Consider the following 56553-nt stretch of genomic DNA (forward strand, 5'->3'; position numbering starts at 1 on the left):
GTCGCCACGAGACCTACTGCCAGTCCGCCCAGGAGGCGCTGGCCAGCGGCGTGCCGGTCGTGGCGCCGCGTGCGGGCGGTCCGATCGACGTCGTCGACGACACCGTCGCGGGCTACCTCTACGAGCCCGGTGACGCCGCCGAGCTCGCGGCGCACGTCCAGCGGCTCGTCACCCAGCCAGTGCTGCGGCTGCGGATGTCGCACGCGGCCCGCGCAAGCGTGCGCGGCCGGACCTGGCAGGCCGTCAACGACCTGCTGGTGGGCCACTACCGCGACGTCAGCACGCCGACCGTCACCCGCCGGCGCGCCGGCTGACCACCACGGCGATCGCCTCGTCGACGCTGTCGACAAGGTGGACGTGCGGCTCCATCGGGCGGCCCTTGGCGAGGGCCTGGAGGAGCGGCCAGGCGGGCAGCTCCTCGGTCCAGTGGCGGCGCCCGACCAGCACCATCGGCGCGACCGCAGTCTCGTCGGCGTAGTAGTTCTCGCAGGCGTCCTGGAAGACCTCCTGCACGGTGCCGCCGGCGCCCGGCAGGAAGACGATGCCGGCGTCACAGACCTCGAGCAGCACCGCCTCGCGCGGCGCGTTGCGGAAGAACTTGGCGATCGCCGTGGCGAAGACGTTGGGCGGCTCGTGGCCGTAGTGCCAGGTCGGGATGCCGAGCGACGGCCGGCCCTCGACGCGGTCGACGACGTCGAAGCCGGCCTTCGCCCAGGCCCCGACGTCGGGCCGGAACGACGGCACCTGCGCGAGCGTCGCCAGGGCGTCGTCGAGGCCGCCCGGCACGAAGGCGCCCAGGTTGGCCGCCTCCATCGCCCCTGGTCCGCCACCGGTGGCGACGGTGAGCCGGGCGCCCAGGCCGTGGCCGAGCCTGGCGGCATCGACGTACGCCTCGCTGCCGCGCTCGTGGGCGTGCCCGCCCATCACGCCGACGACCGCGCGGTCGGCGACCCACTCCTCGAGCGCCTCGTCGACGTGGTGGTCGTGCAGCGCCTGGGCGAGGGTGTCCTCGTGGGAGCGGCCGCTGCGCGACCAGGCGTACGCCCGGGCATCGAGGCTGTCGGCGTAGCGCGGGGTGTCGTAGAGCTCGCGCGGCGTGTAGAGGCTCGAGCGGTAGGGGTCGACCGGGATCCCGGGGATCTCGTGCAGCACGACGCCGCCCGCGCGTCGTACGGCCTCGTCGTCACCCTCGGCGAACTCGCACCCGAGGAAGAGCGACTGCGCGAGCGTCCGGTCGAGCAGCTCGGGTCCCCGCGCGGTGAGGTCCAGCCCGACCACGCGCCACCCCGCGAGCGAGCGCGCCCCTGCGGCCAGCCGCCGGTCGAGGTCAGCGAGCGTGGTGATGTCGAGGACCCGTCCGCGGGAGTGCAACACGTGGACAACCTAGAGGGCGACGCAACCGGTCGCGGATCGTCCGCAACCGCTCCTAGGGTGGCGAGCATGAGCCACACCATCGACGGCCACGAGGTCGTAGCGCTGACTCCCGAGACGTGGCACCTCTTCGAGGGCCTCGCCGGTCGGAAGGGGCTGTTCAGCGGCTGCTGGTGCGTCCACTTCCACTGCCACCCCGACCCGCCCGAGCGCGAGGAGATGGGCAACCAGGCGTTCAAGAAGAAGATGGTCGACGATGGCATCGCGCACGCGGCGCTCGTCCTCGACGGGGGCCGCGCGGTCGCGTGGGCGGAGTACGGCACCGTGGCCGAGCTGCCCAACATCCACCACCGCAAGCAGTGGGAGGCCGAGACCGAGCAGCCGCCCGACTACCGCATCACCTGCCTGTTCGTGGCCAAGGACCAGCGCCGCACCGGCCTCGCCGAGGTCGCAGTCAAGGGCGCGGTCGCCCTCATCGCGGAGGCCGGCGGGGGTCGTGTCGAGTCCTACCCGCACGACCTCCCGCCGGAGAAGAAGACCTCTGCCTCGTGGCTCTACAACGCCACCCGGACGATGTACGAACGCATCGGCTTCGACTACGTCCGCCCCAAGGGGCAGGGCAACTGCGTGATGGAGCTGGTCGTCGCACCCAGCTAGATCTCGATACGGACCCAGCGCGGCTTCGTTCCTCAGCCGCAGGCCCACTCGATCTGGCCGGGCGCACGCGACGACCTCGTGCCTCGGTCGCCGCTGCCCGTCTCAGAAGGCATGCGCCATCAGGTCGCCGAACAGCTCCTGCTCGTCGACCTCGAGCCCCCGCGAGCGGAACCACGCGCACATGTTGGCGCAGTCCCGCAGCAGGAAGTCCATCCCCTGCGGGTTGCCGACCAGGTCCACCATCTGCGGCAGGTCGATGATGACCAGCCGCTCACCGGCGGCGAGGGTGTTGTACGGCGACAGGTCGCCGTGCACCAGCCCGCTCTGGACGAGCGTGGTCAACGCGTCGCGCAGCTGCTCGTAGAAGCCCTGCACGACCGACCGCTCGGGCCGGACCTGGGCCACCCGGGGCGCGGTCTCGCCGTCCCAGGTGATCCACTCCATCATGATCTCGGTCTCGTCGATCTGGACCGGGTAGGGGACCGGCAGGCCGAGCTCCCAGCACCGGCGCAGGGCGTTCCACTCCGAGACCGCCCACTCGCCGGCAGCGACCTGGCGGCCCCAGGTCGACTTCCGCTTGAGGGCTCGCTCGTCGCGCGAGCGCTTCATCGAGCGGCCCTCGGTGTAGGACGCGGCGCGGTGGAAGGTGCGGTGGTCGGTGTCGCGGTAGCGCTTGGCCGCCATGATGACGGCCGTCTCGGGCCGGTGCGGGTCCTCGCGCTCGACGAGGAAGACGTCTGCTTCCTTGCCGGTCTTGAGGACGCCGAGCTCGGTGTCGATGGCTCCGCTCGAGGTGACGACCCAGTCGGGACGCGGCTCGGGACCCCTCATCAGGGCCTCGAGGTCCTCCCAGCGGGACCATCGTTGACCTGCGCCGAGCTCGTCGGCGTAGGTGTCGTAGGTGAAGACGAACGACTCGTCGATGCCCTCGAGGGGCGAACGGTCGTCAGGCCGGAGGAAGTCCTCCGGAAATGTGTGTGTCAACGGTGCTCCGTGTGTGCGAAAGGTGGTCGGCGGACAGGCCGAGGACAGCGATGGACATGTCACGGCTCCTTTCGGACACGGGCGACGCGGATCGACGCCCGGGAGTACGTCGACAGTGTGGCGCACGAACCTCGTCCGTGCACCCGGATTAATGACTGGGCTAGGTTCTGACGGTGACCACGCGAGCTGTCTCCCGACCCCTGCTGTCCGCTGCCCTCGTCGGAGCCCTGACCGTGGGCCTGGCGGGTGCCACCGTGCCGACCACGGCCACCGCGGAGGTCCCGGCGGCCGCCGCCGACGGTGCGTCCGGCATCGGAGACCCCTACTGGCCGCTCGACGGCAACGGCGGGATCGACGTGGCGCGCTACGAGATCTCCAACCACTACGCCTTCGACACCAAGCGCCTCGCCGGGCGGACCAGGATCGAGCTCACCGCCACCAGCGACCTCTCCAGCTTCTCGCTCGACTTCCTCCTCAGGACGAAGACGGTGACCGTCGACGGCGAGAAGGCCGATTTCGCCAGGTCCGACGGTGGCCACGAGCTCCGGATCACCCCCAGCGCCCCGCTCGCCGCGGGCACCAAGCACACCGTCGTGGTGACGTACGCCGACAAGCCGGGCACGTACGCCTACGCCGGGGAGCGCAACTGGCTCGCCGACGCCCACGAGGTCGTCACCATGAACGAGCCGCACATGGCCCCGTGGTGGTTCCCGGCCAACGACCACCCGCTCGACAAGGCGATCGTCGACGTGAAGGTCCGCGTGCCCAACGGGCGCGAGGTGGTCTCCAACGGCAAGCTCCGCGGGCGCAAGGTCGGCACGACCTCCACCACGTGGCACTGGCGGGCCGACGAGCCGATGGCCTCCTACCTCGCCTTCTTCGCCGCCGGCGACTTCACCATCGCCCGGGGCAAGCACCGCGGCCTGCCGTGGCTCGTCGCGGTGTCCCAGGGGCTCGACCCGTCCGTGCAGCGGGCCAACATGCACCTGCTGAAGAAGACGCCCGAGGTGATCAGCTGGCTCCAGAAGGACCTCGGCCGCTACCCGTTCTCGGTCGTCGGTGGCCTCACCACCTCGCTCGACCCAGGCTTCGCGCTGGAGAACCAGACCCGCCCGACCTACCCGGCTGTCGGCGCGAACTACACCAGCCTCATCGTCCACGAGCTCGCCCACCAGTGGTTCGGTGACGACATCGCCGTGCAGCAGTGGCGCGACATCTGGCTCAACGAGGGCTTCGCCACCTTCATGGAGTGGCGCTGGAGCGAGACCCACGGCAAGCGCTCCGGCGCGGAGATCCTGAAGTCCTACTACGACTCGATGAGCTCGTCGGCGCAGTTCTGGCAGGTCACCGTCGCCGACCCCGGCGCCGACCTCGTCTTCGACGGCGCGGTCTACGGCCGTGGCTCGATGGCCTTGCAGGCCCTGCGCAACCGCGTCGGCGACGACACCTTCTGGCGGATCATCCGCACCTGGATCCACGAGCAGAAGGGCGGCAACGGCTCGACCGAGGAGTTCGAGGACGTCGCGGCGCGGGTCAGCGGGCAGGACCTCAGCGGGTTCTTCACCGCCTGGCTGCGCACCCCGTCGAAGCCGGCCGCGACGGCGGCCAACGGCCTGGCCTGATGGCAGACCTGATGGGGGAGGTCACCTGGTTCCGGGCGCCCTCGGGGGACGACCCGGGCCTCCTGAACGCCTGCTACAACGCCCTCGACCTGCACGTCATCCGCGGCCGCGCCGACGAGGTCGCGGCCTCGGTCGACGGCACCGACCACACCTTCGCCTGGCTGCTCACCGAGGTGGCCGCCTGTGCCGGCGTGCTCCGCGCGTTCGGCATCGGGGTGGGTGACCGGGTCGTGCTCGGCTCCCTGCCGGCCGAGGCGGGCCTGGTCGGCGCGCTCGCGGTGGCCCGCATCGGCGCCGTGGCGTCGTACGACAACTCGGCCGGGGCGGAGGGCCGCGTCATCCTGCGGAGCGCCGACTCCGGCGTGGTGTTCGCCGTCGACGGCGAGGACCTGCCGTGGGACGTCGCGATGCGCGCCGGCCGCACCGACCCCGCGCCGACGGCCGACGTGCCCGGCGACGCGGTCCTCGCGAGGCACGGCGACGACGAGCTCCGGGTGCTCGCCGCCCTCGGCGCGTCGGACGACCAGAAGCTCGTCGTGCCCCGCGGCGCGAGCGTGGTGGAGGTCGGTGGACTGCGGTTGTGGTCGTTCGACACGCCGTAGGACCGTCGTCGGGCACCTGACACACTGGCGCCCGTGAGTGCGCGCGACATCGTCATCCTCGGTTCCACCGGCTCCGTCGGGACCCAGGCCCTCGACCTCGTCCGTGCCAACCCCGACCGCTTCCGGGTGGTCGGCCTGACCGCCGGCGGCTCGAACCCCGAGCTGTTCGAGGCCCAGGTCGCCGAGTTCGCGCCGACGTGGTCCGGGCTGGGGGAGGAGGCCTCGGTCGAGGCCGCCGGCCGGCCGTGCGACGTCGTGCTCAACGCCGTCACCGGCGCCGTCGGGCTGCGGCCCACGCTCGCGGCCCTCGAGGCGGGCAACACGCTCGCGCTCGCCAACAAGGAGTCGCTGATCATCGGTGGATCCCTCGTCAAGGAGAGCGCCAAGCCGGGCCAGATCGTGCCCGTCGACTCCGAGCACAGCGCGATCGCGCAGAGCCTGCGCGCCGGCTCCGCCGCGGAGGTACGCCGCCTCGTGCTGACCGCGTCGGGCGGCCCGTTCCGCGGCCGGAGCGCCGCCGAGCTGGCCGACGTCAGCCCCGAGCAGGCGCTGGCCCACCCCAACTTCGCGATGGGCCGGGTGATCACCACCAACTCGGCCACGCTGGTCAACAAGGGCCTCGAGGTGATCGAGGCGCACCTGCTCTTCGACATCCCCTTCGACCGGATCGACGTCGTCGTGCACCCCCAGCAGATCATCCACTCGATGGTCGAGTTCGTCGACGGTGCCGTCGTCGCCCAGCTCGGCCTGCCGACGATGCTGGTGCCGATCGCGATGGGACTGGGCTGGCCCGACCGGGTGCCCGACGCCGAGGCGCCGATCGACTGGACGAAGGCCTCGGACTGGCGCTTCGAGCCCCTCGACGACGGGGTCTTCCCGGCCGTCGCGCTGGCTCGGACCGCGGGGGAGCGGGGCGGGACGGCCCCGGCGGTCTACAACGCGGCCAACGAGGTGGCGGTCGACGCCTTCCACGAGGGACGGCTGGGATTCCCCGACATCGTCACCACGATTTCACGGGTCCTCGACCTCCACGACGTACCATCGAAGGAGCACTTCACCGTGGACGACGTCCTCGCGGCCGACGCCTGGGCGCGCGCGGAGGCGTCGTCCCTCATCTGACGCCCTCACCTGAGAAGGACCTCCCTGCATGACCGCCCTGCTCTACACCCTGGGCGTCGTCACGTTCGTCGTGGCGATCCTGGCGTCGATCGGCCTCCACGAGTTCGGTCACCTGATCCCGGCCAAGAAGTTCGGGTGCAAGGTGCCGCAGTGGTTCATCGGCTTCGGTCCGACGGTCTGGAGCAAGCAGATCGGGGAGACGGAATACGGCGTCAAGGCGATCCCGCTCGGCGGCTACGTCAAGATCGTCGGGATGCTGCCCCCGGGCGCTGAGGACCTCGTCGAGGAGACGACGTACGACGAGGACGGCGAGCCGGTCCACAAGGTGCGACGCTCCAACACCGGCATGTTCACGCAGCTGATCTCCGACGCGCGCACCGCGGAGTGGGAGTACGTCAAGCAGCACGACACCGACCGGCTCTTCTACCGCCTCGCGTGGTGGAAGAAGGTCATCGTCATGGCCGGCGGGCCGATGGTGAACATCGCCATCGCGTTCTCGCTGTTCGTGATCCTCTTCGCGACCTACGGCAACCCGCGCGACGAGGTCGTCGAGCCGACCGTCGCCGCGGTGCCCGAGTGCGTGATCCCCGTCGCCGAGCAGCGCACCACCTGCAAGGCCACCGACCCGGAGACGCCGGCGCTGAAGGCCGGCATCGAGCCGGGCGACGAGATCGTCAGCTTCAACGGCACGAAGTTCGAGGACTGGGAGTCCTTCCAGGCGCTGATCCGTGCCAACGCCGACGGCGACGCGGTGATCCAGGTCCGCCGCGACGGCAAGCTGCTGACGCTCGAGACCAACACCACCGTCACCCTGCGCCAGACCTCGCTCGAGGACGACACCCTCACCGAGGTCGGCTTCCTCGGCGTGCAGCCCGAGACGCACCTCGCGACCGGCGGCCCGATCTACACCGCGATCCAGATGGAGTCGATGACCGTCGAAACGGTCAAGGCGCTCGGCCAGCTGCCGGTCAAGGTCTACGAGGTCGGGCGGGCGATCGTCGGGCTCGAGGAGCGCGCGGCCGACAGCCCGGTCTCGATCGTGGGCGGCGGACGCTTCGCGGGCGAAGCCGCGGCCAGCGACCAGTTCCCGCTGGCCGACAAGCTGGTGACGCTGCTCTTCCTGATCGCGAGCTTCAACTTCTTCATCGGCATGTTCAACTTCGTGCCGCTCCTCCCGCTCGACGGCGGCCACATCGCCGGTGCGCTCTACGAAGGCCTCAAGCGCGGCATCGCCCGCCTCCGCGGTCGTCCCGACCCCGGCCACGTCGACGTCGCCAAGCTGCTCCCGATCGCGTACGTCGTCGGGCTCGCGATGCTGGTGATGGGTGTCGTGCTGATCGTCGCCGACCTCGTCGTACCCCTCCACCTGAGCTGAGGCCGCCGCGAGCGGTGGTCCACCCACATTCCGCGAGCTCGGAATGTAGGTCGACCACCGCTGCCGGGCGAGTCCTGCGGCGCCACGCGGGCGAGCGGTGGTCCAGCCACATTCGGCGGGCCCGGAATGTAGGTGGACCACCGCCAGCCGGCCGGGCCGCCGACTCGGGTCGAGGCGGGGCCTGCTCCTAGACTGGCGCCATGACGTCCGTCGGCCTCGGCATGCCTGCCCTCCCGCCCCCCGTACTGGCTCCCCGCCGCAAGACCCGCCAGATCAAGGTCGGGTCCGTGGGGGTCGGCAGCGACTCGCCGATCTCGGTGCAGTCGATGACCACGACGCTGACCTCCGACGTCAACGCCACGCTCCAGCAGATCGCCGAGCTCACCGCCACCGGCTGCGACATCGTCCGGGTGGCGTGCCCGAGCCAGGACGACGCCGACGCGCTCCCCGAGATCGCGCAGCACTCGCAGATCCCGGTGATCGCCGACATCCACTTCCAGCCGAAGTACGTCTTCGCGGCCATCGACGCCGGCTGCGCGGCCGTCCGGGTCAACCCGGGCAACATCCGCAAGTTCGACGACCAGGTCAAGGAGATCGCGAAGGCCGCCAAGGACCGCGGCACCTCGATCCGCATCGGGGTCAACGCCGGCTCGCTCGACAAGCGGATCCTCGACAAGTACGGCAAGGCGACGCCGGAGGCGCTCGTCGAGTCGGCCGTGTGGGAGGCCAGCCTCTTCGAGGAGCACGACTTCCACGACTTCAAGATCTCGGTCAAGCACAACGACCCCGTCGTGATGGTGCGCGCCTACGAGCTGCTCGCCGAGGCCGGCGACTGGCCGCTGCACCTCGGCGTGACCGAGGCCGGGCCGGCGTTCCAGGGCACCATCAAGTCGTCGGTCGCCTTCGGCCACCTGCTCAGCCAGGGCATCGGCGACACCATCCGCGTCTCGCTGTCCGCGCCCCCGGTCGAGGAGGTCAAGGTCGGCCTCCAGATCCTGGAGTCTCTCAACCTCAAGCCGCGCCGCCTCGAGATCGTCTCCTGCCCGTCCTGCGGCCGCGCCCAGGTCGACGTCTACAAGCTCGCCGAGGAGGTCACCGCCGGCCTCGACGGGCTCGAGGTGCCGCTGCGCGTCGCCGTCATGGGCTGCGTCGTGAACGGCCCCGGCGAGGCCCGCGAGGCCGACCTCGGCGTCGCCTCCGGCAACGGCAAGGGCCAGATCTTCGTCAAGGGCGAGGTCGTCAAGACGGTGCCCGAGTCGCAGATCGTGGAGACCCTCATCGAGGAGGCCATGCGCATCGCCGAGGGCATGGAGACCGTCGAGGGCTCGGAGGCGACCGTCTCGGTCTCCTGACCTCTCGCGTGATCCCCGGCTGACCGGGGATCGCTGAACTTGTCAGGCCGTGCACGGGCCGACAGGTTCAGCGAATGCCTGACAAGTCGGCCTCACGGCTCGCCGCGGGCATCGACCGAGATGAGTAGGCTCCGAGCGTGCTGAGGACTCGCGAGCAGGTGCGTGTGCTGGGCCCGGCCGACCGGGACCAGTTCATCGCGCTCGCCGAGCAGGACCCGGTGGTCAACGTCTTCGCCGACTACCGTGCCCGCCTGACCAATCTCGACGAGCGCTGGCTCGGCGGCCAGGTGTGGGGCCGCTTCGTCGGCGAGGACCTCGTCGCCGGGTGCCACCTCGGCGCCAACCTCGTGCCCGTCCAGTGCACGCCCGACGACGTCGACGCCTTCGCCGACGTCGCGCTGCGCCGCCGGAGCACGGTCGGCACCATCGTCGGCCCGTACGACGTCGTCGCCGCGCTGTGGGAGACCCTCGAGTCCCGCTGGCAGCGCCCGCGCGAGTTCCGCGCCCGCCAGCCACACCTGGAGATGCGCCACGTCCCCGAGCTCCCGGTCGACGCCGGCGTTCGCCTCACGACGCCCCGCGACCTCGAGCTGCTCTACCCCGCCTGCGTGGCGATGTACACCGAGGAGGTCGGCGTCTCTCCCGAGAGCGACGCCGGCGGCGGCGACCTCTACCGGGCGCGCGTGCAGCAGCTCATCGGCCGCGGCTGGTCGATGGCGAGCTTCGACGACCACGGCGTGGTGTTCAAGGCCGAGGTCGCCTGCGTGACGCCGTACGCCGCCCAGGTGCAGGGCGTCTGGGTCCGTCCCGACCGCCGGGGCCAGGGTCTGGCGGCCGCCGGCATGGCCGCCGTGGTCGCCCACGTCATCGGCTCCGGGATGGCGCCGGTGGTCTCGCTCTACGTCAACGAGTGGAACGCGCCCGCCCGGGCGACGTACGCCCGCGTGGGGTTCGAGCAGACCGCCACCTTCGCGACGCTGATGTTCTGACCCGGCCCGCGGAGAAAGTGCGAAAAAGATTTCGCACCGGACGTATCAGCACGGCGCGTGGCCCTACCTGTGAGGACATGGGGACAATGGTCACCATGTCAGAACACCGCAGGGCTGAGGGGGAGCTCGAACAGTCACCGTGGGAAACAGCCAGTGGGGCGTTCACGGCGTGGCGTGCAGGGGACGCCGCAGCCGTGGACGATCTGGTCACCGCGATGACACCGGTCCTCTGGCACGTGGTGAGGGCCTACGGACACGACCGCCAGTCGGCGGAGGACGTCATCGCGACGACATGGCTCGGTTTCGTCCGTCTGCACCAGACCATCAATGACCCCAGGGCCGTCGCGTCCTGGCTGATCACCTCAGCCAGGCGCGGCGCCGCAGAACATGCCAGGAAGGCACGCCGTGCCTCCCCGGTGGAGGACGAGAAGCTCGCCGCAGTGCTCCCTGACGAGGAGTCCGCGGAGGCCCTCGCCGTGCTCGACGACGACGCCGCCAGGTTGTGGCGTGCCGTCTCCAGCGTGGACGAGCGCTGCCGCAAGCTGCTGCGGGTCATCGCCTTCATGGAACGACCCGACTACCAGTCACTCAGCCAGGAGCTCGACATGCCCGTCGGGAGCATCGGACCCACCCGGGCCCGGTGCCTGGCCAAGGTGAGGACCGCACTGATGAACGAAGGAGGGGGACGATGAACACCTCGGACGACAGCCTGCTCGACGACCTGCGCGAGATGTGGCTCCTTGCCGACCCGCCGCCTCCGGGACTGGCGGCGAGCATGATCGCGACCGTCGCCGCCGCCGACCTCGACCAGGAGTGGGAGCTCCTCGTCCTGGTCCGTGACTCCGCCGACGAGCCGGCCGCCCAGGTGCGCGGCCTCGCCTCGGCCCGCATCCTCTACTTCACCGCCGCTGAGGGCTGGTCCCTCGACGCCGAGATCGACGGCGACCAGGTGCGCGGCCAGCTGCTGGACTTCGACGGAGACCTGGGGTCCGTCGAGGTCGCGCTGGAGACCCGCGACGGCGAGCGCTGGACCTCCGGCCTCGACGAGGTCGGCTTCTTCGCCATCACCGCCGAGGTGAGCGGCGAGCTCCGCTTCACCGTCAGCAACGCCTCCGGCTCCGCCAGCAGCCGGTGGATCGAGGTCTGAGCCCTCACACGAACGGCTGCTGCAGCTCCATGTGCGGCCCGACCGTCGGGTCGGAGTCGTAGACCGCCCGGCCCAGCACCTTGTCGCGGGCGTCGGCCGCCGACACACCGTGCTCGGAGATCTCGCGGGCGATCAGCCCGGCGACCACCGGTGCGGAGAACGACGTACCGCTCCAGCGAGCCATGCCGGTGTTGAACACCCGGATGTCGCCCTTGTCGGGCGTCTCGTGGCACTCGAACCTGCCGTCGGGGAAGGCGTTGACGAGGTTGCGGCCGAGCGCGTACACGTCGGCGGACACCCCGTAGTTCGAGTAGTCGGAGATCCGGCCGTCGCGGTCGAGCGACCCGACCCCGACCGACCAGTCGAAGGCGGCCGGCCAGAACGGAGCGGCGGTCGAGTCGTTGCCGGCGGCAGCGACGAGCACGCAGTCCTTGCCCTCGAGGTGCTCCTCGTAGAACGTCTGGAACGCAGCCGACGGCAGGTCCATGCGCGTACGACAGCCCGCCGAGAGGTTGATGACCTGGGGCTCGTGCTTCATCGCCTCCTCGAGCTGCACGACCATGTCGGACTCGAGGATCCCGCCGCCGCCGACGCCGCCGATGCAGAAGCCCTCGACGAAGATGTCGGTGGCCGGTGCCATGCGGCGGACCACGCCGGCGATGAACGTGCCGTGACCGGCGTACGGGCGCAGGTGGGCCGGGTCGTTCAGCTCGTCGTCACCCGTGATGCCCGCCATCCACGGCGTGCGGGGGTCGGTCGCGGCCGGCGGGTGCCACCCCGTGTCGACGACCACGACGTTGACCCGACACTTCGTCTCCTCCTGCGGACCACCCGGCGGCCACGGCTCCTTCAGGCCGGTCTCCTGCGGCTCGACCGCCGGGCAGGTGGTGCCGCCACCGCCACCGGGACTCACGTGCACCCAGTGGTCCGGCGTCGCCTTGCCACGCTCGAGCCCGGCCTCCTCGAGCTGGTCCAGGACGTCGGGCACCGACTCGTCGTTCAGGCGCTCGGGGAGCACGTAGCGCAGCAGCGCGCCGCCCAGGAGGTTCACGTCGTCGCGGCGCGCCTCGCCCTTGAAGAGACGCTCCCCGACGCGGCGGACGATGCCCTCGAACTCCTCGGCGTCGGCACGGCGGACGAGGACGCGGTTCGGGTGGAAGAGATACGTGAAGTCGGCCGGTGCCTCGGTGTTCCAGGCGACTTCACCGTCGTTGGCGCGCCTGAGGTGGCGCAGCTGGTCAGTGGCCCGTCGTCGTCGGTCGTCGCCGATCATCCAGTCTCCCATGGGGCGACGCTAGTGCCGTCCAGCCGAGCCTGACGAGGGTTTCCGCGACATCTTGTCGAGGTGATCGGCAAGGATGGTCCGACCATGGTGACGAGGGACGAGGCCGAGGAGGTGCTGCGCACCGTCTTCGCCGACCCCGGGCTCTCCCGCACCCGCGCTCGCGACGAGCTGGTGCCCGACCCTGATCCCGCAGTGTCGTCGATCGGTCACCAGGTCCTCGGGATCCTGCACCGCGACGTGGGCGAGACCGACACGGCACTCACCCACCTGCGCACCGCGTTGCGGCTCGCTCGGCGCGTGGACATCGAGCGCGAGGCAGACGTCAGGGCCACGCTCGGGGGCTCGTTGATCTATGCCGGGCGCACCCGCGACGGGCTGGAACAGCTCGATCGTGCTGCAGAGCAGAGCACGGGGCTCGCCCTGGCCCGCGTGCTCGTGCGGCGCGCCATGATGCTGAGCTTCCGGATGGAGAGGTTCGAGGACGGCGCGGCGGACCTGCGCAGGGCACTCGCCATCCTCGACGCGTCGGACGACGACATCTGGCGCGCTCGCGCGCTTCAGCTGGAGGGTCTGACGCGCGTGGGGCTCGGCGACATCGCAGCGGCCCGTCGGGCATTCGACGAGTCGATGGCAATCCATACCGCCCTGGCGATGCCCATGGACGTCGCCGTTGGAGTCCACAACCAGGGCTGGCTCGCCTTCCTCGAGGGCGACCTTCCCCGGGCCCTGGAGCGCTACGCGGAGGCCAGCGACCGCTACGCCGCCCTCGACCGGACGAACGTCGACCTGGTGTACGACCGGTGCAGCGCCTACCTCGCCGCCGGCATGCCGGCCGACGCGCTCGACGTGGTGGAGCAGGCCCTGGTCGCGCGCCCTCTCCTCGAGGTGGAGCAGGCGGACCTGCTGCTCGCGACCGCGGAGGCGGCGCTGGCGGCCGGTGACCCGGACAGGGCGAGGTCGGCCGCCGATCGGGCCTGCCGGTTGTTCCGGACGCAGGGCCGCCACCAGCACTGGATCCGGGCCGAGATGATGGCCGTCTGGGCCCGGGCCGAGTCCGCCGACCCACCGCAACGGCTGTTCGCGCGCGCGACCGCACTGGTCGACCTGGCGCGGGAGGGACGAGCCGTCGAACTTCCGGAGGCGCTCTTGCTGGCCGCGCGGACCGGGCGCCGGGCGCACTCGTCGGAGGCCGAGGCGTTGGTCGCGGCGTTGCTGGATGAGGCGGCAACGTTCCGTCGGTCCACCCGAGGGACGACGCGCGTCCTGGGATGGTTGGCCACGGCCGAGCGTCGACGGCTGGCCGGCGACGCTGGGGGAGTGCTGCGCGCCTGCGAGCGAGGTCTGGCCGCACTTGACGAGCACCGCGCCACCCTCGGCAGCCAGGAGCTTCGCGCCCTGTCCTCCGCCCACGGGGCCGAGCTGGCCGAGCTGGGCACTCGCACGGCACTCGCGTCAGGCGGGGCTCGTCGCCTGCTGCGATGGTCCGAGCGGTGGCGCGCCAGCTCCCTGACGATCCCCTCCGCCTTCGACCAGCACGACCCCGAGACCACGGCCGACCTCGCGGCCCTGCGCGCCCAGCACCGGCGGATCGCGGAGGCCAAGGCTGAGGGCGCCCCGACCGACCGCCTGCAGGCCCGCGCCGCCCGGCTCGAGGAGTCGGTGCGGCAGCGGATGTTCCACCTGCGCGGTTCGGGAGCGGCGCCGCAGTCGCTCGACGTGGCCGAGCTGCTCAGTGCGCTCGCCGACGACGACACGGTGCTCGTCGAGCTCACGGAGGTCGACGGCCACCTGCACGCGCTCGTGGCGGGACAGGGACGCGTACGACACCTCGCTGTCGGAGAGGCGTCGGCCGCATCGGCCGCGGTGGACTTCGCACTGTTCGCCCTTCGCGGCGCCGCGCGGGGCCGTCGCTCGCAGCTCGAGATGGCCGGGGCACGGCTTCAGCGAGCGCTGCTCGGCTCGGCGCTCGACCACGTGGGCGAGTCGCGCGTGGTGGTGTCAGGCACCAGCGCTCTACAGGGTGTCCCATGGGGACTCGTGCCCGGACTGGCCGAGCGACCCGTCACCAGCACGCCGTCCGCACGGCTCTGGCTGCGCGCCCGCCAGAGCTCCGCCGAAGCCGACCGACGGGTGCTGCTCGTCGGCCCGGGCCTGGCCAGCGGCGGCGCCGAGGTGCCGGCCGTGGCCGCGCACGACCCGAGCGCCGAGGTGCTGGACGGGGCGGCCGCGACAGTCGAGGCCTCGCTTGCCGCGCTCGACGGCGCCGCCCTGGCCCACGTCGCGGCGCACGGTCACTTCCGCGAGGACAGCCCGCTGTTCTCCTCGCTCGTGATGGCCGACGGACCCCTCCTCGTGCACGACCTCCAGCGGCTCGCGCGACCCCCGCACCGCGTCGTGCTGTCGGCGTGCGAGTCGGGGGAGATGGCACCGGTCGGCGCGCAGGAGCTGCTCGGCCTGTCCGCCGCGCTGCTGTCCATGGGCACCGCGGGCATCGTCTCCAGCCTCGGCGAGGTCGACGACGCCGCCACGGTCGAGGTGATGGTCGCCCTCCACGACAGCCTCCGCCGGGGCCGCGGCCTCGGCGAGGCGATGCTCGCCGCTCGAGAGGTCGCCGCGGGTGACCAGGTGCTCGCGGCCACCGCAGCCTCGTTCACCGTTCTGGGCGTCTAGAACCGAGATATCTGAGGACGTGATGGACGTCGATCGACCACGGAACCGTTCACCACGTCCTCAGATATCTGGACTACGGGGTCGAGGCCTTCACCGGGTCGGTGGCGTTCTCGCAGGCGGTGAGGGTGCAGCGCACGGTGGCGGCCTTCCGCTGCCCGTTGACGCCGAGCAGCAGGGTGCCGGGCGACTCCCAGCCCCAGTCCTGGAACCAGTTGGTCGTGTAGGTCGCCAGCTTCTTCCCCGCGAGGGTGCGCAGGCGGATCTCGCCGGGGCCGACCCCGTCGGTGAGGATGTGGAAGGTCAGCAGCTGCGTGCCGTCGGGGGAGACAGCGGCGACGCGGTCGTGGCACGACGTCCAGTGCTTCATCCGCGGAGCGCTCAGGCGGACCAGCTTGGTGCAGCCGCCGAAGTAGGGGTCCTTGGTGTAGAAGCTCAGCAGGTCGTGCTCGATGTCCGCCATCCCGGCGAGCTTCCGGACGATCGTCTTCGTGCGACCGCTGCGGATCCGCCACTGGAAGACGCGGTCGTCGTTGCTCAGCACGACCCGGTCGGCGTCGACGTCGAGCAGGTTGACGTACCTCCCCGGGCCTTTGGTCCCGAGCACCGTGCCGTCGGCCGACGAGCCGGCGTACGTCGTCACCTTGCGGCCACGGCCGGAGAAGCGCTGCCACGCGAGCGTGCCGCCGTCGGCCGACAGGATCACGGTCGAGGGGTCGATGTTGCGGAGCACATCGACGACCGTGCCGTCCGCCTCGACGCGTACGACGCGCCGGTTGCGCTTGACGTCGACGTTGTTCGTGCCGACCAGCCACCCGTCGCCGGAGCGGCCGATGACCCGAGCGATCCGGCCCGGCAGCTCGACCCGGCGGGCACCGTCGACGAAGACGTCGCCCCATGTCCCTTCCTCGACGTGGGGGACCGCGACGTCGGCGCCGCGGGCAAGCCGCTGCGGCTGGAGCTCGACGGTCGGCGCGGCCGCCTGTGCGGGCACCGCGAGCGATAGAGCGGTGGTGACGGCGGCCAGCACGAGGCCGGCAGTGCGGGTGCGACGCATGGTGGTTCCCCCTGGGTGGTTCGGTGTCGTGGGGGAGACGTGAGAGGGACCGGGAAGGTTGCCGGCGACCGAGCTGCAATCTGGTTCGCGGTGGGCGGAGGCCCCACCTATCCTTGCGCCCATGACTGGCCGCATCCTCCGCATGTCGACCCTGTTCGTGCGCACCCTGCGCGACGACCCGAACGATGCCGAGGTGCCGAGCCACAAGCTGCTGGTCCGCGCCGGCTACATCCGCCGCAACGCCCCGGGCATCTACACCTGGCTGCCCCTGGGCCTGCGCGTGCTGCGCAGGATCGAGAACATCATCCGCGAGGAGATGGACGACATGGGCGCGCAGGAGCTGTCGTTCCCCGCGCTCCTGCCCAAGGAGCCCTACGAGGCGACCAACCGCTGGACCGAGTACGGCCCGAACATCTTCCGGCTCCAGGACCGCAAGGGCGCCGACTACCTGCTCGGCCCCACGCACGAGGAGATGTTCACCCTCGTGGTGAAGGACCTCTACTCCTCCTACAAGGACCTGCCGCTCTCGATCTACCAGATCCAGACCAAGTACCGCGACGAGGCGCGTCCCCGCGCGGGCCTGCTGCGCGGCCGCGAGTTCATCATGAAGGACTCCTACTCCTTCGACGTCGACGACGCCGGGCTCGAGGACTCCTACCAGAAGCACCGCGACGCCTACATCCGGATCTTCGACCGCCTCGGCTTCGAGTACGTCATCGTCAAGGCGACGTCCGGCGCGATGGGTGGCTCGGCGAGCGAGGAGTTCCTCGCCAAGGCCGAGGTCGGTGAGGACACCTACGTCCGCTGCACGCACTGCGACTACGCCGCCAACGTCGAGGCCGTCGCGGTCCCCGCGCCCGCCGCCGTGTCGTACGACGACGTGCCCGCCGCGCATGCCGAGGACACCCCCGACACGCCCACCATCGACAGCCTGGTCGACCACCTCAACGCGGCCTTCCCGCGCGAGGACCGGCCCTGGGTCGCGGGCGACACGCTCAAGAACGTGCTGGTCGTGCTCAAGCACCCCGACGGCACCCGCGAGCCCCTCGCCATCGGCGTCCCCGGCGACCGCGAGGTCGACCAGAAGCGCCTCGAGGGCCAGCTCGAGCCCATCGAGGTCGAGCCCATGGACGAGGCCGAGCTCGCCAAGCACGCCGCGCTGGTCAAGGGCTACATCGGCCCCGAGGTGCTGGGGGAGGAGTCGAAGTCGGGCATCCGCTTCGTCGTCGACCCGCGCATCTCCGAGGGCACCCGCTGGGTCACCGGCGCCAACGTCCCCGGCTCCCACGTCATCGACATGGTCGTGGGTCGCGACTTCACGCCCGACGGCACCATCGAGGCCGCCGACGTCCGCGACGGCGACGCCTGCCCCAACTGCCACGAGGGCACGCTCGAGTCCGCCCGCGGTGTGGAGATGGGCCACATCTTCCAGCTCGGCCGGAAGTACGCCGAGGCGCTCGGGCTCAAGGTCCTCGACGAGAACGGCAAGCTCGTCACGGTCACCATGGGCTCCTACGGCATCGGTCCGTCGCGCGCCGTCGCGGCGATCGCCGAGGGCACGCTCGACGAGCTCGGCCTCTCGTGGCCGCGCAACGTCGCGCCCGCCGACGTCCACGTCGTCGCCGCCGGCAAGGAGGAGGCGATCCTCGCCGCCGCCGAGCAGCTGGCCCGCGACCTCAAGGACGCCGGCCTCGAGGTGCTGCTCGACGACCGCACCGGCAAGGTCAGCCCCGGCGTGAAGTTCAAGGACGCCGAGCTCATCGGCGTGCCCACGATCGTCACGGTCGGGCGTGGGCTGGCCGACGGGAACGTCGAGGTCCGCGACCGCGCCTCCGGCGAGCGCGAGGAGGTCGCGGTCGAGCGCGCCGCCGCGCACCTCGTCGAGCTCGTCCGCGGCTGACGCTCTCGGGTGGTTGAGGTGCGTCCGAGCTCGGAGTGGCGCGCCCACCTCGCCGCGATCCGCCCCGACGCCGACCCGGCCGAGGCGGAGTGGTGGGACACCGACTGGGGTCCGGACACGCCGGCGGCCGTCGGCTTCCTGGTCCCGCGCGGCTTCGAGGCGTACGCCCGCGTCCTCCATCCCGCGCACGATGGTGAGCGCGATGCGGTGACGTGGGCGACGGTCGCGGAGGAGACCGGGACGACCCTGCATCCTGAGGCCCAGTGGCACCGGATCGCCGGCGGCCGGGAGTACGACCCCCGAGGCGAGGGCATCGAGCCGCGACGCTGGCCGGGCAACGAGCCGAGGGTCGGCGTCCTCGAACGTCCCCAGTTCGAGGCGCTCGTCGACGTGCTGGCGCGACACACCACGAGCCCCGGACGCTCGATCGTCGGCTTCTGGGTCGGCTACGGCGTCTGGCCGGTCGCGTGGCACACGTTGCCGACGGCGCCGGGGCCGGGTCGGGAGTCGTACCTCTTCGAGCGACCCGTGTCCGAGGTGGTCACGCTCTGCGCCGAGGCGCCGGCGGTGGCGTACGCCCTGGGCACGCCCACCGGGACCTCGATGGTGATCGGCGGCCCTCCGCCGACCGCCGACGAGGAGTTCGAGATCTGGGCGCCGCACCAGTGGCAGAGCCCGAGTGCGTGGTGGCCAGCCGACCGTGCCTGGGCGACGTCGAACGACACCGACCTCGACTCAACCCTGGTCGGAGGCACGCGTGCGCTCGTCGACGACCTGCTCGCCGACGAGCGGCTCGAGGTGCTGCCCTGGCCCGTCGACGGCTCGCTCTGGTCCGACGCCGACACGATCAACGTGTGATCCGCCGATAGGTTCGCGCCCATGGCTATCGAGGCAGTGATCTTCGACTGGGGCGGCACGCTCACCCGCTGGCACGACGTGGACTTCCACGCCGAGTCGCTGGCGCTCGCGGAGGCCGTACGACGTATGCCGTCGCCCGACGACGACCACCACGCGCACGCCGAGCGGCTCCACCGCGCCGGCGACGTGGTCTGGGGTCGCAGCCGCGACCACCAGCAGAGCGCCACGATCGCCGACCTCTTCGTCGAGGCCGGGCTCGACCACGATCCCGACCTGCTGCAGGCCTACTACGACTTCTGGGAGCCGCACACCCTCACCGATCCCGAGGCGGGGCCGATGTTCGAGGAGCTGCGGGCGGCCGGGCTCAAGGTCGGGGTGCTGTCCAACACGGTCTGGCCGCGGGAGTGGCACGTCGGCTTCTTCGAGCGCGACGGCGTGTACGACCTCATCGACGGCGACGTCTACTCCAGCGAGATCCCGTGGACCAAGCCGTCGCCGCACGCCTTCGCCGCCGCGATGGAGGCCGTGGGTGTCAGCGATCCGGCCGCCTGCGTCTACGTGGGGGACCGGCTCTTCGACGACGTCTGGGGTGCCCACAACGCGGGCCTCAGGGCGATCCACATCCCGCTGAGCAACATCCCGCCCGCGCAGGTCGGGCACACCGAGGGCGACCCCGACGCCACGGTCGACTCGCTGGCCCGGATCCCTGCCGCGGTACGGGCCCTGGACGGCCGCTGATCGCCCGTGCAGCGCCGTTGCCCTCGTGTGTGCCCCGCGTGGATCACCTGCAACTTTCTGCGTTGCAAGAACATGCAACCGCGATATCGTTCACCTCGCCCCGGATCGAATGCATGATTGTGCATGTGGCTCCCCCACCCCCACAGGAGGGGCCACAACGGGTGATGCTGACCAACCCCACAAGGCGGTCCGCGTCCTCGGCCATTGGGAAGGATCTCGGGACTTTCCCAATGGTTGAGGCCGCGGGCCGTTCTTTATTGCGCTCGCTCCGCTTCGCGCGTGCGCGGCGCCCTGAGAGACGTCGTCTTCCCTCCTCGCTCCCAAGCTGTCTCGCTGCGCTCGCCTGCGCTTGCTCGCTCGTCAGTCCAGACGACGTCGGGCGCCGAGCGCGTGGGCTGGGCAAGTTGGGGCGATCCGGGAGTGCCTCTTGACACCCACTCCGCTCAGGTCGATCGGTCCAGCTCGGGGGCCCCGGGCCAGGTCTGCGGCTCGCCGCCGAGCTCGAGCTGCCAGGTGGCCGACCAGGTTGTCTCGGTGAGCGCCCAGGCGCGCACGGTGCCCGACGACTGGGCGACCAGTGCGAGCAGGGTCTCCACGCCGTCGACCTCGAGGGCGAGCGCGGCCGCCTTGATCCGCTCGACGCCCTGGCCGGGGTCGTCGAGGTCGTAGGCAGCCGCTGCGGCCACGGGCTCGCCGCCGGCGTCGGTGACCATCGCACGGAGCTGGTCGCGGCGCGAGCGGTGCCGCCGGTAGGCGGTCGTGAGGGCGTCGTACAGGAGCGGGGCGGCGGCCTGCGACGTGCGCGCGCCCAGCACGCCGTACGCGTAGAGGGCCGCGTGCTCGTCGGCGAGCGTCGTCTGGAGGGCGTCGAGGACGGTCACGACGTCACCCCCGCGGTGAGCGCCGCTGCGTGCTGCGAGGTCGAGGCGGCCATGCTGGCCAGCACCCGCGCGAGGTCGCCGCTCGCCGCGCCGAGGCAGCCGTCGCGCAGGGTGCGCAGGAGCTGTTGCTCGGAGCGGCGTACGGCCCGGAGGGCACCCGCGGCGACCGGCGGGACCGTTGCCGGCGAGGCGGTGGGCTGCTCGGCGTCGGGGATCGCGCCGGCGAGGAGCTCGCGGTGCGCCGCGTGGGCTGCGATGAGCGGCTCGAGGCGTGCGTAGAGGGCGGGGACCGCGGTGCCCGCGGCGACCAGGACGGCCTCGGCGTCGACCAGCGCGGCGACCACGGTCGCGACCAGCTCGGAGTCCTCCGGAGGCGGTGGTGTCGCCCCGGACGGATCGGCGTCGGGGGAGGGCGGGTCGATGTCGCAGGCCGCCAGGACGAGGGGTGCTGCGAGCGCCGAGCCCAGCGTCGTACGACGTGAGAGCGGACGACCTGGCACGCGACGACCCTACCCAGCGGCGGGACCGGTCCGGACCGGTCGCCCGGGGATGTCGGGGCGCTCCAGCAGGCCGCTAAGGTGTTCCTTCGACAACTGCACAAGGAGGTCGCTGCCGATGAGCACCCACCAGGACGCCACCCGGGACCGCATCGAAGCGGAGCTGATCGACCCCTTGAGCGTGATGGGCCTCGACGTCGAGGCCGTCGAGGTCACCCCGGCCGGCAAGCGCCGCGTGCTGCGCGTCGCGGTCGACAAGGACGGCGGCGTCACGCTCGACGACGTCGCCGACGCGACCCGTGAGGTCTCCCGGGTGCTCGACGAGTCCGACGTGATGGGTGAGATGCCGTACACGCTCGAGGTCACCTCCCGTGGCGTCGACCGGCCGCTGACGCTGCCGCGCCACTGGCGCCGCAACGAGGACCGCCTGGTCAAGGCGACACTGGCCGACGGGTCCCACGTGACCGGTCGCATCCTCGCCTCGTCGGAGGAGTCGGTGACCCTCGACGAGGACGGCACGAAGCGCGAGGTCGCCTATGCCGACGTGGCGAAGGCCCTCGTGCAGATCGAGTTCAACCGCAAGAGTGAGAAGAAGGACGACTGATGGACATCGATCTGAGCATCCTGCGGATGCTGGAGCGCGAGAAGGAGATCTCCTTCGAGGTGCTGGCCGAGGCCATCGAGCAGGCCCTGCTGACGGCCTACCAGCGTGCGACCGAGTCGCACCACCCCGCCCGCGTCGAGCTGGACCGCAAGACCGGGCACGTCACCGTCTGGGCGCGCGAGGTCGACGAGGACGGCACCGCCGGTCCGGAGTACGACGACACGCCCGACGGCTTCGGCCGCATCGCCGCCACCACCGCCAAGCAGGTGATGCTGCAGCGACTCCGCGATGCCGAGGACGAGATCAAGTTTGGCGAGTTCTCCGGCAAGGAGGGCGACATCATCTCGGGCATCATCCAGCAGGGCCGCAACCCCGACGACGTGATGGTCGACCTCGGCAAGGTCGAGGCGCTGCTGCCCGTCAGCGAGCGGGTGCCGGGGGAGAAGTACGTCCACGGCGAGCGCATCAAGTGCCTGGTGACCTCGGTCCGCAAGGGCATGCGCGGTCCCCAGATCACTCTGTCGCGCTCGCACCCGACGCTGGTGAAGAAGCTCTTCGCCCTCGAGGTGCCCGAGATCGCCGATGGGACCGTCGAGATCGCCGGCATCGCCCGCGAGGCCGGCCACCGCACCAAGATCGCGGTCCACTCGACCATCCCGGGCGTCAACGCCAAGGGCGCCTGCATCGGCCCGATGGGCCAGCGCGTGCGCAACGTGATGAGCGAGCTCCACGGCGAGAAGATCGACATCGTCGACTGGGCCGAGGACCCCGCCGAGCTGGTCGCCCACGCCCTGTCGCCGGCGCGCGTGACGTCGGTCGAGGTCGTCGACCTCGCTGCGCGGTCCTGCCGCGTCGTAGTGCCCGACTTCCAGCTCTCGCTGGCCATCGGCAAGGAGGGCCAGAACGCCCGCCTCGCCGCCCGCCTCACCGGCTGGCGGATCGACATCAGGTCGGATGAAGCGACCAGCGACGAGTGAGAGACGAGCTCGACGCGTGGGGTCGACCAGGTTGAGCAAGCGACGCGACTGAGGAACGAAGTCGCGCGAGCGCGTCGTAACCAAAGCGCCGGCTCCGTCCGACGACTGATCACTCGCCCTCGAGCACCCAGGGGTCGGCCGCGTCGCGGTCGGCCCCGGTCTCGAAGAGCACCGGCTCGCCCAGGAACCGCTGGATCGCGTGCCAGTACGCGTTGAGCCCGGCGATGGTCTGGTGGTCGGCGTCGGGGAAGTCGATGACCCGGGCTCCCGGCGGCAGCGCCGCGACCAGGCGGTCGGTGGCAGCCGGACGCACGATCGTGTCCCGCCCGGCGCGCAGCACGAGGACCGGAGCCGGGATCGATCCGACGTGCCGGTCGGAGCGGAACCGGTCGGGCAGCAGCCAGTCGAACGGCAGCCCGCGGAAGAGCGGGCGCACCACCCCCGCCAGGCTGTCGAAGGGCGTCACCAGCACGACCGCCTCCACCCGGTCCCGGACCCGCGGGTCGGAGGTCACCTGGGACGCCACGCCGCTGCCGAGGCTGCGCCCGATCACGGCGACCGAGGTGTGCCGGGAGGCCACGTCGAGGAAGAGGGCGACCCCGTCCTCGACCAGGTCGCGCTCGGTCGGCTCCCCGTCGGAGGAGCCGTAGCCCCGGTACGCGACGAGGTACGACGCGCGCCCGCCCAGCGACGTACGGAAACGCAGGCGCCAGCCGCTGAGGTCCTCCGCATTGCCGCCGAAGTAGATGACCGCGCGCTCGGACCGCGGCCGGGTGACCCAGCCGCGGAGCACGACCCCCTCGCGGTCGAGCTCGTAGTTCGTGGGCGGGACGTCGATGTGCGTGTCGTGCGCCCGGAAGACGAGGCGTCGGGCGAGGGGCGCCAGCGCGTTCACGAACCCAGCATGGCGCACGCCCGGTTCGTAAACCGCTGGCCTCATTCGGTAGAGTGGAGATCAGTGGCCACCACGTCTGACACCCCTGCGCCCGGACCTGTCCGGACCTGTGTGGGTTGCCGGGCGAAGGCCGCTGCGAGCGAGCTGCTCCGCGTGGTTGCGGGGGCGGACGCCGAGGGCCGACCAGCCCTGGTGCCCGATCCGGACCGCCGAGCACCCGGTCGTGGGGCGCACCTGCACCCCACGCAGGAGTGTTGGCAGCTCGCTGTGCGACGCCGAGCGTTTCCCCGGGCCCTCCGCTCGGGGGAGAATCTCAGCGGCGCGCCGGTCGAGGACCACCTCACCGCGCACCAGTCCGAATCACAGCAGCACCGACCAGAAACTGGAGCACGCAGCTCATGAGCACTCGATGAGTAACTCGTAATGAGTGTGCACACCCACTAGCTGTTCCGTTTCCCCTGTCCTTCTGGGGTCACGGACCAGAAGGAGTAGAAACCAACCGTGGCAAAGACCCGAGTCCACGAACTCGCCAAGGAGTTCGGAGTCGAGAGCAAGTTCGTTCTCGAGAAGCTCAAGGAGATGGGGGAGTTCGTCAAGTCGGCGTCGTCGACTGTCGAGCCGCCCGTCGAGATGCGCTTCAAGAAGCAGTACGGCGACGAGCTGAAGGCCGCTGCGGCCGCCGCTCCCGCCGCCGACACCGCGACCGAGGCGCCGGCCGACAAGCCGGCTGCCAAGAAGGCCGCCCCCAAGCCCGGCCCGAAGCCGGCCCCCGTGGCCGAGGCCCCTGCCGAGGCGCCCGCCGAGGCGCCCGCGGAGGCTCCGGCCGCCGCGGTCGTCGAGGAGGCCGCCCCGGCCGCCAAGCCCGGCCCGAAGCCCGGCCCGAAGGCCCCTGTCGCCGAGCCCGAGGCTCCGGCGGCCGAGCCCGAGGCGCCCGCGGCTCCCGCGGCCAAGTCCGCGACGCCCGCGCCGCGGCCGGTCGGTCGTCCCGGCGCCCCGCGCCCGGGCAACAACCCGTTCGCACCCAGCCAGGGCATGGGCTCGCGCCCGGCCCCGCGCACGCCCGGCGACGACACCCGTCCGCCGCGCCCGCCGGCCGGTGGCGACGCCCGTCCGGGCATGCCGCGCCCCAACCCGGCGATGATGCCGAAGTCGCCTGCCGCCTTCGGCAACGGCCCCGGCGGGCGCCCGGCCCGTGGTGGCCCCGGCGGTGCTCCCGGTCGTCCGGGCGCCCCCGCCCGCGGCGGTGCTCCGGGTCGTCCCGGTGCCGGCGCCGGTGCTCCCGGTGGCGGTGCCCCGGGTCGTCCCGGTGGCTTCGGTCCGTCCGGTGGCGGTCGCCCCGGTGGCGGTCGTCCCGGCCAGCGTGGCCAGACCCAGGGTGCCTTCGGTCGCCCGGGTGGCCCGTCGCGCCGCGGTCGCAAGTCGAAGCGTGCCCGTCGCCAGGAGTTCGAGGCCATGGAGGCCCCGACGATCGGTGGCGTGCGAGTCCGCAAGGGCAACGGCGAGACCGTCCGCCTCCCGCGTGGTGCCTCGCTGACCGACTTCGCCGAGAAGATCAACGTCGATGCCGCTGCGCTCGTGCAGATGCTGTTCTCGCTCGGCGAGATGGTGACCTCCACGCAGTCGGTGGGTGACGAGACGTTCGAGCTGCTCGCCGAGGAGCTCAACTACGTCGTCCAGATCGTCTCCCCGGAGGACGAGGACCGCGAGCTGCTCGAGACGTTCGACCTCGAGTTCGGCGCCGACGAGGGCGACGAGGCCGACCTGGCCATCCGTCCGCCGGTCGTCACCGTCATGGGTCACGTCGACCACGGAAAGACCAAGCTCCTCGACGCGCTGCGTGACGCCAACGTGGTCGACAAGGAGGCCGGTGGCATCACCCAGCACATCGGCGCCTACCAGGTCCACACCGAGGTCGACGGCGACGACCGCCGCATCACCTTCATCGACACCCCGGGTCACGAGGCGTTCACCGCCATGCGTGCCCGTGGTGCCCAGGCCACGGACATCGCGATCCTGGTCGTCGCGGCCGACGACGGCGTCATGCCGCAGACGGTCGAGGCGCTCAACCACGCAAAGGCGGCCGGTGTGCCGATCGTCGTGGCGGTCAACAAGATCGACAAGCCGGAGGCCGACGCGACCAAGGTCCGTGGCCAGCTGACCGAATACGGCCTGATCCCCGAGGAGTACGGCGGCGACGCGATGTTCGTCGACGTCTCGGCCAAGGCCGGCCTCAACCTCGACAAGCTGCTCGAGGCCGTCGTGCTCACCGCCGACGCGTCGCTCGACCTGCGTGCCAACCCCGACCAGGACGCCCAGGGCCTCGTGGTCGAGGCGCACCTCGACCGTGGCCGTGGCCCCGTGGCGACCGTCCTGGTCCAGCGCGGCACGCTGCGGGTCGGCGACTCGATCGTGGCCGGTCCGGCCCACGGTCGTGTCCGCGCGATGCTCGACGAGCACGGCAACGAGATCGCCGAGGCAGACCCGTCGCGTCCCGCGATGGTGCTGGGCCTCTCGGCGGTGCCGGGTGCGGGTCAGAACTTCATCGTGGTCGAGGACGACCGCATGGCTCGCCAGATCGCCGAGAAGCGTGAGGCGCGTGAGCGGGCGGCCATGCAGGCCAAGCGCCGCGTGCGTCGCAGCCTCGAGGACTTCATGGCCTCCATGGAGAAGGGCGAGAGCCAGGAGCTCAACCTCATCCTCAAGGGCGACGTGTCCGGTTCGGTCGAGGCCCTCGAGGACGCCCTGTCGCAGATCGACGTCGGCGACGAGGTCTCGCTGCGCGTCATCGACCGCGGTGTCGGTGCGATCACCGAGACCAACGTCGACCTGGCCGCCGCCTCCGACGCCATCATCATCGGCTTCAACGTCCGCCCGCAGGGCAAGGCGAGCCAGATGGCCGACAAGGAAGGTGTCGAGATCCGCTACTACTCGGTCATCTACCAGGCGATCGAGGAGATCGAGGCAGCGCTCAAGGGCATGCTCAAGCCGATCTACGAGGAGTCGACCCTCGGCCAGGCGGAGATCCGCGAGATCTTCCGCTCGTCCAGGGCCGGCAACATCGCGGGCTGCATGGTCACCAGCGGCCTGATCCGCCGCAACGCCAAGGTGCGGGTCCTGCGCGACGGAGCGGTGGTGGCCGACAACCTCGACCTCGCCTCCCTCCGCCGCGAGAAGGACGACGCCGCCGAGGTCCGCGAGGGCTTCGAGTGCGGTCTGGTGCTCAAGAACTTCCAGGACATCAAGATCGGCGATGTCGTGGAGGCCTTCGAGATGCGCGAGATCCCCCGCGGCTGACGCACGACGCACCACCACCAACTAGTTGGTCGAGTAGCCCGAGCGAGGAACGAGCGAGGGCGTATCGAGACCCACCCGGTCTCGATACGACGCCTCGTTCCTCGGCGGCTACTCGACCAACTGTTGTCTTCTGAGAGAGTGAGCAGCATGAGCAACCCCCGCGTCCGCAAGATCGCCGACCGCATCCAGGTGGTCGTCGCCGAGATGCTCGAGCGACGGATCAAGGACCCGCGGCTGGGCTTCGTCACGATCACCGACGTCCGTGTCACCGGTGACTCGCAGCAGGCGTCGATCTTCTACACCGTGCTCGGTGCCGAGGACGAGCTGGCCAGCACGGCTGCCGCGCTGGAGTCGGCCAAGGGCGTGATCCGTTCCGAGGTCGCCAAGCAGCTCGGCATGCGCATCGTGCCGTCGCTGACCTTCATCCCCGACGCCCTCCCCGAGAGCGCCCGCGCGCTCGACGAGGTGCTCGCCCGCGCCAAGGAGCAGGACGAGGCCGTCGCCGCCCAGCGCGGGTCGTCGTACGCAGGCGAGGCGGACCCGTACAAGAAGCCCCGCGTGATCGAGGACGAGCTCGACGACGAGGACCTCGACGAGGACGACCGCCTCTGATGGTCGACCCCGGTCTGGTCGTCGTCGACAAGGCCCCGGGCATGACCTCGCACGACGTGGTGGCCCGGGTTCGCCGGCTCGCCGGCACCCGCAAGGTCGGCCACGCCGGCACGCTCGACCCGATGGCCACCGGCGTGCTCGTGCTCGGCGTCGACCGCGCCACCCGGCTGCTCGGCCACCTGATGCTCACCGAGAAGGCGTACGACGCCACGGTGCGGCTCGGCGTGTCCACGACCACCGACGACGCCGAGGGCGAGGTCGTCTCGACCGCTCCGGTCGGAGGCGTGACCGAGGACGACGTACGCCGTGAGCTGGCGAGGTTCGTCGGCGACATCGAGCAGGTCCCGACCGCCGTCTCCGCGATCAAGGTCGACGGCCAGCGCGCCTACGCGCGGGTCCGGGCGGGGGAGCAGGTCGAGCTGAAGGCCCGGCCGGTGACGATCCACGCGCTCGAGGTCCACGAGGTCGACCTCCCCGACGTCCGCATCTCGGTGCGCTGCTCGTCCGGCACCTACATCCGCGCGATCGCGCGCGACCTCGGTGCGGCGCTCGGGGTGGGCGGCCACCTCACGGCACTGCGTCGTACGGCTGTCGGGTCCTTCGACCTCGCCGTCGCGCGCACGCTCGAGCAGCTGGCCGACGACTTCGCCGTGCTGCCGATCGCCGACGCCGCGCGGGCGACGTTCGTCTCGGTCGACCTCGATGAGGAGCAGGCCGCGCACGTGCGGTTCGGTCGGTCGCTCGACCTGGCCCTCCCCGGCGAGGGACCGCACGCGGTCTTCGCGCCCGGCGGTGAGTTCCTCGCGCTCTACGAGCAGCGCGGCGAGCAGGCCCGACCGGTGGCCGTGTTCGTCTGAGTCCGCCAGTAGGCTGCCCCGGTGCAGATCTGGCGTGACGTCGACGACGTGCCGGCCGACCTCGGCCGCACGGTCGTCAGCATCGGCAACTTCGACGGCGTGCACCTCGGTCACGCCCACGTGCTGCGCGAGGCCCGTGCCACCGCCGACCGGCTGGGCATCGAGACCGTCGTCGCGGTGACCTTCGACCCTCACCCGATGGCGGTGCTGCGGCCCGAGCACGCGCCGCCGACCTTGACCTCCATCGAGACGCGCGCCCGGCTCCTCGAGGGCGCCGGCGTCGACGCGATCCTCGTCGTCGGCTTCAACCGCGAGATCGCCGGCTGGTCGCCCGAGGAGTTCATCGACCGCGTGCTCGTGGACACGCTGCACGCGGGTGCGGTGGTGGTCGGCGCCAACTTCCGCTTCGGTGCCAAGGCAGCCGGCGAGGTCGCCACGCTGGTCGAGGCCGGCGCGACCCGAGGCTTCGAGACTGTCGGCGTCCCGCTCGACGGCGGGCCGCAGGTCTGGAGCTCGACCTACGTCCGCCAGTGCCTGGCCACCGGCGACGTTGCCGGTGCCGCCGAGGCGCTGGGACGTCCGTTCACCGTCCGCGGCACGGTTGTCGAGGGCGACAAGCGCGGTCGCGAGCTCGGCTTCCCGACCGCCAACGTGCCGGTCCCACCGGTCGACGCGGCTCCCGCGGACGGCGTCTACGCCGGCTGGCTGACCCGACTCGACGACGGCCAGCGCTACCCCGCGGCGATCTCCGTCGGCACCAACCCGACCTTCGACGGCGAGCGCGACCGGCGCGTCGAGTCCTACGTCCTCGACCGCGACGACCTCGAGCTCTACGGCGTCGAGGTCGAGGTCGCCTTCGTCGAGCGGCTGCGCGGGATGGTGAAGTTCGAGGGCATCGAGGCGCTCATCGAGACCATGCGCGACGACGTACGACGTGCGCGCGAGGTCCTGGGTGCCTGAGCAGGTCCCTGACTCCCGGGCCGGCTGCGAGGAGTGGTTCCTCGCGCACGGCCTGCCCTACTTCGTCGACCCGATCCGCGACCAGGTCCGCCGCCGGCTCTCGCGCAGCAGGCTGGCGGTCGTGGCCTCGGTGGGTCTCGTCCTCGCGCTGGCGGCGGGCATCGGACTGGGCTGGCCGACCGGTGACGGCACGGCAGGTGTCTCGCTCGGCGTGACGGTGCTGGTGCTCGTGGCGGCCGTCTACGCCGGTCGTGCACTGCAGGTGCGGCTGATCGCGCGATGGGCGCTGCGCCAGACCCTTGCCAGCCTCGAGCTGCTCTTCCCGCTGGCCACGCGGGCGCTGCCGATGCTGCTGCTCTTCGTGACGTTCCTCTTCATCAACACCGAGGTCTGGATGGTCGCCTCGGCGCTGGACGGCGGCATCCTGTGGGGCGCGGTGATGCTGTTCGGCGCCGTCGCGGTGGGCTTCCTGGTGGTGCGGCTGGTCGAGGAGGTCGACCGGCTCGACGACCAGATCGGCCGTGAAGAGGTCGGCGACGACGCCGACGTCGTCGGGCTCGAACGCACCAACCTGGTGCTGGTGCTGCTGATCAGCCAGGCCTTCCAGGTGCTCCTGCTGTCACTGGCCGTGTTCGCGTTCTTCATCGTCTTCGGCGCCGTCGCCATGAAGCCGAGCGTCCTGGAGGCGTGGATCGGGACCGAGCTGACCTCGGCATGGGGCTTCAAGGCGGTCAGCAAGGAGCTGGTGCAGGTCTCGACGTTCCTGGCGGCCTTCAGCGGTCTCTACTTCGCGGTCTACGCCGTGACCGACGAGACCTACCGCCGCGAGTTCTTCACCGAGGTGCTCGGTGAGCTGGAGCAGGCGCTGCGGGTGCGGGTCGGCTACCTGCGGCGCTCCTGAGCCACCACTCGTACGACACCCGCCCGGGACGACGTCGGGCGGTGGTCCACCTCCAAATCCGGCGTACGAAATGTGGGTGGACCACCGCCCACCAGGCAGTGCGGGGACCGGGTTTCGACACGCGCGGTCGCGACTTCCTTCGTCAGTCGCGCGCGCTGCTCAACCACCATCGAGGCGATCCGCTGACGCGTCTCACCTCAGGCGTCGAGGTCCTGCTCGACCAGGGCGGCGATCGTGTCGACCGCGTCCTGGTCGTCCCCGGCGACCTCGACGGTGTCGCCGTTGCCGGCGCCCAGGGTCATGATCATCAGCGACGAGCTCGCGTCGACACCGTTGATGGTGACGTCGGAGCCGAGCTCGGCGGCCTTCTCCGCGATGATCGCGGCGGGACGGGCGTGGAGGCCGACGGCGGAGCCGACGACGACGGACTTGCTGGGCATGGTTCTCCTAGATCGCTTGCAGGGGTTGACTGGGTCAGACAGTAGCGAGGTCGTTGTCGGTGCGGCCGACGCTCTTCAGGGCGATCACCAGCGCGGCGCTGACGAGGACACCTGCGACGAGGGCCACGAGGAACCACAGCTTGTTGTCGACCGCGAACAGCACGAAGATGCCGCCGTGTGGGGCACGGAGCCCGACGTCGAGCCCCATCGAGAGGGCACCGGTGACCGCGCTGCCGGCCATGATCGAGGGGATCACGCGCAGCGGGTCGGCCGCCGCGAACGGGATGGCGCCCTCGGTGATGAACGACGCGCCCATCAGCCAGGCGGCCTTGCCGTTCTCGCGCTCGGGGACGGTGAACAGGCCCGGGCGGACGACCGTGGCGAGCGCCAAGGCGAGCGGCGGCACCATGCCGGCGAGCATGACGGCGGCCATGACCTTGAGCTCCGGGGCGTCCGTCGCGGTGGCGGCGGCGCCGAGACCGGCGGTCGCGAAGGCGTACGCCGTCTTGTTGAGCGGCCCGCCCATGTCGAAGGCCATCATCAGGCCGAGGATGATGCCCAGGATGATCGCCGACCCGCCCTGGAGGCTGTTGAGGCCGTCGGCGAGGCTGGACATCAGCTTGCCGAGCGGCTTGCCGAGGATCACCAGCATCACGAAGCCGGAGATCAGGGTCGCGAGGAGCGGGATCACCAGGACCGGCATCAGGCCGCGGAGCGCGGCCGGCACCTTCCAGGACGCGATCCAGTGGGCCGCGATGCCGGCGAGGACGCCACCGACGATGCCGCCGAGGAAGCCGGAGTTGATGGTGCCGGCGATCGCGCCCATGACGAAGCCCGGGGCGATGCCGGGGCGGTCGGCGATGGCGTAGGCGATGTAGCCGGCCAGCGCGGGGACGAGGAACCCGAACGCCGCGGCGCCGAGGGTGAAGAACAGGGCGCCGAGGTAGGCGAAGAACGAGCTGCCGGCCAAGGCGTGGTCGAGGCCGAACTCGTTGACGTCGGGCAGGTTGAACAGCGTGTTGTCCACCGCGATCGACTGACCGTCGTTGACGATCTCGTAGCCGCCGAAGAGGAAGCCGAGCGCGATCAGCAGACCGCCGGCCGCGACGAACGGGATCATGTAGGAGACGCCGGTCATCAGCACGCGGCGGATCCGGCCGCCCCACGACTCGTCGGCGGCGTGCCCGGCACCGGCGGCGCTGGCCTCACCCTCGACCTTGGGCGCGTTGGCCGGGTCGGCGGCGTAGCGCAGCGCCTCGGCGATCATCGCGTCGCCGTCGTCGATGGGCCGCTTCACACCGGAGCTGACCATCGGCTTGCCGGCGAACCGGGCGCGGTCGCGCACCCCCACGTCGACTGCGAAGATCACCGCACCTGCGGCGGCGATCGTGTCGGGCGCGAGCGGGGTCGAGCCGGCGGAACCTTGCGTCTCCACCTGCAGCTGTACGCCGGCGCGCTCCGCAGCGGCCTCGAGTGCCTCGGCGGCCATGTAGGTGTGCGCGATGCCGGTCGGGCAGGCGGTGACCGCGACGAGCGACGGCTTGCCGCCCGCGGCAGCGGGGGCGGCGGCAGCGGCGGCGGGAGCAGCAGCGGCAGCAGCCGGTGCGGCCGCAGCGGCAGCCGGCCTGGCGGCGGGCTCGCCGAGCTCGTGGGTGACCAGGTCGACGACCGCCTCGGGCGACTCGGCCGCGCGCAGCGCGTCGGTGAAGGCCGGCTTCACCAGCGCCCGGGCCAGCTTGGTGAGGATCGTCAGGTGGTCGGCGTCGCCGCCGGCGGGGGCGGCGATCAGGAACGCCAGGTCGGCCGGGCCGTCCTTGGCGCCGAAGTCGACCGGCGGGTCGAGCCGGGCGAAGGCCAGGGTCGGCTCCTCCACGCCGGCGGTGCGGCAGTGGGGGATCGCGATGCCGCCGGGCAGGCCGGTGGCCGAGGTCGACTCGCGGGCGAACGCGTCCTCGATGAGCTGGTCCTTGCTGCTCGCGCGGCCGGCGTCGTCGACGACGGCGGCGAGGGCGCGGATCACGTCCTGCTTGTCGGCACCCCAGTCGGCGCCGAGCCGCACGAGGTCGGTGGTGATCAGGTCGGTCATGCGGTGCCTCCCAGAGGAGTGACGCCGACGAGCTCCGTGCGGAGCTGCGAGGGCTGGGGGATGGTCGTGCCGGGAAGACCTGCGGCGGCGCTGCCGTAGGCGACTGCGAGGGCCAGGCGTTCGGGGGCGGGCAGCCCCCGGATGTCGCCGAGCAAGTAGCCGAAGAGGCTGGAGTCACCGGCCCCGACCGTGCTCACCACGGTGGTCGGGGGCGGGGTGGCGTGCCAGGCGCCCTCCGCGGTGACGAGGACCGCGCCGTTGCCACCGAGGGTGGCCAGGACGGCGCCGACCCCGCGGTCGATCAGCTGGCGCGCCGCTGCTGCGGTGGCTGCTGGATCGGACTCGAGCTCGTCGGCATCGCCCCCGGTGAAGGAGGCCAGCTCCTCGCCGTTGGGCTTCATCAGGTCGGGTGCGGCGTCAGGGAGGGCCTCGACCAGCGCCTGGAGCGGCGCCTCGCTGGTGTCGACCGCGACATGTCCGCCCACCTCGCGCAGTCGTCGTACGAGGTCGGCGTAGAACCCTGCTGGGGCACCCACAGGAAGTGAGCCTGCCAGCACCGTCCAGTCCGCGCTAGAGGCGCGGACGAGCACGGCCTGGGCCATGAGCTCGAGGTGCAGCGGGAGCACCTCGGCGCCCGGGGAGTTGAGCTTCGTCGTGGTGCCGTCGGGCTCGGTGATGGTCAGGTTGACCCGCACGTCGCCGGCCGGCTGGACCGGACGGCAGTCGATGCCGGCACCGAGCAGCTCGAGGACGAACGGGTCCTCCTTCTCGGCGGGTACGACGGCGATGCTGGGGATGCCGGCGCTGACGGCGGCGCGGGAGATGTTCACGCCCTTGCCGCCGGCCTGCGAGGTCACCGAGGCGACCCGGTGGACCTGGCCGCGCACCAGCTCGGCGTCGAGCGCGACCGTGCGGTCGACACTCGGGTTGGGGGTCAGGGTCAGGATCATGCGATCACCACCTCGATTCCGGCGTTCTCGAGCGCTCGGCGGTCTGCGGACTCGATGCCGCTGTCGGTGACGAGGACGTCGAGGCTGTCCAGCGTCGCGAACCTGACAGCGGTCTCCACCCCGAGCTTGGTGGAGTCCGCGAGCACCACGGTGCGGCGGGCGCAGGCGATGACCGCGCGCTTGGTCGCGGCCTCGTCGGCGTCGGGCGTGGTGAGGCCGTGGCCGACGGTGATGCCGTTGGTCGCGACGAAGGCGACGTCGGCCCGCAGCTCGGCCAGCGCCGCCACGGTGTCGGCACCGACGGCGGCGTGCGTGGCCGGCCGCACCCGGCCGGGGAGCAGGTGGAGCTCGATCTGGGGGAGGCCGGCCAGGCGCGTCGCAACGGGCACGGCGTGGGTGATCACCGTCAGCCGGTGGTCGCGGGGGAGCGCGGCGGCCAGGCGCGCGGTCGTGGTGCCCGCGTCGATGACGATCACGGAGTCGGGCGGGGGGAGGAAGGCCACCGCAGCCGCGGCGATCGCCTCCTTGGCCTGCGTGTTGGACTGGTCGCGCTCGCCGATCCCTGATTCGATGACCGTGAGCGAGCCGGCCGGGACCGCGCCGCCGTGAACCCGTCGGACCAGACCCATCCGGTCCAGCGTGGACAGGTCGCGACGAACGGTCTCGGTGGTGACCTCGAACTCCCCGGCGAGCTGCACCACCGACAGCCGACCACGACGGCTGATCAGCTGTGCCATCGCCTGCTGGCGCTCTTCGGCGTACATGCGGGGCCCTTTCGGCGCGATCTGTGTATGTGTTGTTTTAGTCCCGAACGTGTTGCTTGTCAACCAAGGCGTGTTCTACGGTGTGTCCATGACCACACCCGACACCCTGAGCGGGACCCCGGTCGTTCCGGGGGTCGCCGCCGGCCCCGTCCTCCACGTGCGCGGCGAGGTCTCGCCCGAGGCCATCGCGCGCTACGGAGAGGGCGACTTCGCCGATGCCGTCGCTGCCCTGGCGGCGTACGACGAGGCGGCCGCCGCGGTCGCCGACACGTTCTCCGAGAAGGCTGCCTCCGCCCAGGGCGCGGCCGCGGAGGTCCTCACCGCGAGCGCGGGCCTGGCCCGCGACAAGGGGCTGCGATCCGGCGTCGCCAAGAATCTCCAGGCCGGTCAGGGACCGGTCGCGGCGGTGCAGGGTGCGGTCGAGCAGTTCGTCACGATCTTCACCAACATGGGCGGCCTGATGGCCGAGCGGGTGACCGACCTGCGCGACATCGAGCGCCGCGTCGTCGCCCACCTGGTCGGCGAGCCGCCGCCGGGCGTGCCAACGCCGAGCGTGCCCTCGATCCTGGTGGCCGAGGACCTCGCACCCAGCGACACCTCGGGCCTCGACCCCAGCTTGGTGACCGCGCTGGTCACCGAGCGCGGCGGCGCGACCAGCCACACCGCGATCATCGCCCGCCAGCTGGGCATCCCGTGCGTGGTCGGCGCGGCCGGCGTCACGGCGCTCGCCGAGGGCACCTTCGTGGTGGTCGACGGCGAGGCTGGCACGATCGAGCAGGGCGCCGACCCCGACGAGGCAGCCACGCGCGTGGAGGAGAGCCGCCGGCTGCGCGAGGAGCTCGCCACCTGGACCGGGCCCGCCGCGACCGCGGACGGGATGCCGCTCAAGCTGCTCGCCAACGTCGCCGACGGCGCCTCCGCGGCCTCCGCGGGCACCGAGCCGGTGCAGGGCGTGGGCCTGTTCCGCACCGAGCTGTGCTTCCTCAACCGCAAGGACGAGCCGAGCGTGGAGGAGCAGGCCGACATCTACGCCGACGTCCTCTCGCCCTACAGCGACGGTCGCTACGTCGTCGTACGCACCCTCGACGCCGGCTCCGACAAGCCGATCGCGTTCGCGACCCACGAGGGCGAGGAGAACCCCGCCCTCGGCGTCCGCGGCCTGCGGCTGAGCTTCGACAACCCCGGCCTGATGGACCGCCAGCTCGACGGCATCGCGGCCGCGGCCGAGCGCACCGGCACCGAGACCTGGGTGATGGCGCCGATGGTCGCGACCGTCGCGGAGGCCGCCGACTTCTCGGAGAAGGTCCGCGCCCGCGGGCTCAAGGCCGGCGTGATGGTGGAGATCCCGAGCGCGGCGCTGCTCGCGCACCGGATGCTCGAGGTGACCGACTTCCTCTCCATCGGCACCAACGACCTCACCCAGTACGCCATGGCGGCCGACCGCATGGCCACCGACCTGGCGCACCTCACCGACCCGTGGCAGCCCGCCGTGCTCCAGCTGATCGCGATCACCGCCCACGCTGGCAAGGAGGCCGCCAAGCCCGTCGGCGTCTGCGGCGAGGCAGCGGCCGACCCGTTGCTCGCCACGGCGCTCATCGGCATGGGCATCACGTCGCTGTCGATGGCCGCCCGTGCCGTACGCCCCGTGGGCGCGCAGCTGGGCCGCGTCACCTTCGAGACCTGCGAGGCCGCCGGCGAGGCCGCCCTCGGCGCGCCCGACCCGATGGCGGCCCGCGCCGCGGTGCGCGCCGTCCTGGGTCACTGACACCACTGAGACCCCATCCACCTCACGACGGAGGAACCATGACATCTGCGTACGACCGCTACCGCGCCGCCGATTCCGACGTGCCCGACGAGGCCTGGGCCTGGCTCCTGCACGGCGCCGGCGAGGACAACATGGGCAAGGACAGCGCTCCCGAGCTGGTCCCGGTCCCCGAGCCCGACGCCGACCACATGCTGGTGCGCATCGACAGCGTCGGGCTCTGCTTCTCCGACGTGAAGATCATGCGCCAGGGCGGCAGCCACCCGAAGCTCTACAACCGCGACCTCTCCACGGACCCCACCAGGCTGGGGCACGAGGTGAGCCTCACGGTCATCGAGGTCGGCGACAACCTCAAGGACCAGTACTCCGCCGGCCAGCGGCTTGCCGTGCAGCCCGACATCTACCAGGACGGCAAGAGCACGGCCTACGGCTACACCATCCCCGGCGGGCTGATCCAGTACCACGTGATGGGCGCCGAGATGCTCGAGACCGACGACGGCGCCTGCCTGCTGCCCCTGCCCGACTCGATGGGCTACGCCGAGGCCTCGACGCTGGAGCCGTGGGGCTGCGTGATGGCCGCCTACACGCAGCGGCGCCGCCTCGAGCCGAAGGCCGGTGGGACGATGTGGATCATCGGCCGGCCCGGTGACGAGCGCGACTACACCTTCTCGGCCGGGCTGGACGCTCCGGCCACGATCGTGCTGACCGACGTGCCCGCCTCGGTCGCCGCGCTGGTCGAGGGCACCTCGGCCACCACCGTCGTACGCAACGGGCTCGGCGACGGTGACTTCCAGACGCTCGTGGACGAGCTGACCGACGGCGCCGGCTTCGACGACATCGTCATGCTCGACCCACGGTCCGCCGCGACGGTGGGCGCTGTGGCGAAGCACATCGCCCGGCGGGGCACGCTCAACCTGGTGGGGGAGACCGAGCTGGACGGCCTGGTCGACACCGACGTGGGGCGCCTGCACTACGACTACACCGCCTACATCGGCGGGCGGGGCCCGGACATCGCCGCCTCCTACGGCGAGGCGCGCAACCGCTGCGACCTGCGCTCGGAGGGCACGACCGTCTTCGTCGGCGCCGGTGGACCTATGGGTCTGATGCACGTCCAGCGGGCCATCCAGCAGCCCGGCGGTCCCCGCAAGATCGTCGCCACGGAGGTGAGCGACGAGCGCCTCAAGGCCCTCGAGGACCGCCTGGCCCACCTGGCCGAGAGCAACGACTGCGAGCTGATCACCTTCAACTCCCAGACCTCGGAGCAGTCGCTGCGCGACTTCGTCATGGGGCTCACCGACGGCAAGGGCGCGGACGACGTCGTGGTCAGCGTCCCGATCGCCGGGGTGATGGCCGAGGCCGACACCCTGATGAACGCCGACGGCATGCTCGTCTTCTTCGCCGGCGTCCCCAACGGCACCATGGCGCCGATGAACCTGAGCGCGGTCTACCTCGACAACGCGCAGTACACCGGCACCTCCGGACTGACCATCCACGACCAGCAGCAGGTCGTCGACCTGGCCAAGCAGGGCGCGCTCTCACCGGGCTCGATCGTGGGTGCCGTCGGTGGCATGCGGGCGGCCAAGGACGGTCTCCAGGCCCTGGTCGACGGGAGCTACTCCGGCAAGGTCCTGATCTTCCCCCAGATCCACGACCTCCCGCTCATGGGGCTCCACGAGCTCAAGGAGAAGCTGCCCGAGGTCGCCGCGAAGCTGGGGCCCGGCGACACCTGGAACAGCGAGGCGGAGAAGGCGTTCTTCGACAGCCAGCTGGGTGCCTGAGACCCCTTGTTTCGGGTAAAGCCACACAGTCGGGCATGAAATCGTGCCCGAATGCTTGGCAACATGCCCGTTCGTGAGGTTTAATCACGACAACATGTGATGGGGGTCACCCCTAGCTCAACTGGAGGACATCAAGCATGGCGACCACAACTTCGACATCGGCGTCCAGGTCCGGCGCCCGGGTCAGCGTGCAGAAGTTCGGCACGTTCCTCTCCAACATGGTCATGCCCAACATCGGCGCGTTCATCGCCTGGGGCCTGATCACCGCCCTCTTCATCGAGGTCGGCTGGCTCAACCTCGGCGGCAAGGGCAGCCTCGCGCCCGACAGCTGGGTGGCCCACATCGGCGGCTGGGGTGACTACGCGGGCGGCGGCATCGTCGGCCCGATGATCACCTACCTGCTGCCGCTGCTGATCGGCTACACCGGCGGCCGCATGGTGTACGACGACAACGTCCGCGGCGGCGTCGTCGGCGCCATCGCCACGATGGGCGTCATCGCCGGCACCGACGTGCCGATGTTCATGGGCGCCATGATCATGGGTCCGCTCGGCGGCTGGTCGATGAAGAAGATCGACGCCATCTGGGACGGCAAGATCAGGCCCGGCTTCGAGATGCTGGTCAACAACTTCTCCGCCGGCATCTGGGGCATGATCCTCGCGGTCTTCGCCTTCTTCACGATGAGCCCGATCCTCGACCAGATCATCAAGGCCGGCAGCAAGGGCATCGAGTTCCTCACCGACCACGGCCTGCTGCCGTTCACCTCGTTCATCATCGAGCCGGCCAAGGTCCTGTTCCTCAACAACGCCATCAACCACGGCATCCTCACGCCCCTGGGCGCGGCCGACGTCGCGGACAAGGGCAAGTCCGTGCTGTTCCTGCTCGAGGCCAACCCGGCTGCCGGTGCCGGCCTCCTGCTCGCCTACATGTTCTTCGGCAAGGGTGTCGCGAAGTCGTCGGCTCCCGGCGCGCTGATCATCCACTTCCTGGGCGGCATCCACGAGATCTACTTCCCGTACGTGCTGATGAAGCCCAAGCTGATCGTCGCGATGATCGCCGGTGGCTTCACCCAGATCCTGATCAACGTCCTGTTCGACGTGGGCCTGCGTGCCCCCGCCGCGCCGGGCTCGGTGTTCGCCGTCTACATCCAGACCAACTCCTCGGTCTCGGACTACCTCGGCGTGACGCTGTCGATCCTGGGTGGCGCAGCGGCCAGCTTCGCCGTGGCCGCGATCCTGCTGAAGACCGACAAGGCCGAGGAGGCCGAGGACGAGCTGGTGCACGCCACCGCGTCGATGGAGTCGATGAAGGGCAAGCAGTCCATCGCCTCCTCCGTCCTCGCCGGCGGCGGCTCGGCGACGGCCACCCGCGAGATCCGCAACATCGTGTTCGCCTGCGACGCCGGCATGGGGTCCTCGGCGATGGGCGCCTCGGTGCTCCGCAAGAAGATCCAGGAGGCCGGGCACTCGGAGGTGACGGTGGTCAACAAGGCCATCGCCAACCTGCAGGACGACATCGACCTGGTGGTCACCCACCAGGACCTCACCGACCGGGCCCGTCAGAAGAGCCCGTCGGCGATCCACGTCTCGGTCGACAACTTCATGGCGAGCCCTCGCTATGACGAGATCGTGACGTTGGTCGACGAGAGCAACAACAAGGCCTAGTTCCCCCGCAAGGCCAGCACACCGGAAACACAGGGCCGGCTCTCCATCCCCGAGGAGAGCCGGCCCTGCCCGCACCACCCAGACGTGTGGTCAGATGGCCGCACGGGACACGCACGAGGACGCACAGGAAGAGGCTGAGATGAGCGAGGTACTGAGTCGGGACGCGATCGTGCTGGGCGGGCAGGCCCGCGACCGTGATGCGGCCATCACCGAGGCGGGGCAGCTGCTCGTCGCCTCCGGCGCGGTGGACCAGGCCTACGTCGACGCGATGCACGAGCGGGAGACCTCGGTCTCGACGTTCATGGGCAACGGGCTGGCGATCCCGCACGGCACCAACGAGGCCAAGGCGCTGATCCGCCAGACGGCCATCTCCTTCATCCGCTACGACGAGCCCATCGACTGGAAGGGCAGCCCGGCGAAGTACGTCGTCGGCATCGCCGGCGCCGGCGACGACCACCTGACCGTGCTCCAGGCGCTCGCCGGTGCGTTCACCGACGACGCCCAGATCGCCGCCCTCGACGCGGCGCAGACCCCCGACGACGTGCTGGCCGTGCTCGGCGACGTGAGCGTCTGAGCCGCAGCCCGCGACAGACGCAGAGGTGCCCCCGCCGATCCGGCGGGGGCACCTCTGTGTCGTGGGACCGCCGCTCAGCCGATCAGCGCGTCGATGTCGGCGAAGCCCGACGCGTCGCCGACCAGCACCTCGCTGTGGCGGCCGTCGATCGAGACCGGGACGTCGCCGGCCACGGTGATCCGTCGTACCTCTCGCGGCTCCTCGCCGAAGTCGGCGACGGCGTAGTGCTGCGTGGCGCGGTTGTCCCAGATCGCCACGTCGCCCTGCTGCCAGGTCCAGCGGATCGTGTTCTCCAGACGGGTGATGCGGTTCTGGAGCAGGTTGAACAGCGTGCTCGACTCGAGTGAGTTGAAGCCGACGAACTGCTTCACGAAGTGGCCCAGCAGCAGCGCGCGCTCACCGGTCTCGGGGTGGATGCGGACGACCGGGTGCGACGTCTCGTAGGTCGTGCGACGGAACTCCTTGCGACGGGCCACCGCGACCTCGTCGTCGAAGTCCTCCCGCTCGTCGCGGTCGGCGTAGTCGTAGGCGTTGGTGTGCACCGCCCAGAGGTTCTCGACCAGCGCCTTGAGCGCGTCGGGCAGGCGGTCATAGGCCTCGACGGTGTTGGCCCAGACGGTGTTGCCGCCGTGGGGCGGGATCGTCACACCGCGCAGCACGCTGAAGGCGGGCACGCGGTCGACGAAGGTCACGTCGGTGTGCCAGCTGTTGGCGGCCATGCCCTTGTTGGCGGTGAGCGTGTAGATGCGCTCGCTGCCGGTGTTCACCGTCGGGTGCGCCGTCGTCAGCGTGCCGAGGCGCTCGGCGAAGGCGATGTGGGCGTCGTCGTCGAGGTGGTCCTGGCCGCGGAAGAAGACGACCTTGTGCTTCAGGATCGCCGCGCGCACCTGCTGCACGGTGGTGTCGTCGAGGTCGCCGGCGAGTCGTACGCCGTCGATGCGGACGCCGATGCGGCCGCCGAGCTGCTGCACGTGGAGGTCGGTCGAGAGGTCCTGCTCGAGCTGGAGGGTCATGGCTGCTCCCTGGTCATCGGTCGTCGATCAAATGTCTAGTGAAACGCTAGACAATCGATGAGCTGGACCCAAGGGCGCCGTGCGGGGTTGGTCCTGCCGCCCGCGAGGCATGGCCTCGATGGCGACACGCGGTCGTTCGGCTCGCGCACTACTGTGGAGTGCGTAGTAGTGTGCGACGCATGGATCAGACCCAGCTCCTCAAGGGAGTGCTCGACCTCGCGGTCCTCGCGGTGGTGCGGGGCGAGGACGGCTACGGCTACGACATCGTGCGTCGCCTCCGCGACGGCGGCCTGGCGGAGGTGGGCGACGCCTCGGTCTACGGCACGCTCCGCCGGCTCTACGCCGCCGGGGCACTGACGTCGTACGTCGTGCCGTCGGAGAGCGGACCGCACCGCAAGTACTACGGGATCACGCCGATCGGTCGCGACCAGCTGAAGCGTCAGCGCGACGACTGGCACGCCTTCTCCACCACGCTCGACGGGCTCCTCGACGGACCCGCGTCCCGCACCACGTCACAGGGGGTCCACGCATGAACACCACCGAGCTGCCGCTGCGGCCCGATGTCGCCGCCTTCGTCGCCCGCGTCCGCGAGTGCCTCGCCGACCTCTCCGAGGAGGACCGGCTCGAGCTGACCGAGGGCCTCGAGGCAGACCTCACCGACCAGGTCGCCGAGCACGACGGGGGTGTGCTCGGCGACCCTGAGGCCTACGCCCGCGAGCTGCGGACGGCCGCCGGCTTCGAGCCGGTCGCGCGACGTCGGACCCGACTGCGTGCGGACGTCAGCCTCGCGGAGCGGGTGGAGGACCTGACTCGCAGGTGGGAGGAGCTGATCGCGCACCGCCGCGTCGCGCCGGTGTGGCACCTCCTCGTCGCCCTCCGCCCGGCGTGGTGGGTGGTGCGGGCCTGGGCGGCCGCGGTCGTCGTCGCCCGGCTCGTCCCGGGCTGGTACCCCTACGGACTCACCTGGCTGCCGGGGGTTCCCGTCGGTGTCGGGCTCGCACTCCTCGCTGCCTGCATCGTCGGCAGCGCCCTCGTGGGCATGGGCAGGCTCTGGCCGGGCGGCACCTCGAGCGTGCTGGCGCGCACGACGCTGCTGCTGCTCAACGTCGCGGCCGTCGTGGCGGTCCCTGTGATCAACGGCCAGCTCGACCGGCTGTCGTGGGACCGCTACAGCCAGGGCTACAACGAGGCGCAGTGGGGCGGCAACGAGCAGGGCCTCCTCAATCGCGGGCAGCAGGTCTGCAACATCGCGGCCTACGACGCGGAGGGCCAGCCGTTGGAGGGGGTGCAGCTCTTCGACCAGGCAGGTCGGCCCCTCGACGTGCGGTGCTACGACCAGCAGGCCACCAAGGTGCCGTGGGTGCTCGGCGACGTGACACGGTGGAACGTCTTCCCGCTCGGCGAGCGCGACCGGCCCGCGCGCAACGCGACCCGTCGCGCCGACCTGTCCGACGCGGCGTTCCCCACGCCGGACCGCGCGACGACGCCCGAGGTCACCAACCCGCTCGTGCCGGAGGAGGTCGAGCCGGTGAAGGAGCCGACGGGGAGGAAGGGCCGCGCGAAGGACGGTGCCGAGCGCGACGGGAAGGGCGACGAGAAGGGCGACGGGGTCAGCAGGCGGTGACCGCGACGGGTACGCCGTTGAGCGCGGCGTTGCCCGACACGTCGAGCAGCTCGGGGTCGGTGAGGTCGTTGATCGAGACGCCCGGCAGGTCGCGGCTGCGGCTCATCAGGACGCCGTCCTTGGCGTGGCCGTAGCCGTGGGGGAGCGAGACGACGCCGGGCATGAGGTCGTCGGAGGCGGCGACCTCGACCTCGACCGAGCCGATCCGAGAGGTCACCCGCACGCGGGCGCCGTCGACGATCTCGCGGGCGGCCAGGTCGCCGGGGTTCATCAGCAGCTGGTGGCGCGGCCGGCCGCGGGTGAGCCGCTCGGAGTTGTGCATCCACGAGTTGCAGTCCTGCTTGTGGCGTCGTCCGATGAGGAGCAGCTCGTCGTCGGCCGGCGCCGCCACGGCGGCGAGCCGGTCGACGTCCTGCACCACGAGGGCCGGGGCGAGGTCGACCCGCTTGCCCTTCGTCGGGAGTCGCGCAGGCAGCTGGCCGGCCCGGAGCGGGCCGAGGTCGATGCCCGCGGGACGGGCGCGCAGCTTGGAGATCGTGACCCCGCTGTCGCCGCGTCGCAGCAGCTGTCCGATCAGCAGCGTGGGGCTGGCGGTGAGCCGCGCCCGCTGCACGAGGCGCTTCTTCAGCGGCGCCTTGCGGCTGAGCCGGGCCGCGGTGCGCAGGGTGATCTCCTTGAAGATCTGCCAGTCGTGGCGCTGGTCGGCGTCCTTGTCGAACACGGCCGGGGTGAAGCGCGAGGTGTTGCGCACGGCCAGCAGGTGGAAGACCAGGTCGTAGTGGTCGCGCTCCAGCGCGGTCGTCGGCGGCAGGATCACGTCGGCGTGGCGGGTGGTCTCGTTGACGTAGATGTCGACCGCCGCCATGAAGTCGAGCCCGCGCAGGGCTCCGTCGAGGCGGGCGCCGTCGGGCGTGGAGAGCACCGGGTTGCCGGCCACGGTCAGCATCGCGCGGACTTGGCCCTCGCCCGGCGTCTCGATCTCCTCGCGCAGCGCGGAGACCGGCAGCTCGCCCGCGGTCTCGGGCAGCCCTCGCACCCGCGAGCGCCAGGCGTCGAAGTGCCCGCGACCGATCAGGCCGGTGCCGACGGCGTCGATCGCCGGCGTGGTGAACATGGCACCGCCGACGCGGTCGAGGTTGCCGCTCAGGATGTTCAGGCAGTTCACCGCCCACTGGCACACCGTGCCCCACGGGCCGGCCGAGACGCCGATCCGGCTGTAGACCACGCCGGCGTCGGCCGCGACGAGCTCGCCGGCGAGCCGGCGGATCTCGGCGGCGGGAAGGCCGCTCATCGCCTCGGCACGCTCGGGGGTGAACTCGGCGACCAGCTCGACGACCGTCCCCACCCCATCGACGTACGACGCCACGGCGGGCGTGGTCTCCGCGGTCAGGACGTGCAGCATCGCCAGGAGCACCCACGCGTCGGTGCCCGGCCGCACGAAGTGGTGCTCGTCGGCGACCTTCGCGGTCTCGGTGCGGCGCGGGTCGAGGACGATCATGCGGCCGCCGCGCGCCTTGAGGTCGCGCACCCGGTTCGGGAAGTCCGGCACCGTCATCAGGGAGCCGTTGGAGGCCATCGGGTTGGCGCCGATGACCAGGAACCACGAGGTGCGGTCGATGTCGGGGATCGGCAGGAACAGCTGGTGGCCGAACATCAGGTGCGCCACGAGCTGGTGGGGGAGCTGGTCGACCGAGGTGGCGGAGTAGCGGTTCTTCGTGCGGAACGACTTGAACATCGCGGTGCCGTGGGTCATCGAGCCGAGGCTGTGCGCGTTGGGGTTGCCGAGGTAGACGCCCAGCGCGTCGTCGCCGTGCTCCTCGATGACGCGGGCGAGGTTGTCGGCGACGAGGTCGAAGGCCTCGTCCCAGCCGATCTCCTGCCACGCGGCGTCCGGACCCTCGCCGACCCGCTTGACGGGTCGTCGCAGCCGGTCGGGGTCGGCGTACACGTCGGCGATGGCCACGCCCTTGGGGCAGATGTGGCCGCGCGACAGCGGGTCGGCGGGGTTGCCCCGCACGCCGACGACGTCGCGGCCCTCGATGGTGAGCTCGAGGCCGCAGATGGCCTCGCAGAGGTTGCACACGCCGATGCGCTTCTCGCTCACTGCTGCCTCGCCAGGTCTGCCACGGACCGATCAAACCACGTCGGGCCGACGCGCGCCGGGCACCCGCACGGGGGTTCCGCGCGGCGGGGGAGTCGGGCACACTCTGGCCCGCCCGTCACCGTCGGGCATCCCCGACAGTCGTCGACAGAATGGAGCACGTCATGGGTTTCGGAGGGCCGATCGGCCTCATCGTGGTGGGTCTTGTCCTGTCGTTCGCGTTCACCGAGCAGCAGGTCGGTCCGCTCCGGGTGAACGCCCTGGGCTGGATCCTCGTCCTGGCCGGCGCGCTCTGGCTGGTGCTCACGCTCATCCAGCAGAACACCCGGCGCCGCCACACCACCACCGCGACCACGACCGACGCCGCGGGTCGCCAGGCGACCACGCAGCGCACCACCGAGTCGGACCCGCCGCCGCCGGCTGTCTGAGCCGCGGGTCTCTCGTCGCGCGGCGTGGATTGGGCCACCGCCCAGCGCGCCGATATGCTTTCCCGGTTGTCCGGACGGACGACACGCCGTGAACACGGCCGCGGAACCAGAGTGCCCCGGTGAACAGGCCCGGGCGCGCCGCGCAACGAGAGAACCGAAGGAGCCCCATGTCGATCGGAACCGACGCGGAGACCAAGAAGAAGATCATCGCCGAGTACGCCCAGACCGAGGGTGACACCGGTTCGCCCGAGGTCCAGATCGCGCTGCTCAGCCACCGCATCTCCCACCTCACCGAGCACCTCAAGCAGCACAAGCACGACCACCACAGCCGTCGTGGCCTGCTGCTGCTGGTCGGCCAGCGCCGCCGTCTTCTCAACTACCTGCAGAAGACCGAGATCGAGCGCTACCGCTCGATCGTCGAGCGCCTCGGCCTCCGCCGCTGACTGATCGGAGCGGCCTCCCGGACACGGGGGGCCGCTCCGCTCGGTTTCAGGGGTCCGGCCGCGCTAGTGTCGGCCCCGACGCACCACCGCACGACCAGCACCACCAGCACAACTGAACATCCGAAGATCCAGGAGCGACCCGCGCACCCGGCTCGGTCCTCGGTAGTGGCTTTCAGGTCCCCGTCCCTCGTGAATTCAGCGTGGACGCCGCACCTGCGGGCCTCGATCGAAGACCGGCACCTCATGCGGCGTCGCGGATCGCTCCGCGAAGAGAAAGCAGGATCCTGCTTCCATGAGTGAACCCATCATCTCCGCTGTCGAGACCGTCATCGACAACGGCTCCTTCGGCAAGCGCACGGTCAAGTTCGAGACCGGCCTGCTGGCCCGCCAGGCGGCCGGCGCCGTCACGGCGTACCTCGACGACGAGACCATGCTGCTCTCGGCGACGACCGCGGGCAAGACGCCCAAGGACCACTTCGACTTCTTCCCCCTGACGATCGACGTCGAGGAGCGGATGTACGCCGTGGGCCAGATCCCCGGCTCGTTCTTCCGGTCCGAGGGTCGCCCGGGCGAGGACGCGATCCTCGCCTGCCGCCTGATCGACCGCCCGCTGCGCCCGACCTTCAAGAAGGGCCTGCGCAACGAGGTCCAGGTCGTCATCACCGTCATGGCGCTCGACCCGAACATGCCCTACGACGTGCTGGCCATCAACGCCGCATCGATGTCGACCCAGCTCTCCGGCCTGCCGTTCTCCGGCCCGGTCGGCGGCGTGCGCGTCGCCCTCATCGACGGCCAGTGGGTCGCGTTCCCGACCCACCAGCAGCTCGAGTCCGCCGTCTTCGACATGGTCGTCGCCGGTCGCGTCACCGAGTCGGGCGACGTCGCGATCATGATGGTCGAGGCCGAGGCCCCCGAGGACACCATCGCCCTCATCCAGGGTGGCGCCCAGGCGCCGACCGAGGAGGTCGTGGCCGGTGGCCTCGACGCCGCGAAGCCCTTCATCAAGCAGCTGTGCGAGGCGCAGTCGCAGCTCGCCGCCGAGGCCGCCAAGCCGGTCGAGGACTTCCCGATCTTCCTCGACTACGAGGACGACGTGTACGCCGCTGTCGAGGCCGAGTCCGGCCAGGCCGCCGCCGAGCTGTTCGGTGTCGGTGGCAAGCGTGAGCGCGTGCTCGGCAAGCAGGAGCGCGACGAGCAGCTCGACGTCATCAAGGCCGCCCTCCTCGAGAAGATCGGCCCGCAGTTCGAGGGTCGCGAGAAGGAGATCGGCGCCGCGTTCCGCTCGCTGACCAAGTCGCTCGTGCGCCAGCAGGTGCTGCGCGACAAGGTCCGCATCGACGGCCGTGGCCTCGCCGACATCCGGCCGCTGCACGCCGAGACCGGCGTGATCCCGCGCGTCCACGGCTCCGCGCTGTTCGAGCGTGGCGAGACCCAGATCCTGGGCGTCACCACCCTCGACATGCTCAAGATGGAGCAGCAGCTCGACACGCTCTCCCCGGAGAAGCACCGCCGCTACATGCACAAGTACGTCTTCCCGCCGTTCTCCACCGGTGAGACCGGCCGCGTGGGCTCGCCCAAGCGTCGCGAGGTCGGCCACGGCGCCCTGGCGCGCCGCGCCCTCCTGCCGGTGCTGCCCTCGCGCGAGGAGTTCCCCTACGCGATCCGCCAGCTCTCCGAGGCCATGGGCTCCAACGGCTCCACCTCGATGGGCTCGGTCTGCGCCTCGACGCTGTCGCTGCTGCAGGCGGGTGTGCCGCTCAAGGCGTCCGTCGCCGGCATCGCGATGGGCCTCATCTCCGACCAGGTCGACGGTGAGACCCGCTACGTCGCGCTGACCGACATCCTCGGCGCCGAGGACGCGTTCGGCGACATGGACTTCAAGGTCGCCGGCACCCGCGAGTTCGTCACCGCGCTCCAGCTCGACACCAAGCTCGACGGCATCCCGGCCGAGGTGCTCGCCGGCGCGCTGACCCAGGCCCGCGAGGCGCGCCTGGCGATCCTCGACGTGATGGCCGAGGCCATCGACGCGCCGGAGGAGATGTCGGTCCACGCGCCGCGCATCATCACCATCCGCGTGCCCGTCGACAAGATCGGCGAGGTGATCGGTCCCAAGGGCAAGGTCATCAACCAGATCCAGGACGACACGGGCGCGACGCTGTCCATCGAGGACGACGGCACGGTCTACATCGGCGCGACCAACGGCGAGGCGGCCGAGGCTGCCAAGGCCGCGGTCAACGCGATCGCCAACCCGACGATGCCCGAGGTCGGCGAGCGCTACCTCGGCACCGTCGTGAAGACGACCAACTTCGGTGCGTTCGTCTCGCTGCTCCCGGGCAAGGACGGCCTGCTGCACATCAGCAAGCTCCGTTCGCTGGCCGGTGGCAAGCGCGTCGAGGCCGTCGAGGACGTCCTGGCCGTCGGCCAGAAGGTCCAGGTCCAGATCGCCGAGATCGACGACCGCGGCAAGCTCTCGCTGGTCCCCGTGGTCGAGGAGACCGAGGGCGGCTCCGAGGAGTCGGCCGAGGCCCCCGAGGCCGCCGACGCCGAGTGACCCTCACCTGATGCTCCACCCGCGACCGGTCGGCCGTCTGGCCGACCGGTCGCGGTGCTTCACCCCCAGCAGGACCGGAAGAAGGACCCCTTGCAGAAGAACGGCACCACCCGCACCCTCCAGACCACCAAGGACGCCGACGGGGCAGTGACCTCGCGCGTGCGTCGTACGGTCCTGCCGAGCGGCCTGCGGATCGTCACCGAGCAGATGGCCGGCACCCGCTCGGCCAGCATCGGCGTCTGGGTCGACGTGGGCTCGCGCGACGAGTCGCCGGCCCTGCACGGCTGCTCGCACTTCCTCGAGCACCTGCTCTTCAAGGGCACCGCGGAGCGCTCCGCGATGGAGATCTCGGTCGCGCTCGACGCGGTCGGAGGCGAGTTCAACGCCTTCACCACCAAGGAGTACACCGTCTTCCACGCGCGGGTCCTCGACGAGGACCTCGGCACCGCCGTGGACGTCCTCGGCGACATGATCACCGCGTCCACGATCACCGAGCTCGACGTCGAGGCCGAGCGCGACGTGATCCTCGACGAGATCGCGATGCACGACGACGACCCCGACGACGTGGTGCACAACCTCTTCGCCCACCAGGCGTGGGGCGACAGCCCGCTGGGCCGTCCCATCGCCGGCACCGAGGCCTCGATCACCGCGATGACGCGCGGCCAGATCCACCGCTTCTACCGCCGCCACTACACGCCCGCCACGATCGTGGTCTCGGTCGCCGGCAACGTCGACCACACCGCCGTCGTGCGCCTGGTGCGCCAGTCCTTCGGCCGCGGCGGGTTCCTCGACGGCGAGGCGACCCCGGTGGCGCCCCAGCAGACCGAGAAGGCCCGCAAGGTGCAGGCCGGCGAGGCCCGCACCGTCCGCCCGCAGGAGCAGATCAACCTGGTCCTCGGCGTGAAGGGCCTCACCCGCACCGACCCGCGCCGCTACGCCCTCGGCGTGCTCAACACCGCGCTCGGCGGCGGCACCTCCTCGCGGCTGTTCCAGGAGGTCCGCGAGCTGCGCGGCCTGGCGTACTCCGTCTACTCCTTCGCCACCCACCACGCCGACGCCGGCGTCGTCGGGGTGTCGGTGGGCTGCCTGCCCGGCAAGTACGACGCCGTGCTCGAGACCGTCCGCGCCGAGCTCGCCAAGGTCGCCCAGGGCGGCATCACCGCCGAGGAGCTCGAGCGCGGCAAGGGCCAGCTCAAGGGCGGCCTCCTGCTCGGCCTCGAGGACTCCGGCTCGCGGATGTCGCGCATCGGCAAGGCCGAGCTGGTCTACGACGAGCTGCTCTCCATCGACGAGGTGGTCCGTCGCATCGAGGCCGTCACGCTCGAGGACGTCTCGCTGCTGGCCAAGGACCTCTTCAGCCAGCCCGAGCTGCTCGCCGTCGTGGGCCCGACTGCCGCTGGCTGAGCGGGCCGGGGCGGCCGCGTCGCGACCAGGACGCCGCCGACCACGAGGAGGGCGCCGGCCGCCTCGCCGCGGCTGACCCCCTCGCCAAGGACGACCCAGGCCGCCGTCATCCCGACGACGGGGACCAGCATGGAGAACGGAGCCACGGTGCCGGCCGGGTGGCGCGCCATCAGCCACGTCCAGATGCCCGAGCCGACCACGGTGCCGATGACCACCGTGTAGGCGAGCCCGAGGAGCGCCGGTGCGAGGTCGGGGGAGTGCCACCGGGTGAGGGAGTCCGCGATGCGTCGGGGGCCCTCGACGACGAGCGCGAGCGCGAGCATGGGCAACGGCGGGACGACCGACATCCACAGCGTGAGGTGGAGCGGGTTCGGCGCCTGGGCCTGCGCGGTGCAGATGTTGCCGACGGCCCAGGCGAACGCGCCCGCCACGACGAGGACGAACGGCGCGAACGCCGCCGGCCCGTCGAGGCGCTGCCAGCCGACGACGGCAAGGCCCACGGCAGCGACGAGCACACCGAGCGCGGCCCGTGGCGAGAGCCGGTGGCCCAGGAAGAGGCTCGCCAGCACAACGGTGAAGGGCGCCGACGACTGGAGCACGAGCGACGACAGCCCGACCGGCATCCCGGCCGCCATGCCCCAGTAGAGGAAGAGGAACTGGAAGGTGCCGAAGCCGAGGCCGTAGCCGACCAGCCAGCGCAGGGGGACCGTTGGAAACGGCACGAACAGCATCGTGGGCACCGCCAGCAGCGCGAACCGCAGGGCGACGAGGAAGAACGGCGGGAAGTGCTGCAGCGACGCGTCGATCGCCAGGAAATTCAGGCCCCAGCAGACGGCGACGAGGGCTGCGAGGAGGCGGTGGCGGGTGGGCACCGACCCAGCCTTCCGGTGTGGACATTGAAGGACAAGTGAAACCTGCTCGTGTGGAGTTGTAGGCTGCCTACATGGACGTGCGGCACCTCGACCTGCTCCGCGAGCTGGACGACCGCGGGAGCGTGACGGCGGTGGCTGCGGCCACCCACCGCACCCCGTCCGCGGTCTCGCAGCAGCTGCGCAGCGCCGAGCGCGCGTTCGGCGCCGCGCTGGTCGAGCCGCACGGCCGCGGCCTGCGGTTGACCGATGCCGGTCGCGTGCTCGCCGACGCGGCCCGTGACGTCGCCGTCGCACTGGCGGAGGCCGAGGCGCGGTGGCAGGAGTTCCACGGCACCGCGGCCGGCGTGGTCACCGTCGCCGCCCTGCCCAGCGCGGCGACGTTCCTGCTGCCGGGGGTGCTCCGTGAGCTCGCCGACGAGCCCATCGACGTCGTGTGCACCGACCTCGACATCGCCGAGGCGGCGTACGCCGGCCAGGTGGTCGACCACGACATCGTCATCGCGCACAGCGCGAGCCTCGTCCCGCCCGACGCCGAGGACCTCGTGGTCCGGCAGTTGGTCCGCGAGCCGCTCGACATCGGCATGGCCGCCGGCCACCCGCTCGCCTCCCGCGTCCGCGTGACGGCCGACGACGTCGCCCGCTGGCCGTGGATCGGCGTCCCTCCGGGCTACCCGTTCGACAGCATCCGGCTGGCGGTCGAGGAGGCAACCGGGACGCGCATCGACGTACGCCAGCGCGTGCGCGACAACCGCCTGGCCGAGGCGCTGATCGGCGCCGGCGACTGCCTGGCCGTGCTGCCGCGGTTCACCGCTCCCGGTGGCGACGACGTCGTGCTCCGCCCGCTGGCCGGCGTGGAGTCCGGGCGCCACGTCTACGCGATCCTGCGTGCCGACCGGGCCCGTCGCCGTGCCGTACGCCGCGTGCTCGCGGCGCTCGAGCAGGTCGCCGCCGGCTTCGACCCAGTCCCTGCCACTGGTTGAGCAGCGAGCCACCCCGCCGCTGGTTGAGCAGCGAGCGGAGCGAGCGTGTCGAAACCAAGGCCCCGTGGCTGAGGCTGCTTCCCGGCTGACCGGGTTTCGACACGCTCGGTCGCGCCTTCGTCCCTCAGGCGCGCTCGCTGCTCAACCACCAGTGCTTGGCGACCGTCGTCGCTGTCGTTCGCAAGCTCACGACAGGATGACGGTCACCTGCGCGCGATGATCCCGATGACCGGGGGTGCCTTCTGCTCCACGACGCTGACGCGGAAGCCGCCGCGCAGGAGGTTCTCGGAGGCCTTCTTGACGATGTTGGGCACGAGCTCGGGGCGAGCGGCCTCGTAGAAGAGGTAGACCGCACCGCCCGGGACCACGCGCTCGTGCAGCAGCGCGATCTCGTCGTCGCAGGCGCGCACCCAGAACAGGTTCACGTTGAAGGCGAAGACCTTGTTGAGCCGCTTGACCGGGACGCGGAGCGTGGCCAAGTCGATCTGGCGTACGACGAGCCGGCCGGCGTCGACGTACTTCTGGTTGCGGCGCTTGGTGCGGTCGACGCCCGACTCCGAGCGGTCGATCGCGAAGAGCTTGCCGGTCTCGAGCTTGCTGCAGATCGCCTCGGCCCCCGCGCCGGGCCCGCAACCGATCTCGAGGACCTGGTCGTTCGGCTGGACGTCCATGAGGTCGACGGCCCACTTGATGCGCGGCGGGATGGTCGGGGAAGGCATGACCTACAGCCTGCCAGACGCGCGTTCACGAGTCAGCCACCGCCACCCACCGGGTGTCCGAGTCGCTAGGTTGGCCGGGTGAGCACCCCAGATCCGTCGTCCAGCCAGGTCCCCGTCCGCGTCGGCGTCCTGGGAGCCCGGGGCAAGGTCGGCAGCGAGGTCTGCCGGGCCGTCGGGTCAGCCCCCGACACGGAGCTGGTGGCCGAGGTCGACGCCGGCGACGACCTCGCCGCGCTCGTCGACGGTGGCGCGCAGGTCGTCGTGGACTTCACCCACCCCGACGTGGTCATGGACAACCTCCGCTTCTGCATCGAGCACGGCATCCATGCCGTCGTGGGCACCACCGGCTTCGACCAGGAGCGCCTCGACCAGCTCGAGGCCTGGCTGGCCGACGCGCCCGGCGTGGGCGTGCTGATCGCCCCCAACTTCTCCATCGGCGCGATCTTGATGATGCGCTTCGCCGCGCAGGCGGCGCCGTTCTTCGAGTCCGTCGAGGTCGTCGAGCTCCACCACCCCGACAAGGCCGACGCGCCGTCGGGCACCGCACGCCGTACGGCGGAGCTGATCGCCGCCGCGCGCCGCGAGGCCGGGAGCGCCCCGATGCCCGACGCCACCTCCACCGGGCTCGACGGCGCCCGTGGCGCCGACGTCGAGGGCGTGCGGGTCCACGGGCTGCGCGTGCGCGGCCTGGTGGCGCACCAGGAGGTCATCCTCGGCACGGCGGGGGAGACGCTCACCATCCGCCACGACTCCCTCGACCGGGTCTCCTTCACGCCCGGCGTGCTGACGGGCGTGCGCGCGATCGGCGACCGGCCCGGCCTGACGGTGGGGCTCGATTCCTTCCTTGACATCGGCTGATGCCCGCAGTTGGGTAACTCCCGGTTGCAGGTCCTCGTTGGACAGGCATCCGCCGCGGTCCACTCGGGGACCCGGCTCCACTCTCGGGAAGGCTCCACCATGCGCAGAACCGCAGGACTCGCCGCGCTCGCCGTCGCCGCTGCCACCGCAGCAGCGCTGCCGCTGACCACGGCAACGAGCGCCCAGGGCGCACCCACCGCCCCGTCCGCCCGCACCGACGCCGCCAGCAGCGCGCTGACGGCGCTCCAGCACCACGACGGCGCGGCCCGCGCCACCGACGGCCAGGACTTCGTGGCCCGCTCCACCGTGGTCGACGCCGACGGCACCAGCCACGTCCGCTTCGACCGCACCCTCGACGGGCTCCGCGTCCTCGGCGGCGACCTCGTCGTGCACCAGGACGCGACCAGCGCCTGGGAGGGTGTCAGCCAGACGCTCGCCCAGCCGCTGACGCTCGCCACCCAGGCGAAGGTCGCGAAGTCCGCCGCCCAGCGCACGGTGCTGGCGCGCAACGCCGGCACCTCGGCCGTCCGTGGTGACGCGAAGGCGAAGGCCAGCGAGCTGGTCGTCGACGCGACCGGCGCCACCCCGCGCCTGGCGTGGGAGATCATCAGCGGCGGCACCCAGGCCGACGGCACCCCGTCGCGCCTCGCGACCTACGTCGACGCCCGCACCGGCATGGTGATCCGCAGCGAGCAGCAGATCGTCAACGTCGACGGCCAGGGCCAGACGCTCTACAGCGGCACGGTCCCGCTGCAGGTCAGCGGCTCCGGGTCGTCGTACACCCTCAAGGACGCGACGCGCGGCGGCACCTACACGACCGACATGGCCAACAAGGAGGACTCGGTCCTCTGCCAGATCTTCGGCAGCGGGTGCAAGACCGGGACGACGTTCACGTCGACCTCGACCACGTTCGGCAACGGCTCGAACACGAACCGCGCCACCGCCGGCGCCGACGCGCAGTACGGCTCCAACGAGACGTGGGACTACTACAAGGCGGTCCACGGCCGCAACGGCATCTGGAACGACGGCCGCGGCTCCTACAACCGGGTCCACTACGGCAGCGGATACGTCAACGCCTTCTGGGACGGCACCAAGATGACGTACGGCGACGGTGACGGGGTCAACTACGGCCCGCTCGTCTCCCTCGACGTGGCCGGCCACGAGATGTCGCACGGCGTCACCGAGAACTCCGCCAACCTCACCTACTCCGGTGAGTCCGGCGGCCTCAACGAGGCGACGTCCGACATCTTCGGCACCGCGGTGGAGTTCTATGCCGCCAACGTCAACGACCCGGGCGACTACCTGATCGGTGAGGAGTTCGACCTGAAGAACCACGTCGGCTTCCGCCGGATGGACCGCCCGTCGTCCGACGGCAGCTCGCTCGACTGCTGGAGCAGCAACGCCAAGAACGTCGACGTGCACTACTCCTCCGGCATCGGCAACCACTTCTTCTACCTGCTGGCCGAGGGCAGCGGCGCCAAGACCATCGGCGGCGTGGCGCACAATTCGACCACCTGCAACGGCACGTCGATCACCGGCATCGGCCGCGACGCGGCCGCGAAGATCTGGTACCGCGCGCTGACGGTCTACATGACCTCCAGCACCAACTACGCGGGTGCGCGCACCGCGACGCTCAACGCCGCCAAGGACCTCTACGGCCAGGGCAGCACGCAGTACGCCACCGTCGCCGCCGCGTGGAGCGCGGTGTCGGTCGCCTGATCGATCCTCCGGGGTTGAGGTGGGGGCGTCAGACGAGGCGGGCCAGGGCCGCTACGACCGACGCCCCCACCACCACGACCAGGAACGGCATCCGCAGCAGCAGCGCGACCACGGCGAAGGCCAGCCCCAGGACCCGAGCGTCCAGGGTGAGCGAGGTGCCGCCGGAGAACACCTGGACGGCCACCAGCGCCGCCAGGAGCGCCACCGGGATCAGGTCGGCCACGCGCTCGACCGTCGGGTGGCTCAGCACCTTCTCGGGCAGCGACAGCCCGGCCAGCTTGAGCAGGTAGCAGCCGACGCCGGCCACGATGACCGCGGTCCACATCAGCGGTGACCTCCCGCCACGTCGTCGGGGCCGGGGACCTCGGTCGGGTCGTCACCCTTGGCCAGGACGCCGACGAGCAGGGCGACGCCGCCCGCCGCGAGCACCGGCACTCCCGGTGCGGTCAGTGGCACCATCGACAGCGCCACCGCGGCCGCCAGCACGCCGACGAGGACGTTGCGGCGGTCCTTGAGGCGGGGCCAGAGCAGGGCCAGGAACGCCGCGCCCACCGCGGCGTCGAGCCCGAATGTCCGCGGGTCGCCCACCGCCTCGCCGGCGAACGCGCCGACCGCGGTCGCGACGTTCCAGAGCACGAAGACCGCCACACCGGTCGTCAGGAAGCCGAGCCGGGCACCCGCAGTGGTGTCGCGGTTGACCGACATCGCGGTCGACTCGTCGATCAGCACGTGTGCGGCCGCGGCCCGGCGCCAGCCGCGCCACTTGAGCAGCGGCGCCATCCGCAGGCCGTAGAGGGTGTTGCGGGTGCCCAGCAGCAGGGCGGTCGCGGCGCCCGACATCGGTGCGCCACCCGCGGCGACCACCCCGGCGAGCGCGAACTGGCTCGCCCCGGTGAACATCAGCAGCGACAGCACGCACGTCTGCGCGACGCTGAGGCCCGACGCGACCGAGACGGCGCCGAAGCCGACGCCGTACGCCCCGGTGGCGATGCCCACGGCGAGCCCGTCGCGCACGATCCCCGAGCGCTCGCTCGGGGTCAGGGCGGGCTCGGTCACGCCCCGAGGCTAGTGCCGCCCCTCAGTGCGTACGACGCCGCACCCGGGCCGGGCGGACGTGCCCCTCGTGGAAGTCGTGCACCAGGGCGAAAGCCGCGGCCACGCCGGCCGCGCCACCGGCCAGCAGGCCGACGCGGAGGTTGAGCGGGATCTCGGGCATGGCCCCCAGCCAGAAGCCGAGGCCGATGCACACCACGAGGGCGGCGAGGACGAGGAGGAACCGGTGCAGAGCCGGAAGCGGACCGAACATGGCGAAACCCCCGTGGTGGGCCGGCGGAGTGGCCGGCCCCTCCATGGTGACGCGCGTCACACGAAAAACAAGTGCCCTTGGGGGTGAGTTCCGACGCGAATCCGGGCTGGTCCCCGGGTCGGTCAGCCGATGGCGGTGTGCAGGCGGACCTGCTTGACCGTCGTCGCGCCGGTGCCATCGAGGTCGAGCTCGCGGTGGGCGGAGTCGGGCGCCCAGCCGGCCTCGGTGAGGAAGCCGCGCAGCGCGTCGTCGCCGGCGTTGACCCAGGTCACGGCGCGGGTGAAGCGGTCGGCGACGAGGGTGTCGACGGCCGCCTGGA

Annotated in this window: 53 protein-coding genes and 1 pseudogene (2 of these 54 running past the window's edge); 35 read left to right on the forward strand and 19 right to left on the reverse strand. The window is 71.4% G+C overall.

Annotation, left to right across the window (positions count from 1 at the left end; translation table 11 throughout):
- Window positions 1-314, forward strand: partial view of a glycosyltransferase family 1 protein gene (locus J2X46_RS12995; protein WP_310251140.1) — the 3' portion only. It extends 898 nt beyond the left edge of the window; only the last 314 of its 1212 coding nucleotides appear in the window; the start codon falls outside the window, past its left edge; it ends in the stop codon at window positions 312-314.
- Here J2X46_RS12995 and J2X46_RS13000 read toward each other — a convergent pair.
- Window positions 292-1374, reverse strand: coding sequence for a Rossmann fold nucleotide-binding protein (locus tag J2X46_RS13000; RefSeq protein WP_310251143.1), 1083 nt, complete (start codon window positions 1372-1374; stop codon window positions 292-294). The two genes, J2X46_RS12995 and J2X46_RS13000, sit on opposite strands and share 23 nt — an antisense overlap.
- A gap of 66 nt (window positions 1375-1440) precedes the next feature.
- On the opposite strand from J2X46_RS13000, the gene J2X46_RS13005 reads away from it, so the two are divergent.
- Entirely contained in the window at window positions 1441-2028 is a 588-nt protein-coding gene (locus J2X46_RS13005) for a GNAT family N-acetyltransferase (RefSeq protein WP_310251144.1), read from the forward strand.
- A 102-nt stretch (window positions 2029-2130) separates the two neighbouring features.
- On the opposite strand, the gene J2X46_RS13010 is transcribed toward J2X46_RS13005, so the two are convergent.
- Window positions 2131-3012 (reverse strand): RIO1 family regulatory kinase/ATPase, encoded by an 882-nt coding sequence (locus tag J2X46_RS13010; RefSeq protein ID WP_310251147.1) that lies wholly within the window; start codon window positions 3010-3012, stop codon window positions 2131-2133.
- A gap of 173 nt (window positions 3013-3185) precedes the next feature.
- Here J2X46_RS13010 and J2X46_RS13015 point away from each other — a divergent pair, with 173 nt between their 5' ends.
- From J2X46_RS13015 to J2X46_RS13050, 8 genes are all read left to right on the forward strand, one after another.
- Window positions 3186-4634: a M1 family metallopeptidase gene (locus J2X46_RS13015; RefSeq protein WP_310251151.1), complete on the forward strand. Its 1449-nt coding sequence runs from the start codon at window positions 3186-3188 to the stop codon at window positions 4632-4634.
- Window positions 4634-5236: an AMP-binding protein gene (locus J2X46_RS13020; protein WP_310251153.1), complete on the forward strand. Its 603-nt coding sequence runs from the start codon at window positions 4634-4636 to the stop codon at window positions 5234-5236. The genes J2X46_RS13015 and J2X46_RS13020 overlap by 1 nt, the downstream gene beginning before the upstream one ends.
- A gap of 33 nt (window positions 5237-5269) precedes the next feature.
- Window positions 5270-6355, forward strand: a complete 1086-nt coding sequence (gene dxr / locus J2X46_RS13025; protein ID WP_310251156.1) for a 1-deoxy-D-xylulose-5-phosphate reductoisomerase — start codon at window positions 5270-5272, stop codon at window positions 6353-6355.
- A 28-nt stretch (window positions 6356-6383) separates the two neighbouring features.
- Complete coding sequence (locus J2X46_RS13030; protein WP_310251159.1) at window positions 6384-7730, forward strand: M50 family metallopeptidase; 1347 nt, start codon at window positions 6384-6386, stop codon at window positions 7728-7730.
- Window positions 7731-7930: 200 nt separating this feature from the next.
- Window positions 7931-9082, forward strand: a complete 1152-nt coding sequence (gene ispG, locus J2X46_RS13035; RefSeq protein WP_310251161.1) for a flavodoxin-dependent (E)-4-hydroxy-3-methylbut-2-enyl-diphosphate synthase — start codon at window positions 7931-7933, stop codon at window positions 9080-9082.
- Between the two features lie 137 nt (window positions 9083-9219).
- Window positions 9220-10071 carry a DUF4081 domain-containing protein gene (locus tag J2X46_RS13040; RefSeq protein WP_310251164.1) on the forward strand — a complete coding sequence of 284 codons (852 nt, stop codon included), beginning with the start codon at window positions 9220-9222 and terminating at the stop codon, window positions 10069-10071.
- A 194-nt stretch (window positions 10072-10265) separates the two neighbouring features.
- Window positions 10266-10763: a sigma-70 family RNA polymerase sigma factor gene (locus tag J2X46_RS13045; protein ID WP_310251167.1), complete on the forward strand. Its 498-nt coding sequence runs from the start codon at window positions 10266-10268 to the stop codon at window positions 10761-10763.
- A complete protein-coding gene (locus J2X46_RS13050) occupies window positions 10760-11218 on the forward strand; it encodes a hypothetical protein (RefSeq protein ID WP_310251170.1) in 459 nt (152 codons plus the stop codon). The genes J2X46_RS13045 and J2X46_RS13050 overlap by 4 nt, the downstream gene beginning before the upstream one ends.
- Before the next feature lie 4 nt (window positions 11219-11222).
- Here the strand turns inward: J2X46_RS13050 and J2X46_RS13055 are convergent, their stop codons facing one another.
- Window positions 11223-12503, reverse strand: a complete 1281-nt coding sequence (locus J2X46_RS13055; RefSeq protein ID WP_310251172.1) for a S8/S53 family peptidase — start codon at window positions 12501-12503, stop codon at window positions 11223-11225.
- 84 nt (window positions 12504-12587) lie between these two features.
- Between J2X46_RS13055 and J2X46_RS13060 the strand changes: the two genes are divergently transcribed.
- Window positions 12588-15173 (forward strand): CHAT domain-containing protein, encoded by a 2586-nt coding sequence (locus J2X46_RS13060; protein WP_310251173.1) that lies wholly within the window; start codon window positions 12588-12590, stop codon window positions 15171-15173.
- A 73-nt stretch (window positions 15174-15246) separates the two neighbouring features.
- Here the strand turns inward: J2X46_RS13060 and J2X46_RS13065 are convergent, their stop codons facing one another.
- The gene (locus J2X46_RS13065) at window positions 15247-16227 is read right to left on the reverse strand and encodes a hypothetical protein (protein WP_310251176.1); all 981 of its coding nucleotides are present in this window, start codon (window positions 16225-16227) and stop codon (window positions 15247-15249) included.
- 121 nt (window positions 16228-16348) lie between these two features.
- Here J2X46_RS13065 and J2X46_RS13070 point away from each other — a divergent pair, with 121 nt between their 5' ends.
- From J2X46_RS13070 to J2X46_RS13080, 3 genes are read left to right on the forward strand one after another with little or no spacing between them, the layout of a single operon-like run.
- The gene (locus J2X46_RS13070; RefSeq protein WP_310251179.1) at window positions 16349-18127 is read left to right on the forward strand and encodes a proline--tRNA ligase; all 1779 of its coding nucleotides are present in this window, start codon (window positions 16349-16351) and stop codon (window positions 18125-18127) included.
- Between the two features lie 18 nt (window positions 18128-18145).
- Complete coding sequence (locus J2X46_RS13075) at window positions 18146-18985, forward strand: hypothetical protein (protein ID WP_310251181.1); 840 nt, start codon at window positions 18146-18148, stop codon at window positions 18983-18985.
- Between the two features lie 21 nt (window positions 18986-19006).
- Window positions 19007-19723, forward strand: coding sequence for an HAD family hydrolase (locus J2X46_RS13080; protein ID WP_310251184.1), 717 nt, complete (start codon window positions 19007-19009; stop codon window positions 19721-19723).
- A gap of 443 nt (window positions 19724-20166) precedes the next feature.
- Here the strand turns inward: J2X46_RS13080 and J2X46_RS13085 are convergent, their stop codons facing one another.
- Both J2X46_RS13085 and J2X46_RS13090 read right to left on the reverse strand, forming a co-directional pair.
- Window positions 20167-20604: a ferritin-like domain-containing protein gene (locus J2X46_RS13085; protein WP_310251187.1), complete on the reverse strand. Its 438-nt coding sequence runs from the start codon at window positions 20602-20604 to the stop codon at window positions 20167-20169.
- Complete coding sequence (locus J2X46_RS13090) at window positions 20601-21104, reverse strand: hypothetical protein (RefSeq protein ID WP_310251189.1); 504 nt, start codon at window positions 21102-21104, stop codon at window positions 20601-20603. The genes J2X46_RS13085 and J2X46_RS13090 overlap by 4 nt, the downstream gene beginning before the upstream one ends.
- A gap of 115 nt (window positions 21105-21219) precedes the next feature.
- Between J2X46_RS13090 and rimP the strand changes: the two genes are divergently transcribed.
- Window positions 21220-21705, forward strand: coding sequence for a ribosome maturation factor RimP (gene rimP / locus J2X46_RS13095; RefSeq protein ID WP_310251192.1), 486 nt, complete (start codon window positions 21220-21222; stop codon window positions 21703-21705).
- Window positions 21705-22682, forward strand: coding sequence for a transcription termination factor NusA (nusA, locus tag J2X46_RS13100; RefSeq protein WP_310251195.1), 978 nt, complete (start codon window positions 21705-21707; stop codon window positions 22680-22682). The genes rimP and nusA overlap by 1 nt, the downstream gene beginning before the upstream one ends.
- Before the next feature lie 109 nt (window positions 22683-22791).
- Here the strand turns inward: nusA and J2X46_RS13105 are convergent, their stop codons facing one another.
- Entirely contained in the window at window positions 22792-23577 is a 786-nt protein-coding gene (locus tag J2X46_RS13105; RefSeq protein WP_310251198.1) for a hypothetical protein, read from the reverse strand.
- A gap of 9 nt (window positions 23578-23586) precedes the next feature.
- Here J2X46_RS13105 and J2X46_RS13110 point away from each other — a divergent pair, with 9 nt between their 5' ends.
- The 6 genes from J2X46_RS13110 (at window position 23587) to J2X46_RS13135 (ending at window position 30201) form a co-directional block, all read left to right on the forward strand.
- Window positions 23587-23979, forward strand: coding sequence for a YlxR family protein (locus J2X46_RS13110; RefSeq protein WP_310251202.1), 393 nt, complete (start codon window positions 23587-23589; stop codon window positions 23977-23979).
- A gap of 99 nt (window positions 23980-24078) precedes the next feature.
- Entirely contained in the window at window positions 24079-26871 is a 2793-nt protein-coding gene (gene infB, locus J2X46_RS13115) for a translation initiation factor IF-2 (RefSeq protein WP_310251205.1), read from the forward strand.
- 147 nt (window positions 26872-27018) lie between these two features.
- Window positions 27019-27483 (forward strand): 30S ribosome-binding factor RbfA, encoded by a 465-nt coding sequence (gene rbfA, locus J2X46_RS13120; protein WP_310251207.1) that lies wholly within the window; start codon window positions 27019-27021, stop codon window positions 27481-27483.
- Window positions 27483-28340, forward strand: a complete 858-nt coding sequence (gene truB / locus J2X46_RS13125) for a tRNA pseudouridine(55) synthase TruB (protein ID WP_310251210.1) — start codon at window positions 27483-27485, stop codon at window positions 28338-28340. Before rbfA ends, truB begins: the two co-directional genes overlap by 1 nt.
- A gap of 21 nt (window positions 28341-28361) precedes the next feature.
- A complete protein-coding gene (locus tag J2X46_RS13130) occupies window positions 28362-29300 on the forward strand; it encodes a bifunctional riboflavin kinase/FAD synthetase (protein ID WP_310251212.1) in 939 nt (312 codons plus the stop codon).
- Window positions 29293-30201, forward strand: coding sequence for a hypothetical protein (locus J2X46_RS13135; protein WP_310251214.1), 909 nt, complete (start codon window positions 29293-29295; stop codon window positions 30199-30201). The genes J2X46_RS13130 and J2X46_RS13135 overlap by 8 nt, the downstream gene beginning before the upstream one ends.
- Window positions 30202-30398: 197 nt before the next feature.
- Here the strand turns inward: J2X46_RS13135 and J2X46_RS13140 are convergent, their stop codons facing one another.
- From J2X46_RS13140 to J2X46_RS13155, 4 genes are read right to left on the reverse strand one after another with little or no spacing between them, the layout of a single operon-like run.
- Complete coding sequence (locus J2X46_RS13140; RefSeq protein WP_310251219.1) at window positions 30399-30641, reverse strand: HPr family phosphocarrier protein; 243 nt, start codon at window positions 30639-30641, stop codon at window positions 30399-30401.
- 34 nt (window positions 30642-30675) lie between these two features.
- Complete coding sequence (locus J2X46_RS13145) at window positions 30676-32727, reverse strand: fructose-specific PTS transporter subunit EIIC (RefSeq protein ID WP_310251222.1); 2052 nt, start codon at window positions 32725-32727, stop codon at window positions 30676-30678.
- Window positions 32724-33677, reverse strand: coding sequence for a 1-phosphofructokinase family hexose kinase (locus J2X46_RS13150; RefSeq protein ID WP_310251224.1), 954 nt, complete (start codon window positions 33675-33677; stop codon window positions 32724-32726). The genes J2X46_RS13145 and J2X46_RS13150 overlap by 4 nt, the downstream gene beginning before the upstream one ends.
- The gene (locus J2X46_RS13155) at window positions 33674-34441 is read right to left on the reverse strand and encodes a DeoR/GlpR family DNA-binding transcription regulator (RefSeq protein WP_310251227.1); all 768 of its coding nucleotides are present in this window, start codon (window positions 34439-34441) and stop codon (window positions 33674-33676) included. Before J2X46_RS13155 ends, J2X46_RS13150 begins: the two co-directional genes overlap by 4 nt.
- Before the next feature lie 88 nt (window positions 34442-34529).
- Here J2X46_RS13155 and ptsP point away from each other — a divergent pair, with 88 nt between their 5' ends.
- The 4 genes from ptsP to J2X46_RS13175 all read left to right on the forward strand — a co-directional run bounded on the left by ptsP (window position 34530) and on the right by J2X46_RS13175 (window position 40216).
- Entirely contained in the window at window positions 34530-36206 is a 1677-nt protein-coding gene (gene ptsP, locus J2X46_RS13160; protein WP_310251230.1) for a phosphoenolpyruvate--protein phosphotransferase, read from the forward strand.
- A 38-nt stretch (window positions 36207-36244) separates the two neighbouring features.
- The gene (locus J2X46_RS13165; RefSeq protein WP_310251233.1) at window positions 36245-37981 is read left to right on the forward strand and encodes an alcohol dehydrogenase catalytic domain-containing protein; all 1737 of its coding nucleotides are present in this window, start codon (window positions 36245-36247) and stop codon (window positions 37979-37981) included.
- Between the two features lie 137 nt (window positions 37982-38118).
- Complete coding sequence (locus J2X46_RS13170; protein ID WP_310251236.1) at window positions 38119-39642, forward strand: PTS mannitol transporter subunit IICBA; 1524 nt, start codon at window positions 38119-38121, stop codon at window positions 39640-39642.
- 139 nt (window positions 39643-39781) lie between these two features.
- Window positions 39782-40216, forward strand: a complete 435-nt coding sequence (locus J2X46_RS13175) for a PTS sugar transporter subunit IIA (protein WP_310251238.1) — start codon at window positions 39782-39784, stop codon at window positions 40214-40216.
- Window positions 40217-40290: 74 nt separating this feature from the next.
- Here J2X46_RS13175 and J2X46_RS13180 read toward each other — a convergent pair whose 3' ends face one another.
- The gene (locus J2X46_RS13180; RefSeq protein ID WP_310251241.1) at window positions 40291-41229 is read right to left on the reverse strand and encodes a TauD/TfdA family dioxygenase; all 939 of its coding nucleotides are present in this window, start codon (window positions 41227-41229) and stop codon (window positions 40291-40293) included.
- 179 nt (window positions 41230-41408) lie between these two features.
- Between J2X46_RS13180 and J2X46_RS13185 the strand changes: the two genes are divergently transcribed.
- Both J2X46_RS13185 and J2X46_RS13190 read left to right on the forward strand, forming a co-directional pair.
- Window positions 41409-41762 carry a PadR family transcriptional regulator gene (locus J2X46_RS13185; protein ID WP_310251244.1) on the forward strand — a complete coding sequence of 118 codons (354 nt, stop codon included), beginning with the start codon at window positions 41409-41411 and terminating at the stop codon, window positions 41760-41762.
- Window positions 41759-42853 (forward strand): hypothetical protein, encoded by a 1095-nt coding sequence (locus tag J2X46_RS13190; RefSeq protein WP_310251246.1) that lies wholly within the window; start codon window positions 41759-41761, stop codon window positions 42851-42853. Before J2X46_RS13185 ends, J2X46_RS13190 begins: the two co-directional genes overlap by 4 nt.
- Here J2X46_RS13190 and J2X46_RS13195 read toward each other — a convergent pair.
- Window positions 42840-44957 (reverse strand): molybdopterin-dependent oxidoreductase, encoded by a 2118-nt coding sequence (locus J2X46_RS13195; protein WP_310251248.1) that lies wholly within the window; start codon window positions 44955-44957, stop codon window positions 42840-42842. The two genes, J2X46_RS13190 and J2X46_RS13195, sit on opposite strands and share 14 nt — an antisense overlap.
- A gap of 161 nt (window positions 44958-45118) precedes the next feature.
- Here J2X46_RS13195 and J2X46_RS13200 point away from each other — a divergent pair, with 161 nt between their 5' ends.
- The 4 genes from J2X46_RS13200 (at window position 45119) to J2X46_RS13215 (ending at window position 49780) form a co-directional block, all read left to right on the forward strand.
- Entirely contained in the window at window positions 45119-45382 is a 264-nt protein-coding gene (locus J2X46_RS13200) for a DUF6458 family protein (protein ID WP_310251250.1), read from the forward strand.
- Window positions 45383-45549: 167 nt separating this feature from the next.
- A complete protein-coding gene (gene rpsO / locus J2X46_RS13205; protein ID WP_397214287.1) occupies window positions 45550-45825 on the forward strand; it encodes a 30S ribosomal protein S15 in 276 nt (91 codons plus the stop codon).
- A 292-nt stretch (window positions 45826-46117) separates the two neighbouring features.
- Complete coding sequence (locus J2X46_RS13210; protein ID WP_310251253.1) at window positions 46118-48376, forward strand: polyribonucleotide nucleotidyltransferase; 2259 nt, start codon at window positions 46118-46120, stop codon at window positions 48374-48376.
- A 90-nt stretch (window positions 48377-48466) separates the two neighbouring features.
- On the forward strand, window positions 48467-49780 hold the full coding sequence (locus tag J2X46_RS13215) for a pitrilysin family protein (protein WP_310251256.1): 1314 nt from the start codon (window positions 48467-48469) through the stop codon (window positions 49778-49780).
- A gap of 32 nt (window positions 49781-49812) precedes the next feature.
- Here the strand turns inward: J2X46_RS13215 and J2X46_RS13220 are convergent.
- Window positions 49813-50652: pseudogene (locus tag J2X46_RS13220) on the reverse strand (EamA family transporter); the annotation flags it as partial.
- Between the two features lie 71 nt (window positions 50653-50723).
- On the opposite strand from J2X46_RS13220, the gene J2X46_RS13225 reads away from it, so the two are divergent.
- A complete protein-coding gene (locus tag J2X46_RS13225; protein WP_310251259.1) occupies window positions 50724-51632 on the forward strand; it encodes a LysR family transcriptional regulator in 909 nt (302 codons plus the stop codon).
- Between the two features lie 203 nt (window positions 51633-51835).
- Here the strand turns inward: J2X46_RS13225 and J2X46_RS13230 are convergent, their stop codons facing one another.
- Complete coding sequence (locus tag J2X46_RS13230) at window positions 51836-52351, reverse strand: class I SAM-dependent methyltransferase (RefSeq protein WP_310251261.1); 516 nt, start codon at window positions 52349-52351, stop codon at window positions 51836-51838.
- 78 nt (window positions 52352-52429) lie between these two features.
- On the opposite strand from J2X46_RS13230, the gene dapB reads away from it, so the two are divergent.
- The gene (gene dapB, locus J2X46_RS13235) at window positions 52430-53209 is read left to right on the forward strand and encodes a 4-hydroxy-tetrahydrodipicolinate reductase (RefSeq protein WP_310251262.1); all 780 of its coding nucleotides are present in this window, start codon (window positions 52430-52432) and stop codon (window positions 53207-53209) included.
- A gap of 99 nt (window positions 53210-53308) precedes the next feature.
- Window positions 53309-54928, forward strand: a complete 1620-nt coding sequence (locus tag J2X46_RS13240; protein ID WP_310251266.1) for a M4 family metallopeptidase — start codon at window positions 53309-53311, stop codon at window positions 54926-54928.
- Window positions 54929-54956: 28 nt separating this feature from the next.
- On the opposite strand, the gene J2X46_RS13245 is transcribed toward J2X46_RS13240, so the two are convergent.
- The 4 genes from J2X46_RS13245 to J2X46_RS13260 all read right to left on the reverse strand — a co-directional run.
- The gene (locus J2X46_RS13245; RefSeq protein WP_310251269.1) at window positions 54957-55253 is read right to left on the reverse strand and encodes an AzlD domain-containing protein; all 297 of its coding nucleotides are present in this window, start codon (window positions 55251-55253) and stop codon (window positions 54957-54959) included.
- Window positions 55253-55984: an AzlC family ABC transporter permease gene (locus J2X46_RS13250; RefSeq protein WP_310251271.1), complete on the reverse strand. Its 732-nt coding sequence runs from the start codon at window positions 55982-55984 to the stop codon at window positions 55253-55255. Before J2X46_RS13250 ends, J2X46_RS13245 begins: the two co-directional genes overlap by 1 nt.
- A 22-nt stretch (window positions 55985-56006) precedes the next feature.
- On the reverse strand, window positions 56007-56234 hold the full coding sequence (locus J2X46_RS13255) for an OapA N-terminal domain-containing protein (RefSeq protein WP_310251273.1): 228 nt from the start codon (window positions 56232-56234) through the stop codon (window positions 56007-56009).
- A gap of 122 nt (window positions 56235-56356) precedes the next feature.
- Window positions 56357-56553, reverse strand: the 3' portion of a protein-coding gene (locus J2X46_RS13260) for a GNAT family N-acetyltransferase (RefSeq protein WP_310251275.1). 364 nt of this gene lie beyond the right edge of the window; only the last 197 of its 561 coding nucleotides appear in the window; its start codon lies off the right edge, out of view; it ends in the stop codon at window positions 56357-56359.

Source organism: Nocardioides sp. BE266, assembly GCF_031457855.1.
Taxonomy (GTDB): domain Bacteria; phylum Actinomycetota; class Actinomycetes; order Propionibacteriales; family Nocardioidaceae; genus Nocardioides.

Excerpts from the sequence above, each read along its gene's own strand:
- rbfA (WP_310251207.1), top strand. The coding sequence starts at position 27,019 with ATGAGCAACCCCCGCGTCCGCAAGATCGCCGACCGCATCCAGGTGGTC.
- J2X46_RS13170 (WP_310251236.1), top strand. The coding sequence starts at position 38,119 with ATGGCGACCACAACTTCGACATCGGCGTCCAGGTCCGGCGCCCGGGTC.
- J2X46_RS13020 (WP_310251153.1), top strand. The coding sequence starts at position 4,634 with ATGGCAGACCTGATGGGGGAGGTCACCTGGTTCCGGGCGCCCTCGGGG.
- J2X46_RS13240 (WP_310251266.1), top strand. The coding sequence starts at position 53,309 with ATGCGCAGAACCGCAGGACTCGCCGCGCTCGCCGTCGCCGCTGCCACC.
- J2X46_RS13005 (WP_310251144.1), top strand. The coding sequence starts at position 1,441 with ATGAGCCACACCATCGACGGCCACGAGGTCGTAGCGCTGACTCCCGAG.
- J2X46_RS13080 (WP_310251184.1), top strand. The coding sequence starts at position 19,007 with ATGGCTATCGAGGCAGTGATCTTCGACTGGGGCGGCACGCTCACCCGC.
- J2X46_RS13070 (WP_310251179.1), top strand. The coding sequence starts at position 16,349 with ATGACTGGCCGCATCCTCCGCATGTCGACCCTGTTCGTGCGCACCCTG.
- J2X46_RS13140 (WP_310251219.1), bottom strand. The coding sequence starts at position 30,641 with ATGCCCAGCAAGTCCGTCGTCGTCGGCTCCGCCGTCGGCCTCCACGCC.
- nusA (WP_310251195.1), top strand. The coding sequence starts at position 21,705 with ATGGACATCGATCTGAGCATCCTGCGGATGCTGGAGCGCGAGAAGGAG.
- J2X46_RS13185 (WP_310251244.1), top strand. The coding sequence starts at position 41,409 with ATGGATCAGACCCAGCTCCTCAAGGGAGTGCTCGACCTCGCGGTCCTC.
- J2X46_RS13145 (WP_310251222.1), bottom strand. The coding sequence starts at position 32,727 with ATGACCGACCTGATCACCACCGACCTCGTGCGGCTCGGCGCCGACTGG.
- J2X46_RS13180 (WP_310251241.1), bottom strand. The coding sequence starts at position 41,229 with ATGACCCTCCAGCTCGAGCAGGACCTCTCGACCGACCTCCACGTGCAG.
- J2X46_RS13245 (WP_310251269.1), bottom strand. The coding sequence starts at position 55,253 with ATGTGGACCGCGGTCATCGTGGCCGGCGTCGGCTGCTACCTGCTCAAG.
- J2X46_RS13165 (WP_310251233.1), top strand. The coding sequence starts at position 36,245 with ATGACATCTGCGTACGACCGCTACCGCGCCGCCGATTCCGACGTGCCC.
- J2X46_RS13175 (WP_310251238.1), top strand. The coding sequence starts at position 39,782 with ATGAGCGAGGTACTGAGTCGGGACGCGATCGTGCTGGGCGGGCAGGCC.
- J2X46_RS13200 (WP_310251250.1), top strand. The coding sequence starts at position 45,119 with ATGGGTTTCGGAGGGCCGATCGGCCTCATCGTGGTGGGTCTTGTCCTG.
- truB (WP_310251210.1), top strand. The coding sequence starts at position 27,483 with ATGGTCGACCCCGGTCTGGTCGTCGTCGACAAGGCCCCGGGCATGACC.
- J2X46_RS13055 (WP_310251172.1), bottom strand. The coding sequence starts at position 12,503 with ATGGGAGACTGGATGATCGGCGACGACCGACGACGACGGGCCACTGAC.
- ptsP (WP_310251230.1), top strand. The coding sequence starts at position 34,530 with ATGACCACACCCGACACCCTGAGCGGGACCCCGGTCGTTCCGGGGGTC.
- J2X46_RS13030 (WP_310251159.1), top strand. The coding sequence starts at position 6,384 with ATGACCGCCCTGCTCTACACCCTGGGCGTCGTCACGTTCGTCGTGGCG.
- ispG (WP_310251161.1), top strand. The coding sequence starts at position 7,931 with ATGACGTCCGTCGGCCTCGGCATGCCTGCCCTCCCGCCCCCCGTACTG.
- rpsO (WP_397214287.1), top strand. The coding sequence starts at position 45,550 with ATGTCGATCGGAACCGACGCGGAGACCAAGAAGAAGATCATCGCCGAG.
- J2X46_RS13050 (WP_310251170.1), top strand. The coding sequence starts at position 10,760 with ATGAACACCTCGGACGACAGCCTGCTCGACGACCTGCGCGAGATGTGG.
- J2X46_RS13060 (WP_310251173.1), top strand. The coding sequence starts at position 12,588 with ATGGTGACGAGGGACGAGGCCGAGGAGGTGCTGCGCACCGTCTTCGCC.
- J2X46_RS13155 (WP_310251227.1), bottom strand. The coding sequence starts at position 34,441 with ATGTACGCCGAAGAGCGCCAGCAGGCGATGGCACAGCTGATCAGCCGT.
- rimP (WP_310251192.1), top strand. The coding sequence starts at position 21,220 with ATGAGCACCCACCAGGACGCCACCCGGGACCGCATCGAAGCGGAGCTG.
- J2X46_RS13190 (WP_310251246.1), top strand. The coding sequence starts at position 41,759 with ATGAACACCACCGAGCTGCCGCTGCGGCCCGATGTCGCCGCCTTCGTC.
- J2X46_RS13065 (WP_310251176.1), bottom strand. The coding sequence starts at position 16,227 with ATGCGTCGCACCCGCACTGCCGGCCTCGTGCTGGCCGCCGTCACCACC.
- J2X46_RS13110 (WP_310251202.1), top strand. The coding sequence starts at position 23,587 with ATGGCGCACGCCCGGTTCGTAAACCGCTGGCCTCATTCGGTAGAGTGG.
- J2X46_RS13150 (WP_310251224.1), bottom strand. The coding sequence starts at position 33,677 with ATGATCCTGACCCTGACCCCCAACCCGAGTGTCGACCGCACGGTCGCG.
- J2X46_RS13230 (WP_310251261.1), bottom strand. The coding sequence starts at position 52,351 with ATGCCTTCCCCGACCATCCCGCCGCGCATCAAGTGGGCCGTCGACCTC.
- J2X46_RS13255 (WP_310251273.1), bottom strand. The coding sequence starts at position 56,234 with ATGTTCGGTCCGCTTCCGGCTCTGCACCGGTTCCTCCTCGTCCTCGCC.
- J2X46_RS13225 (WP_310251259.1), top strand. The coding sequence starts at position 50,724 with ATGGACGTGCGGCACCTCGACCTGCTCCGCGAGCTGGACGACCGCGGG.
- J2X46_RS13210 (WP_310251253.1), top strand. The coding sequence starts at position 46,118 with ATGAGTGAACCCATCATCTCCGCTGTCGAGACCGTCATCGACAACGGC.